Below are 57,671 nucleotides of genomic sequence, written 5' to 3'. Positions count from 1 at the left end.
AGCGGCCCCGCCGAAGCCCTCTTCGCCCGTCCCCGGCACCCCTACACCGCGGCGCTCCTCGCCTCCACCCCCCGCCTGGAGGCGCCGCAGGGCCGGCTCGCCGCCATCGACGGCCAGCCCCCGGACCTCCGGCAGGAACTCCTCGGCTGCCCCTTCGCCGCCCGATGTCCGCTCGCCACCGAGATCTGCGACCGGCAGGCCCCCGAGCCGCGTCCCGCCCCCGGCAGCCCGAACCACCAGGCCGCCTGCCACCACAGCGACCGCCTCGAAGGGAGCCCCGTCGATGCCTGAGAACGTCCTGGAGGCCGTCGGCCTCCACCGCGCCTACGGGAGCGTCCGCGCCGTCGACGACGTGTCCTTCACCCTGCCCGAGGGCGGGTCCCTGGGCATCGTCGGCGAGTCCGGCTCCGGCAAGACCACCACGGCCCGGATCATCGTCGGCCTCGAACAGGCCGATGCCGGGGACGTCCTCGTACGAGGCCGGGCCCGCGGCAAGGGCGGGCGCGGCCGGGCGGCGCGCCTGGCCCGGGCGCGCGAGGTCCAGATGGTTTTCCAGGACCCGTACCTCTCCCTCGACCCGAGGACCAGCGTCGAACAGGTCCTGCGCGAGACGCTGAGCCTGCACTTCCCCGGCGCCGACCACGACCGCCGTGTCCGCGAGCTCCTCGACCAGGTCGGCCTCGGCACCCGCGCCGCCGACGCGCGGCCCCGGCAGCTCTCGGGCGGCCAGCGCCAGCGCGTCGCCATCGCCCGGGCCCTCGCCGTGGAGCCGGCCGTCCTCGTCCTGGACGAGGCCGTCGCCGCCCTCGACGTCTCCGTCCAGGCGCAGATCCTCAACCTCCTCGCCGACATCCGCGAGGAGACCCGCATCGGCTACCTGTTCATCACCCATGACCTCGGTGTGGTCCGCTGCGTCACGGACGACGTCATCGTCATGCGCAAGGGCCGGGTCGTCGAGGCGGGCCCCACCGCCGAGGTGCTCGCCGGACCCCGGCACCGATACACCCGCCTCCTGCTGGAGTCCGTGCCCCGCCCCGGCTGGGACCCCGAGGCGATCGCCGCCGCCCGACGGGCGCTCTGAACCCCCCACACAGCCACGCGTGCACGGTGGGCGTGCGCGCGAAGAAAGGCAGGACAGGCATGAGCAGTCACACCGCAGGCCGGCATGCGAGTCGCGGCCTCAACCGGCGTGGGTTCCTCGTCGCCGCCGGCGCGGTCGCCGTCGGCGGCGCCCTCGCGACGACCCTCCCGGAGAAGGCCGACGCGGCCGGGGGCGTCTTCCGGGTACCGGTCGAGGACGTCCGCCACACCCGTACGTGGATGGCGTGGCCGGACAGCACCTCGATCTGGCGCGGCAAGCTCAGCGGCGTCCAGGCCGACATCGCGCTGATCGCCCGGACGATCGCGAAGTACGAGCCGGTCGTGATGTGTGCCAACTCCGGGAGCGCCGCCAAGGCCCGCGCGATGTGCGGACCCACAGTGACCGTCATCGGCTCCGTCCCGGTCGACGACTGCTGGATGCGCGACACCGGCCCGGTCTTCCGTACCGACGGCCGCGGCGGGCTGGACGCCGTCGGCCTCAACTTCAACGGCTGGGGCGAGAAGCAGGCCCACCGCAAGGACGCCCGTGTCGCCGAGCGGATCGCCGCGTACGTGGGCGTGCCGATCACCTACGCCGACCTGGTCGGCGAGGGCGGCGCCATCGAGCAGGACGGCGCCGGCACCCTGATGGCCACCCGCAGCAGCCTGCTCAACCGCAACCGCAACCCCGGGATGTCGGAGCGCGAGCTGGAGCGGGCGATGTGCGACGCGTACGGCGCGTCCAAGGTCATCTGGTTCGACGGCGTCTACGGCCAGGACATCACCGACGACCACGTCGACGCGACCTCCCGCTTCCTCGCCCACGGCGAGGCCCTCGTCCAGATGCCCGTCGCCGGCGACAAGGACGCCTACGCCCGGGACGCCCGCAAGCAGTACGACGTCCTCTCCGTCTCGACGACCGCGTCCGGCCGCGCGATGGACGTCATGCGCCTCCAGGGCCCGGACTACAACCGGATCCGCTCCACCGACGAGGGGTTCCTCGCCTCGTACGCCAACTTCTACCTCTGCAACGACGCCGTGATCTCCGCCCAGTTCGGCGACAAGCGGGCGGACGAGGCGGCGCGGACGACCCTGCAGCGCCTCTATCCCGACCGGTACATCGAGCAGCTCGACATCGACCGGCTCGGCACGGGCGGCGGGGGCATCCACTGCGTCACGCAGCAGCAGCCCGTCGCCTGAACATCCCGGCTGAAATTTCCGTCAGTGAGTTCTGTCCCGAACGTTGACTGAAATTTAAGTCAGTCCCTAATGTGAGCGCACCGTACAGCGCCTGCGGGTTACGCGGGCGCTGTACCGATTCCTGGACCATCCCTGAACAGGAGCCCACATGGGGCCAGTTGTCTCGCAGACGCAGGATTCCGCGGCGCAGCACGCGGGCATCGAACAACACTCGATCGACTGGGTGCCCCTCTCGGAACGCCACGGGAAACCCTCGAACGTCGGGGCCATCTGGTTCGTCGGCAGTCTCAACCTCACGGGTCTGGCCACCGGTGTGGTGACCCTCTCGATGGGGGCCTCGCTCGTCTGGACGGTGATCGCCACCGTCCTCGGCTCGCTCTTCGGAACGTTCTTCATGGCGTTCCACTCGGCCCAGGGCCCCCAGCTCGGCCTGCCCCAACTGGTCCAGTCCCGAGCCCAGTTCGGCTACCTCGGCGCCGCACTCACCGTCTGGGTCTTCGCCCTGGTCAACTACGTGGCCTTCAACACCTCCGACGCCCTGCTCTCCGGCCAGGCCATGAACCTGCTCACCGGGATCCCCAACACCGTCGGCTATCTGCTGGCCGCCGGGGTGGCGACGGTGATCGCCCTCTTCGGGTACGAGTGGATCCACCGGATCAACAAGTGGCTCACCTGGCCCTTCGTCCTCGTCACGGCGGCGATCACCGCGGCCGCCCTCTTCGGCGGCGGCCTGCCGGACGGCGTCTGGACCCCCGGACCCTTCGAACTCGCCCCGTTCATGCTGGTGTTCGTCTTCGTCGCCGGATTCCAGCTGGGCTGGGCACCGTACGTCTCCGACTACTCGCGCTACCTGAGACCCGACGTCCCCGTCCGCAGCACCTTCTGGTGGACCTACCTGCCGAGCGCGGTCTCCGGCATCTGGGTGTTCGTCCTCGGCGCCGTGGTCTCGGCCGGGGCCCCCGAGGGCACCGACCCGGTCACCGCCCTCAAGCTGGCCGCGGACCGGCTGTTCCAGGGCTTCGGCACCATCGCCGTGATCGTCCTGCTGGTGGGACTGCTCTCCATCATGGCGATCAACCAGTACGGCGGCAGCCTCACCATGATCTCCATCGTCGACTCGTTCCGGCCGGTCAGGCCGACGCGGGCGATCCGCGTCGTGACGATCGGCATCATGCTGGCGGCCGTCGGCACGGTCTCCACCCTGGTCGGCATCGACCAGTTCAACTGGTTCTTCGCGAACGTGGTCGTGGTCCTCACGTACCTGTTCATCCCGTGGACGGCCATCAACCTGGTCGACTTCTTCTTCGTCCGACGCGGTCAGTACGTCGTCAAGGAGATCTTCAACCCGCACGGGATATACGGGCGTTGGGGATGGCGGGGCAACCTCGCCTACCTGATCGGGCTGGTCTGCATGGCCCCCTTCATGGTCATCACCGGCCTCTACGTCGGACCCGTCGCGAAGCAGCTCGGCGGCGTCGACTGCTCGCTCCTCGTCGGCCTGCCGGTGGCGGGCGCCCTCTACTGGGCCTTCGCCCGGAGCCTCGATCTGACCACCGAACGCCGGCTGGTCCGAGAGGAGGGACTGCTGGAAGAGCTGCACTGAGCGACCCCGCGCCCGCACGTACAGAACCTTTGCGAGAAGGAGCACCACGTGAACACAGAGCACGACGGAGTACGCCCCGGCATCAGCCGCAGAAGCCTCCTGGCCCGGACCGGAGCGGCCGCCGCCGCCCTGGCGGTGGGACCGGTCATCGGCGGCATCCAGCCGGCCATGGCCGCCTCCTGGCGGGTCCCCGGCGAGGACGCCCCGCACAAGCGCACCTGGATGGCCTGGCCCTCCAGCTCCACGATCTGGGGCAACCTGCTGTCCAAGATCCAGGCCGACATCGCCAAGCTGGCCAAGGAGATCGCCAAGTACGAGCCGGTGATCATGTGTGCGGACGGTTCGTCCGCGGCCTCGCAGGCCAGGACGGCCTGCGGATCCACCGTCACCGTGATCAGCTCCATCCCGGTCTCGGACTGCTGGATGCGGGACACCGGCCCGCTGTTCCGCGTCGACGGCGCCGGCGGCCTCGACTCCTTCGGCCTGAACTTCAACGCCTGGGGCGAGAACGCCACGACCTTCTACGGCCTCCCGTATTCGGCCTACTCCAAGGACCGCGTGCTCGCCGGCCGGGTCGCCTCCTACGCGGGCGTCGGCTTCGCGAAGGCGTCCGTCGTCGGCGAGGGCGGAGGCATCGAGTACGACGGCGACGGCACGCTCATGGCGACCGAGAGCTGCTGGCTCAACAGCAACCGCAACCCCGGCAAGTCGCGCAGCCAGGTCGAGGCGGAGCTCCTCGCCCGCTTCGGCGCCACCAAGATGATCTGGCTGCCCGGCGTCACCGGATGGGACGTCACCGACGGCCACATCGACGGAACCGCCCGCTACATCAAGCCCGGTGTGGTGATGGTGCAGCTCGCCGGCGCCGTACGGCCGGACGTCTGGACCGCCAACGCCCAGGCCATGTACAACGTCCTGTCCAACGCGACCGACGCGAGGGGCCGCCGGCTCCAGGTCCTCACCATCGAGGGGCCCGACACCCTGCCGCGCATCTCGGCGGGCAAGCGCGCGGACTTCCTCAGCTCCTACATGAACTGGACGGTGACCAACTCGGCCATCATCACCACCCAGTTCGGCGACACCGCCAAGGACGCGGCGGCCAAGGCGGCGATCTCCGCCGCCTACGGCAGGCCCGTCGTCCAGCTCAACCTCGACAACCTCTACGGCAACGGCGGCGGTGGCGCGCACTGCGTCACGATGCAGGAACCCGCCCGCTGATCCACCGGAGAGAACCGGACCGGGCCTCGTCCGACGAGGCCCGGTCCGGCCGTTGCCCTACCGCAGCACGGGCTACTTACCGAACCACGCGTTGTGGATCGTCAGCGTGGAGGCGTTGCCCTGCTTGTCCGTGACCTCGGCGCGGAGCGAGACGCCCTTGTCCTTCGCCGGGCTCTGCACGGAGATCCCGCCGTTCACGACGGTCACCCGCTGCCAGGTCCTCCCGTCGTCGTGGCTCACGGACACCGCGAGCGAACCGAGGTTCTTCCCGGCCGCCGCGCCCTGCACGGTCACCGGCACGAGGACCGCCGCGCCGGCCGGAGCGCGCGAGGCGAGGTCGACGGGGGCGGCGAAACGGACCGTGGACACCGGCAGCGCCGTGGTGGCCGCGACCTGCTTCGAGCGGAACGTGAAGCCGGCGTCGACACGGGTGGAGGCCGTGGCGACCTCCGCCGACCGCTCCACGGAGGTCGTCAGCCGGTACTCGGCGTCGGCGGAGCCGACCGTGAAGGGCTTCGAGCCGCTCAGCGGGTCGTCGTTCTCGGCGACCTTGACCCCGTCGCGGTACAGCGTCGACGTGGCGGAGGTGTACGCCGAGAGCCCCGCGTGCCCCTGGCCGTCGGAGAACAGCGGCAGGGCGCCGACGAGCAGCTGCTCGCCCGTGTCCGCGTCGGGCGCCGTACGGAACACGCCCTGCTTCTCGCCCAGGAGCGGGCCGAAGACACCCGTGTTGAACGTCTCCCGGTACGTCAGGCCCGCCTGGTAGCGCTTCGGCCGCACCATCTCCTGGGCGCCCTCGAAGGCGGGGTAGCCCCACTCGTCGGGCGCGCCCAGCTGGTTGAACCTGGTCAGCCACTTCACGCCGTCGGCGGTGGAGACGTGGAAGGTGCGCGTCCCCGGAGCCGCCTGCGGCGCCGAGTACCCGTTCCCCTCCGGCGCGCCCGGCAGATGGGCGTACGGGGAGACGAGCGCGGTCTTCCCGGGAGCGGAGGCGCCGAGGCCGACCTTGACCGTGGCCAGTTCGTTCGCCTTCACGTGCTTGGTGTAACCGGTCGCGACCTTGCTCCGCTTGCCGCCGAAGGCCACCGAGTACTGCGTGGTGGGGTCCTTGAGGAAGTGCGCGTCCCAGGTCTGCAGGAGCGAGCCGTCGGTGACGGCCGGGCCCATGTGGGCGGTGCGGAAGCCGGTGAAGCCCCGCAGGACCCAGCCGCTGCCGAATCGGTCGGCGCCCGTCTCGCGCTGGTAGTAGGTGCCGCCGTAGTCCACGGCGTCGACACCCGGCACGGTCATGTCCACCGGCTTCGTGGTCCGCGCGTCGGCGACGACCGTGGTGTCGGCGGAGACGTCCAGCTGGGGCTGGGCGATCCAGTCGGTGCCCTTGGCGTAGTCCGACGGGTCCTCGTAGACGGCCGTGTCGAAGGAGTACGAGCCCTTGGGCACGCGGATGGTGTGCGTGCCGGGCTCGCTGTCGATCCGGGTCCCGAAGCCCTTCGAGGTGGCGGAGACGCCGACCAGGGTGTTGGTGAAGTACTCGGCGTCGGTGCCGTCGCGGCCGAGGGTCCGGACCGTGAGGTCGTAGGACTCCGCCTCGCGGACGGCCACCGCGGCCGTGCGGACGGACTGCCCGGCGCCGGTGGCGGTGACGTAGCCCGAGTACGTGCCGTCGGCGTCGCCGACGGAGGTGTCGGCGGTCAGGCCGACCTCGGCCGTCCCGCCGGCGGGCACGGTCACGCGGGAGGCGCCCAGCGTGAAGAAGCCCGCCGGGGCCGGCTCGCCCGAGGGGGCCAGCGCGGTCACCGCGAGGTCGAGGGTGACGTCACCGGTCCCGAGGTTGCGGTAGACGAGCTTCTGCGTGACGGGCTTGTCGTCGGTGTGCGGCCAGCGCGCCGTGCCGTAGTTCAGCGAGACCGGCTCGGCGATCACGCTTGCCGCCAGCGCCTTGTCGACCTGGACACGGCCCGAGCCCTGCTGGAAGGCCGTGTACGCGCCGCCCTTGGCGGACCCGGTCAGCGCGCCCTTCAGCTCGGCCGGCTTCCAGTCCGGGTGCCGCTGCTTCAGGATCGCGGCGGCGCCCGCGACGTGCGGGGTGGCCATGGAGGTGCCGTCGATCTGCAGGTAGCCCGGGGCCGGGTGCGGGGTGCCGGGCCGCGTGTCGATCGCGCTGCCGGGGGCCGCGGCCGCCGTGACGGCGACGCCGGGTGCGGTCAGGTCCGGCTTGACGGCGCCGTCGCCGACGCGCGGGCCGGTGCTGGAGAAGTCCGCGAGCCGGTCGTCCTTGTCGACCGCGCCGACGGTGAGCGCGGCGTCGGCGCTGCCCGGCGAACCGACCGTCGAGCTGCCGCCCTCGCCCTCGTTGCCGGCGGCGATCGTGAACAGGATCCCCTTCTCGGCGGTGAGTCGGTTCACCGTCGCCTCCAGCGGGTCGACGCCGGGGCTGTCGCCGCCGCCGAGGCTGAGGTTCACGATGTCCGCGCCCTCGGCGGCGGCCCACTCCATGCCCGCGATGACGGCGGAGTCGTCGCCGAAGCCCTCGTCGTCGAGGACCTTCCCGCTGATCACCTCGGCGCCGGGGGCGACGCCCTTGTAGGCGCCGCCGGACCTGGCTCCCGTACCGGCCGCGATCGACGCGACGTGCGTGCCGTGGCCGACGCGGTCCACGGCGTCGGGGGAGGCCGAGAAGTTCTTCTCGCCGACGACCCGGGTCCGCAGGTCGTCGTGGGTCCGGTCGACACCGGTGTCGAGGACGGCGATCCTGACGCCTGTGCCGTCGTAACCGGACTCCCACGCCTTGTCGGCGCCGATCTGCCGGACGGTGCGGTCCAGGCGGGCCTCGCGCACCCCGTCCAGCCACACCTTGCCGATGCCGGAGGCGGTGGCGCGCAGACCGCCGGGCCGCGGGTTGGTGAGCGCCTCCCAGACCTTGGCCACGTCGTCCTCGGGCGTACGGACGGCGTCGGCGCCGAGCGTGGGGAAGGTGCGCCGCAGTTGGGTGTCACCGGCCGAACGGACCTCGCTCCGCGCGGTCGTGGCGCCGCGCTCGTACTGCACGATCAGGTTGAGCCCGTCGCCGTGGCTCCTGCGCAGCCGCGCGTCGGTGAGTTCGTCGACGTCGAAGAGACGCTGGTCCAACACGCCGGTGGAGATGAGGCGTTGGGCGTCAGTAGGCACCACCAGCGTGTGGTTCGCGGTGCGTTGGATCCGTACGGGTATGCGCTCGCGGCCCTTGGCGGCCTCGAAGCCCACCATGCGGCCCTTGGCGTCGACCACCAGCCGGTCGCCCGTGACGAGCCGGATCCGCTGGTCGCCGCCGGGGCGGGTGGTGTCCGATGCGGCCGCCGTGTGTCCGGCGATCGCCGTCACGGGGCCGGTCATGCCCGCCACGAGGGCCACCGAGGTGGCCGCCGCGACGGTGAAGGCGCGTGCTCTGTGCACTGGTGCGCGCAAGTCTCCCCCAGGAGATCGGGATGTGGGATGGGGTGGAGTGGTCGTCTCCGTCCGGGCGCACGTCGCGCGCCTCGGGTAAGCGCAGTATGTGAAGCGCACGGGACGTGATCAACGGCGGTCCACGCGCCGGGCGGTGATTCCGCTGTGTTCCGGCCATCCCGGGGCCGCCGAGTTCGATGGGGCGACGATCATCGTGTGACCGCTGTGTGACACCCGCGCGATCCTTCCGCGACAGCGCCGCTCGGCGGCCCCGGAAGACCGCGGTCCGCACCGGGCCCCGCACCGGTTTCGGGACGACACCCGAGGCAGCCGGGAACGCGAACCTCCGAATGGCCCGTTTCCGTACCCCGGCGAATCGATCCTCCACCGGCCCCGGCACCCCGCGGCGACACGCCCGGGAACCCGTCGCCGGCGCCGGCCGCGGAGCCGTGGACGTGACCCGCATTACCGCCCTTCCTCAGTCGCGCGCAAGCGATTCGCCCAAGGAAAACCGCATCGGCGCACTAGACTGACGGGCTGTTTGGCGCTGGAACGGAACAACCCGGGCAGACCCGGGCTCCACCGGCGACCCGGACTTTCCGGGAGGACACGCGAGGGCCGATGTCAGCCACACCCGAGCTCGGCGAACTCACCCATCCCGACGACGGGGAGGCGTACGAGGACTCCGGCAAAGCGGCCCGGTTCACCGCCGGCCCCGCCGCCCCGCCCCGCACCCTCGTCGACATCCTCGACGCGACCGTCCGGGCCCACCCCGACGAACCCGCCCTCGACGACGGCACCAGCCGGCTCACCTACCGTGCCCTCGCGGCCGAGGTCGAGCGCCGGCGCCGCGCCCTCGCCGAGGCCGGCGTCGGCATCGGCGACCGGGTCGGCATCCGCGTACCCTCCGGGACCAACGAGCTGTACGTGTCCGTCCTGGCCGTCCTCGCCGCCGGGGCCGCCTACGTGCCGGTCGACGCCGAGGACCCCGACGAGCGGGCCGAACTCGTCTTCGGCGAGGCCGGCGTACGCGCGGTGCTCGGCGCCGGACAGTCCGTCGACCTCGTCCGCCCACCGGAGCCCGGCCACGCCCCCGCCGCCCGCCCCGGACCCGAGCACGACGCGTGGATCATCTTCACCTCCGGCTCCACCGGCCTGCCCAAGGGCGTCGCCGTCGCCCACCGCAGCGCCGCCGCCTTCGTCGACGCCGAGGCCGCCCTCTTCCTCGCGGAGGAACCGATCGGACCCGGCGACCGGGTCATGGCCGGACTCTCGGTCGCCTTCGACGCCTCCTGCGAGGAGATGTGGCTCGCCTGGCGCCACGGCGCCTGCCTCGTCCCCGTCCCGCGCTCCCAGGTGCGCAGCGGCGCCGACCTCGGCCCCTGGCTCGTGGAGCAGGAGATCACCGTCGTCTCCACCGTGCCGACCCTGGCCGCCCTCTGGGACCCCGAAGACCTCGGAGAGGTCCGCCTGCTGATCTTCGGCGGCGAGGCCTGCCCGCCCGAACTGACCCAGCGCCTCGTCACCGAGGGCCGCGAGGTCTGGAACACGTACGGCCCCACCGAGGCCACCGTCGTCGCCTGCGCCTCGCTCCTCACCGGCGAGGAACCGATCCGCATCGGCCTCCCGCTCGCCGGGTGGGAACTCGCCGTCGTCGACGAGTCCGGCGAGCCGGTGCCCATGGGCGGCAGCGGCCAGCTCGTCATCGGCGGCGTCGGCCTCGCCCGCTACCTCGACCCGGGGAAGGACGCCGAGAAGTACGCCCCGCTCGCCTCCCTCGGCTGGCAGCGCGCCTACCGCAGCGGCGACCTCGTCCGCGCGGAACCGGAAGGCCTCGTCTTCCTCGGCCGCGGCGACGAGCAGATCAAGCTCGGCGGCCGGCGCATCGAACTGGGCGAGGTGGACGCCGCGCTCCAGGCCCTGCCCGGCGTCGCCGGCGCGGCCGCCGCCGTCCGCACCGCGCGCGGCGGCAACCAGCTCCTCGTCGGCTACCTCGTCCCCCAGGACGGCTGGGACCACGCGGCGGCCGTCGAGCGGCTCCGCGCCGAACTGCCCGCGGCCCTCGTCCCGCTCCTCGCCCCGGTCGACGACCTGCCGACCCGCACCTCCGGCAAGGTGGACCGGGACGCGCTGCCCTGGCCCCTGCCCGACCTGGAGCCCACCGGCTCCGTCGAGCAGCTCTACGGCACCGAGGCCTGGCTCGCCGAGCAGTGGAGCGAGACCCTGGGCGTGCCCGTCACCGGCGCCACCGACGACTTCTTCGCGATCGGCGGCAACAGCCTCGCCGCCGCCCAGCTCACCACCCGGCTCCGCACCCGCTACCCCACCGCGGCCGTCGTCGACCTCTACCAGCAGCCCGTCCTCCGCAAGCTCGCCCGGCACCTGGAGAAGTCCGTCCAGGACGACGCCACGGCCCGGACCGTCGCGCCCGTCCCGCTCCGCACCCAGGTGGCGCAGGCGCTGCTGCTGCTCCCGCTGTTCACCGTCGTCGGACTGCGCTGGACGGTGGCCCTCCTCGCCCTGGGCAACGTCCTCCACCGCTTCGGGCCCTACCCCTGGGCGCCCACCGCCTCCTGGTGGCTCGTCGCCGCCGGCGCCGCCCTCCTCTACAGCCCGCCCGGCCGGCTGGTCCTCGCCGCCGGCGGCGCCCGCCTCCTGCTGCTCGGCGTCCGGCCGGGACGTCACCCGCGCGGCGGAAGCGTCCACCTCCGGCTCTGGACGGCCGAACGCCTCGCCGAATTCGTCGGCGCGACCTCCCTCACCGGCTCCTGGCTGGAACGCTACGCCCGCGCCCTCGGCGCCAAGGTCGGCCCCGACGTCGACCTGCACTCCCTGCCGCCCGTGACCGGCATGCTCAAGCTCGGCCGCGGCTGCGCCGTCGAGTCCGAGGTGGACCTCTCCGGCCACTGGCTGGACGGCGACCGCCTGGAGATCGGCCCGGTCAAGGTCGGCTCGGGCGCGGTCGTCGGCACCCGCAGCATGCTCTTCCCCGGCGCACGGGTCGGCAAGCGGGCCCAGGTCGCCCCCGGCTCCGCCGTCGCCGGCCAGATCCCGACCGGCCAGCGCTGGGCCGGAGCACCCGCCGTCAAGCTCGGCAAGGCCAAGCGCAACTGGCCCGACGAGCGCCCGCCGCGCGCCGCCCGCTGGCGCGCCATGTACGGAGCGACCGGCCTCTTCCTCACGGTCCTGCCCGTGCTCTCCGCCCTTCCCGCCCTGCTCGTCCTCGGCCTGTTCGTCCCCGCCGACGCCGGGCTCGCCGAGGCCCTGCGCGGCGCGCTGATCGCCGTCGTGCCCGGAGCCCTCGCCTTCGGCCTCGCGTACGCGCTGCTGATCCTCGTCTCCGTACGGCTGCTCAGCCTCGGACTGCGGACCGGCACCCACCCCACGCACAGCAGGATCGGCTGGCAGGCGTGGACCGTCACGCAGCTCATGGACCGCTCCCGGGAGACCCTCTTCCCGCTGTACGCCGGGCTGATCACCCCCGTCTGGCTCCGGCTGCTCGGCATGCGGATCGGCCGTGGTGCCGAGGTGTCCACGGTGCTCGCGCTCCCCAGCCTCACGACCGTCGGCGAAGGCGCGTTCCTCGCCGACGACACCTTGACCGCCCCGTACGAACTGGGCGGCGGCTGGGTCCGCATCGGCCACTCCGTCATCGGCCGCCGCGCGTTCCTCGGCAACTCCGGCATGACCGCGCCGGGCCGCAGCGTGCCCGACGACGGACTGGTCGGCGTCCTGTCCGCCACCCCGAAGAAGGCCAAGAAGGGCAGCTCCTACCTGGGCCTGCCGCCGGTCAGACTGCCGCGCTCCGCCGCCGAGTCGGACCGGAGCCGCACCTACGACCCGCCCGCCCGCCTCCTGTGGGCCCGGGGCCTCGTCGAGCTCTGCCGGCTCGTCCCGGTGTTCTGCTCGGCGGCGCTCGCCGTCCTGACGGTCGCCGCGCTGTGCGCCCTCACCGCCACCACCGGGGCCGGGGCCGTGGGGGCCGCGCTGCTGTCCGGGGCGGTCCTGCTCGCCGCCGGGGCTGCCGCCGTGGTGGTCTCCGTGGCCGCGAAATGGCTCCTCGTGGGCCGGCACCGGACGGGGGAGCACCCGCTCTGGAGCGGCTTCGTGTGGCGCAACGAGCTCGCCGACACCTTCGTCGAGGTCCTGGCCGTGCCCTGGCTCGCCGGATCGGTGCCCGGGACCCCGCTCCTCACCCTGTGGCTGCGCGGCCTCGGCGCCCGGATCGGCCGGGGCGTGTGGTGCGAGAGCTACTGGCTGCCCGAGACGGACCTGGTCACCCTGGGCGACGCCGCCACCGTGAACCGCGGCTGTGTGTTGCAGACGCACCTCTTCCACGACCGGATCTTGAGGACGGATACTGTGGTCCTCCGCGAGGGCGCCACCCTGGGCCCGGGCGGAATCGTCCTGCCCGGAAGCACGGTCGGGGCCCGCAGCACACTGGGACCCGCCTCTCTCGTGATGGCCGGGGAATCCGTCCCCGCCGACACCCGCTGGCTGGGCAATCCGATCGAGGCGTGGCGGTCCTGAAAGGGCCACGGCGTACGAGCACAGGGCAGGGAGCGGAAGCGGCAGTGAGCGGCCAGAGGACAACGGCGTCGGACCCGTACTTTCCGGCCAACGGCGACCCCCGTTACCGCGTCCACCGGTACGAGATCGCCCTGGACTACCGCCCCGGCCCCAACCGGCTCTCCGGCACGGCCCGGCTCAGCGCCATCGTCGGCCGGGCGCCGCTCACCGAGTTCGCCCTCAACCTCGCCGAGTTCAAGGTCGGCCGGATCCAGGTCAACGGCCGCGCGCCCCACTGGACCCACCGCGGCGGCAGACTGCGCCTCCGGCCGGCCAAGCCCCTCCCCGCCGGCGCCGCCTTCACCGTCGAGCTGCACTGGTCGGGAAACCCCAAGCCGGTCCGCAGCCCCTGGGGCGGCCTCGGCTGGGAGGAGCTCACCGACGGGGCGCTCGTCGCGAGCCAGCCGGTCGGCGCGCCCTCCTGGTACCCGTGCAACGACCGGCCCGCCGACAAGGCCTCGTACCAGATCTCGGTCAACACCCCGTCCGCGTACACGGTGGTGGCGGGCGGCCGGCTGCTGACCCGGACGACGAAGGCCTCCACGACCACCTGGGTGTACGAGCAGACCGCGCCGACCTCCAGCTACCTCGTCGGCCTGTCCATCGGCATGTACCAGACCGTGCTCCTCGGCGAACCCGGCCTCGACGACGTCCCGCAGACCGCCCACGTACCCGCGCACCTCCTGCCCAAGTTCTCCCGGGACTTCGCCCGGCAGCCCGCGATGATGCGGACCTTCGAGGAGCTCTTCGGCCCCTACCCGCTGGGCGAGTACGCGGTCGTCGTCGCCGACGAGGAGCTGGACGTGCCGGTGGAGGCCCAGGGCCTCTCCCTCTTCGGCGTCAACCACGTGGACGGCGTACGGGGTTCGGAGCGGCTCATCGCCCACGAGCTCGCGCACCAGTGGTTCGGCAACAGCGTCACGATCGGCGACTGGCGCCACATCTGGCTCAACGAGGGCTTCGCCAAGTACGCCGAATGGCTCTGGTCGGAGCGCTCCGGCGGCCGCACCGCACAGGAACTGGCCACCGCCGCACACCGGCTGCTGGCCACGCAGCCCCAGGACCTGGTCCTCGCCGACCCGGGCCGCAAACTCATGTTCGACGACCGCCTCTACCAGCGCGGAGGCCTCGCGGTGCACGCGGTCCGCTGCGCGCTGGGCGACGGGCCGTTCTTCCGGCTGCTGCGCGACTGGGCCACGTCCCACCGCCACGGCGTCGTCACCACCGAGAGCTTCACCGCCCACGTGGCCCGCTACGCGACCTCCCCCGTGGACACCCTGCTCACCTCCTGGCTCCACCGCGGCCCCCTGCCTCCGCTGCCGTTGCCGTAGGGCGTCGGGCGGCCCCGTTCGAACCGATCGCGCGGGGGTACGCTCGCAGGCGTGATCGAGATCATCTTCGGGCCCGACGATCTGACGCGCATACGCTTCGCACGCTCCCCGCTCGAGGAACTCGTGCACAGCGTCCCCGTCCTCGCCGGCACCCGCCGACCCGTGGTGCACCGGCCCTGGCGGGAGTTCGCGGCGGGACGCGTGCGCGGCCTCGACCTGCGTGTGCTGCTCGCGCTCGCCCAAGGGCCCCGTGTCGTCCCCGACTTCCTCGCACCGCCGCCGGAGGCCCTGACCGGGGAGTTCCGCGACGAGCTGGACGCGATCGCCGCGACGCCCGCCGCCACGGTGCGCACCGCGCTCGACGAACTGGGCACCGGAGACCTGCTCCCCGCCGTCCTGCGCCCGCTGTACGAGGACCCGGAGCGGGAACTGCCCGGTCTCGTGGACACGATGGCCGCGTACTGGCGGGCCGCCGTCGAGCCGGTGTGGCCGCGGCTGCGGGCTCTCGACGACGCCGACATCGCGCACCGGGCGGGGCAGCTCACCACCGGCGGCCTCGCCAAGGTCTTCGACGACCTCCACCCCGAGGCGCGCTACGAGGTCGACCGGCTCCTCATCGACAAACCCCTCCACTCCGCCCGCCGTTCGTCCGACGGCGCGGGGCTGCTGCTCGTTCCCTGCGTCTTCGCCTGGCCCCGGCTGCTCGTCCTGCACAACGAGCCCTACCAGCCGACGCTCACGTACTCGCCGCGCGGGATCGGCCGGCTGTGGACGGAGGAGACGGCGGGGCAGGCCGCCCAGCCGCTCGCCGAGCTGATCGGGCGCAGCCGGGCCGCGCTGCTCGCCCACCTCGATCTGCCCCTGTCCACCAGCCAGCTCGCGGCCTACCTGGACCTCACCTCGGCGGCGGTGTCCCAGCACCTGTCGGTGCTGCGGCGCTGCAGCCTCGTCACCTCGCGCCGCTCGGGGCGCTGGATGCTCCACCAACGGACCCCGCTGGCAGGGCAGTTGCTGGGTGCGCCCGCACGGCACGCGGCCCCGAAGACGTAGCCGTGGCCACGCTTCGGGGCCGCCCCCCGTGCATCGCTGTTCCCTGTGGACCCCCGTCCCTCAGGGATCAGGCGAAGTAGATGCCCTTCGGGTCCACGGAGGACCAGCCGGTGCCGGCGCCGACTCCCGCGGACCAGTTCGTGTGTCCGCTGCCGGAGCCGTTGTTGGGGAAGTACCTCAGTGCGTCACCGGACTTCTGGACGAGGTCGGCCCGGTTGTCGCCGGTGATGTCGGCGAACCAGATGGCGGCCGGGTCGTGCCCGGACCAGCCGGAGCCGGTGAAGTACACCGTGCCGTACGGCCAACCGCCTCCGCCGCCCGTGGTGTTGGGCGCCACCATGAACTGGTCGCCGAACCGCTCGATGCGCTCGGCGCGCTGGTCGCCGTTGAGGTCGGCGAACCAGATGGCCCGCGGATTGTGGCCGCCGTAGCCGTACCCGATGGTCACCGGGGCGGCCCAGCTCTTGCCCTCGCCGAGGTTGCGGAAGTAGCGGAGCACGTCACCGCTCCGCTGGACGAGGTCGTCCTGCCCGTTGCCGTCGATGTCCGCGAACCAGATGGCCGACGGGTCGTGGCCGGACCAGCCGCCGCCGGTGCGGAACGGCGGGACGGTCCACGGGTTGGCGCCGAACGTGGGCGTCCCGTTGTGGGTCCAGACGCGGAAGCTGTCACCGTCCAGCAGGACGAGGTCCTTGTACCGGTCGTTCGTGAGATCGGCGAAGTACACCTTGCTCGGGTCGACACCGCTCCAGCCGCTGCCGTGCACCTTTCCGGTGCCGCCCCAGGGCCATGCCCGGTCGTCGCCGTCGGTGTTCTGCCAGACGCGGAAGGAGTCGCCCTCCTTCTTCACCAGGTCGGCGAGCGCGTCGCCGGTGAAGGAGCCGCCGGAGAGAACCAGCGGCACGGCGGTGGCCGGAGCGGTGGTCCCGGCGATCCCGAGCGCGAGCGCCGTCAGGCCGAGGGCGAGCGCCCTCAGGCCCCGGAAGGCCCTGGTGGGGCGGGCGGCCGGGGTCGTCCCGGCGGCGGTGGTCATGCGGGTCATGGCCGTCCTCACGGTGGAAGGTGGTGTGGGTCCCGGCACCCGTCGCCGGGCGCCGGGAAGAACCTTCCGCCGCGCGCGCCTGCCCCGGCCACGATTTCGTCACCGCTTAAACGGAGCCGGGGCGAAGGCGACGAACCCGGGACACGCCGCAGGGGGTGTCCCACCGGTCGGGCCGGACCGACGGGACACCCCCTGCCGTGTCACACGATCTCGACGAGGAGGTCGCCGCCTTCCACCTGCTGGATCCTGGTGATGGCCAGGCGCGCGATTCGGCCGCTCCGCGTGGCGGTGATCGAGGCCTCCATCTTCATCGCCTCGATCGTCGCCACCGTCGCACCGGCCTCGACCTCGTCGCCCTCGGCGACGGCCAGCGTGACCACACCGGCGAACGGCGCGGCGACATGGCCGGGGTCGGACCGGTCGGCCTTCTCCGTCACCGGGAGGTCGGCGGCCGCCGCCTCGTCGCGCACCTGGATCGGACGCAACTGGCCGTTCAGGGTGGACAGGACGGTGCGCATGCCCCGCTCGTCGGCCTCGCCGATGGCCTCCAGCTCGATGAGCAGCCGCACACCGGGACCAAAGTCGACCGCGTACTCCTTCCCCGGAAGCAGCCCGTAGAAGAAGTCCTTGCTGTCGAGCACGCTGGTGTCGCCGTACGCCTGGCGGTGCGCCTCGAACGCCTTCGTCGGGCCGGGGAAGAGGAGGCGGTTCAGGGTCGCGCGGCGGTCCTTGGCCAGCCCGGTGCGGTCCTCGGCGGTCAGGTCCCGCATCGGCCTGGGCGCGGGACGGCCCTCCAGCGCCTTCGTGCGGAACGGCTCCGGCCAGCCGCCGGGCGGCGTGCCCAGTTCGCCGTGGAGGAAGCCGACGACCGAGTCCGGGATGTCGAAGCGGTTCGGCGCCGCCTCGAAGGCCTTGGGGTCCACCCCCGCGCCCACGAGGTGCAGGGCGAGGTCGCCCACCACCTTCGACGAGGGCGTGACCTTCACCAGCCGGCCCAGCATCCGGTCCGCGGCCGCGTACGTCGACTCGACGTCCTCGAACCGGTCGCCGAGGCCGAGCGCGACGGCCTGCGTCCGCAGGTTGGAGAGCTGCCCGCCGGGGATCTCGTGGTGGTACACGCGCCCGGTCGGCGAGTCGAGCCCCGCCTCGAAGGGGGCGTAGATCTTGCGGACGCTCTCCCAGTAGGGCTCCAGGTCGCCCACCGCCTGGAGGTCGAGGCCGGTGGGCCGCTCGGAGTGGTCCGTCGCGGCGACGATCGCCGACAGCGAGGGCTGCGAGGTGGTGCCCGCCATGGAGGCCACCGCGCCGTCCACCGCGTCCGCCCCGGCCTGGATCGCGGCGAGGTAGGTGGCGAGCTGACCGCCCGCGGTGTCGTGGGTGTGGAGGTGCACCGGCAGGTCGAACTCGCTGCGCAGCGCGGAGACCAGCTTGGCGGCGGCGGGGGCGCGCAGCAGACCGGCCATGTCCTTGACCGCCAGCACGTGCGCCCCGGCCGCCACGATCCTCTCGGCGAGCCGCAGGTAGTAGTCGAGCGTGTAGAGCTGCTCCGCCGGGTCGGAGAGGTCGGAGGTGTAGCAGAGCGCGACCTCGGCCACCGCCGTCCCGGTCGCCCGTACGGCGTCGATGGCGGGCCGCATCTGGTCGACGTCGTTGAGCGCGTCGAAGATCCGGAAGATGTCGATGCCGGTGGCGGCGGCCTCCTGCACGAAGGCGTCGGTCACCTCGGTCGGGTAGGGCGTGTACCCCACGGTGTTGCGGCCGCGCAGCAGCATCTGCAGACAGATGTTGGGCACGGCCTCGCGCAGCGCGGCGAGACGCTCCCAGGGGTCCTCGGCGAGGAAGCGCAGCGCGACGTCGTAGGTGGCACCGCCCCAGCACTCCAGGGACAGCAGCTGCGGCAGCGAGTGCGCCACCGTCGGGGCGACGGCGAGCAGGTCCTTCGTCCGGACGCGGGTCGCGAGGAGCGACTGGTGGGCGTCGCGGAAGGTGGTGTCGGTGACGCCCAGGGTCGGCGACTCGCGCAGACTCCGCGCGAAGCCCTCGGGACCGAGCGCGGCCAGCCGCTGCCGGGACCCGGCCTGCGGCTCACCGGCGGCCCGCCGGGGCAGCTTCGTGGCCGGGGCGACCAGGTCGGGCCGGGGCCCGTGCGGCTTGTTCACGGTGACGTCGGCGAGGTAGGTGAGCAGCTTCGTGCCGCGGTCGGCCGAGTGGCGCGCGGTGAGCAGGTGCGGCCGCTGCTCGATGAACGCCGTGGTGACCCGGCCAGCCTGGAAGTCCGGGTCGTCCAGCACCGCCTGGAGGAACGGGATGTTCGTCGAAACGCCACGGATGCGGAACTCGGCCACCGCCCGCCGGGCCCGGTCGACGGCGGTCCCGAAGTCCCGCCCCCGGCAGGTCAGCTTGACCAGCATCGAGTCGAAGTGGGCACTGACCTCCGTACCGGCGTGGGTGGTTCCGCCGTCGAGCCGGATGCCCGAACCGCCGGGGGAGCGGTACGCGCTGATCATCCCGGTGTCCGGGCGGAAGCCGTTGGCCGGGTCCTCGGTGGTGATCCGGCACTGCAGCGCGGCGCCGCGCAGGACGACGGACTCCTGCGCCAGACCGAGGTCGGCGAGGGTCTCCCCGGCGGCGATGCGCAGCTGCGACTGCACCAGGTCGATGTCCGTGACCTCCTCGGTCACGGTGTGCTCGACCTGGATGCGCGGGTTCATCTCGATGAAGACGTGGTTGCCCTCGGGGTCGAGGAGGAACTCCACGGTGCCGGCGTTGCGGTAGCCGATCCGGCGGGCGAACTTCACGGCGTCGTCGCAGATGCGCCGGCGGACCTCCGGGTCGAGGTTCGGGGCGGGCGCGAGCTCGATCACCTTCTGATGGCGGCGCTGGAGCGAGCAGTCCCGCTCGTACAGGTGGATGACACCGCCCTCGCCGTCCGCGAGGATCTGCACCTCGATGTGACGGGGGTCGACGACGGCCTTCTCCAGGAAGACGGTCGCGTCGCCGAAGGCGGACTCGGCCTCGCGGGCCGCCGCCTCGATGGACTCCCGCAGGCTCGCCGGGTCCTCGACCCGCCGCATGCCCCGGCCGCCGCCACCGGCGACGGCCTTGACGAACACCGGGAAGCCGATGCCCTCGGCGGCCGCCACCAGCTCGTCCACGTCGGTGGAGGGCGCCGAGGAACCCAGCACCGGCACACCCGCCTCGCGGGCGGCGGCCACGGCCCGCGCCTTGTTGCCGGTCAGCTCCAGGGTCTGCGCGGACGGGCCGACGAACGTGATGCCCGCCTCCTCGCAGGCGCGCGCCAGCTCCGGGTTCTCGGAGAGGAACCCGTACCCCGGGTAGACGGCGTCGGCACCGGCCAGGCGAGCCGCCCGGATGATCTCCTCCACGGAGAGGTACGCCCGTACCGGGTGCCCTGGCTCACCGATCTCGTACGCCTCGTCGGCCTTCAGACGGTGCAGTGAGTTGCGGTCCTCGTGAGGGAAGACGGCAACCGTACGCGCACCCAGTTCGTAGCCAGCGCGGAACGCGCGAATCGCGATCTCCCCGCGGTTCGCTACCAGCACCTTGCGGAACATCCTGATCCCTTCACCCTGCCGGTGATGAGCCCTGGGGGCGCCACTCGCCCGCGTCGCGCCCGGCTCGTTCCGGCAACGCTAAGGGCTGCGCCGTGGGCTACTGAAGGTCCCATCACAGTGACATGGATCATCGCCGTGAGGCGTCCTGCCGGTCAGGCCGCGCGTGTCGAGGTCAGGACGCCCACCTTGTCGATGCGGTGCTCGGGGTTGTGCAGGGCGTCCCGCCAGAAGTTGCCCGCCGCGTTGTCCTCCGGCGTCGCGCAGGTGGAGAGCGTGATCATGGCCCGGGTGGGCTTCTCGCCCGGTTCGCCCGGCACCGCGGCGCGCTGCTCGGCGAGCGAACGAGCCGAACGGAAGGACGTGCTGCGGGTCTCGGTGATCTCGTAGGTGTAGACGGTGCCTTCGACGGTGACGTGCACCTGGTCGCCGACCTCGACCGAGGGCAGCTCGCGCAAGGGCCCGCCCGCCGAGAGCCGGTGGGCGGTCACCAGGTAGTTGCCGATGTCGCCGGGCCCCACACCACCGCGCTTCCCGTACGGGCTCGCCGCCACACCACGGTCCTGTATCCGGGTGCCCGGGCGGTCGTCGGTGGTGCCTTCGTACGGGACGACGTCGAGGTCCTCGACCCCGATCGACGGTATGGACAGCTCGGCGGCGACGGGCCCGCGGGGCGAGGGGACCGGGGGAGTGGCGGAGGGGACCGGAACCGAGGGCGACGGCGAGGGGGCCGCGGACGTCGTCGCCGGGCCCTGGCCCGTCCCCGTCGTCGCCGGGGCCACCGACGAGGGGCCGTGCGCTCCCGTGGGCGTACCGGCACCGGCAGCACTGGAGCGGGGACTGGTACTCGCACCGGTACGTGAACCGGCACCGTCGCCGCCCGCGCAGCCGCCCGCCGCGGCGGCGGTGCCCGCGAGCAGCACGGCGACGACGGCGACCCGAGCCCGGCGGGAGACCGCTCCACCGGCCAGCGGCCCCGTCCGGAAGGACCCTCCACGCGCGGCACTCATACCCCCAAGGATGGCCCACCCTCCTCGCCCCGGCACCCACGGCGGCCGCCCCGGCGGGGTCTGGGCCGGATGGCGCACCGGGCAGGCGGCTTCCGGCGGCGCACCCGATGCTGAGGCGGACCCCGCGAAACGGGGTGCCCGTCCACCCGGCGTCACCGTGAAGGAGCTCCCGTGTCGGCACGCCCTGAAGTCCGGTCCCGCTCACGCGCACGTCTGCGTCTGTCCGTCGCGGGCCTGGCCGCGTCCGCCGCCCTCGCCGCCCTGGTCCAGCCCGTCCAGGCCACGGGCACGCCGAAGCCCCCGCCGTCGCCCGCGCACAAGGACCTGCGCAAGCAGCTGAACGATCTCGTCCGGACGGCCGGCGGGCCGCCCGGCGTGATCGTGACGATGCGGCAGGGCGACCGGACGAAGGTCTACCGGGCCGGGGTCGCCGACACGAGGACCGGCCGCCCGCCCCAGCCGACCGACCACATGCGGATCGCGAGCGTCGCCAAGGCCTACAGCGGAGCGGTCGCGCTCCGCCTGGTGGACCGGAGGAAGCTGGCCCTCGGCGACACGATCGGCGAGCGCCTGCCTTCGCTGCCGGTCGCCTGGCACGGGGTGACGCTCCGTCAACTGCTCAACCACACCAGCGGGCTGCCCGACTTCTCGAAGGCCCCGGCGTTCGTCGCGATCCTGCAGCAGGACCCCCGGCACCACTTCGACTCCCGCCGGCTGCTCGACTTCGTCGCCGACGAGGACCTGCTGTTCCCGCCGGGATCGACGTACGAGTACTCGAACTCCGACAACATCGCCGTCGCGCTGATGGCCGAAGCGGCCACCGGGCGGCCGTACGAGCGGCTCCTCGACCAGCTCGTCTACCGGCCCCTCGGCACGGGGCGGACCAGCCTGCCCCAGGGCTACCGGCTGCCGGAGCCGTACCTGCACGGCTACGACGTGACACCGCCCGCCCCGCCGGAGGACATCAGCGAGGTCATCGGCGCGTCGGGCGTCTGGGCGTCCGGCGGCATCGTCTCGACGCCGAAGGACCTCAACACCTTCGTCCGCGCCTGGGCCGGCGGCCGGGACTTCCTCTCGAAGGAGACCCGCCACGAGCAGCGGACCTTCATCCCCGGCGCCGCCTCGGAGCCCGCGGGACCCGGGGTCAACGCGGGCGGACTGGCGATCTTCCGCTACAAGACGCGGTGCGGCACGGTCTTCGGCCACACCGGCAACTTCCCGGGCTACACCCAGTTCGCGGCCGGCACGGCCGACGGCAAGCGGTCCCTCACCTTCTCGATCACCACCCAGACCAGCAAGACGGTCAAGCCGGACCTGCTGGCCAAGGTCCGCGCGGTCCAGGAGAACTTCGTCTGCGCCCTGCTGCACGACTGACCCCGCCCCCGGGGCCCGGACGTCACGGCGTCGCGGTGCGCAGCCCCGTCAGGAGGCGGTCGAGTGCCTGTTCCGCGGCGTGCGGGTCCCCGCCGCGGGCGATCCAGAGCGCCGCCTCGTTCATCGCGCCCGAGAGCAGCCGGGCCAGGGGCTCCACCGGCTGGTCGGCGATGACTCCGGCCTCGGCGAGCGCCGCCAGGGCCTCCGCGAGGTGGCGGGCGGAGGACTCCTCGTCCATCGCCCGCCACTCGTCCCAGCCCAGCACGGTCGGCGCGTCGACCAGCAGGATCCGCCGCACCGCCGGGTCGGTCCCCGCGGCCAGGAAGGCCCGGCAGCCGGCCCGGAGCTGTTCCCAGAGGTCGTCGTGCCGCTCCGCCTCGGTCGCGACCCGTTCGCCCAGCTCCCGCTGGACCTCGCCGACGACGGCCCGGAAGAGCCCCGCCTTGCTGTCGAAGTGGTGGTAGGCGGCTCCCTTGGTGACCCCGGCGGCCCGTGCCACCTCGGCCAGCACCACGTGGTGGTAGCCGTCGGCGGCGAACCGGCGCCGCCCCTCGGCCAGCAGCGCCCGCCGCGTGGCCGCTCGCTGTTCGGCTCGGTTGACCGCCATCGCGTACCGCCCTTTCCATTTCGCGTACCCGGGGTATGCTAACGCCAAGGTTCACATACCCCGGGTATGCGAAAGCGACGCGAAGGGTCACTGCCATGACGAACGAACACGCCACCTCGCCCACGACCGGGCTCGGCGGCTTCTACCCGGTGCTCGCGACCGAGGACGTGGCGGCCTCCCGCGACTTCTACACCCGTCACCTCGGGTTCGACGTGACCTTCGAGGCGGACTGGTACGTGAGCCTGCGCCGCCCCGACGCCCCGCAGTACGAGCTGGCCCTCCTCGACCACGCCCACCCGACCGTCCCCGAGGGCCACCGGGTCGCGCTCGGCGGCGGCCTGCTGCTGAACTTCGAGGTGGACGACGTGGACGCCGAGCACCGGCGGCTCGTGACGGAGGCAGGGCTGCCCGAGGTGCTGTCGTTGCGCACGGAGGAGTTCGGCCAGCGCCACTTCATCGTGGCCGCGCCCGACGGCGTACTGATCGACGTGATCACCGTCGTCCCGCCCACGGAGGAGTACGCGGCCCAGTACACCGGCGTCTGACCGCCGCTCACCCGCTCCCGCCCGCTCGCCTGCTCCCGCCCCGTCGTCCGGTCGTCCGTCGCGCCGGCCGCGCTTAGGCTGGAGGGGCCGGGGGCGTCCGGGGCGAGGTGGGTGAGCGCGTGGCGGGGTCACTCGGCCCGGGAGCGGCAGCGACGGTCGGCACGTTCCGCTACGTGGGACGCCGACGCGAGCTGGACCTGCTCATGGCCGCCCTGCGCGACCCGCCCGCAGTCGTCCTGATCGAGGGCGAGGCCGGGATCGGGAAGTCGCGGCTCGTCGGAGAGGCCGCCGCGGCACTGCGAGCGGAGGGCGACCGGCCCGTCCTCATCGGCTTCTGCCAGCCGCTGCGCGAGCCCTTCCCCTACGGACCCGTGTCCGACGCGCTGACCAAGGCCGGCCCCTGGCTGCCGGAGAACGGCCTGCCCGACGCCGTCGGCGCACTCGCCCGGCTCCTGCCGGGCCTCGCCGACCGGCTCCCGGCGGCGCCCGCCACGCAGGGAGGGGAGCAGGCCGAGCGGCTCCGGCTGGTCCACGGAGTCCGCGCGCTCCTCACCGCCCTCGGGCCGACCACGCTGATCATCGAGGACATGCACTGGGTGGACGAGGCCACCAGGGACCTGCTCCTGCTGCTCGCCCGCGACCCGCCGGACGAACTCGGCCTCGTGCTCACCTACCGGGCCGAGGACCTGCCCCCGGACACCTCGGTGCTCGGCGCCGCCTACCGCCACCCGTCGGGCGCGGGCGGCGCCGTGATCAGGCTCGGCCCCCTCACCCAGGAGGACGTCCGCGAACTGGCCTCCGCCGCCCTCGGCCCGGTCGCCACACCCGCGCTGGCCTCCGCGCTCTACGAACGGAGCGAGGGCCTCCCGCTGGTCGCCGAGGAGGACCTGCTCACGCTCGCCGAGCAGGGAGGCACGACCGACCATCGGGAGGTGGTCCGCCGCCTCCAGGACACCGACGTGCCCAAGGGCCTGCGCGAGGCGGTCACCGAGCGGCTCGCCGGTCTGTCACCGGCCGGCGCCGCGATCGTCGCCGCCGCGGCGGTGCTGGCCGTCCCCTCGGACGAGGCGCTCCTCGCCGCCGTCGCCGGCCTCGACCCCGAGACCGGCACCGACGCCCTGATCGAAGCCCTGAACAGCTCCTTGCTCCGCGAGACCGAGGACCAGCGGTACGCCTTCCGGCACGTCCTCGCCCAGCAGGTCGCGTACGGACACACCCCGGCCCCGCGACGGAGCCGGCTGCACCGGGCCGCCGTGGCCGCGCTCCAGGAGCGGACCCCGGCCCCGCTCGTCCAGATCGCCCATCACACCCTCGCCCTCGGCGACCGCGCCGGATGGCTGCGCCGGGCCGAGGAGGCCGCCGAGCAGGCCGCCGCCGTCGGGGACCAGGGCACCGCCGCCGCACTGCTCCACCGGATCCTCGACGAGCCCGGCCTCGACACCGAGCGCCGCTCCCGCGCCGCCACCGCGCTCGCCCGGATCGCGTACAACGGGGTCGACTTCGCCGCCGCCGCACGGCTGCTGCGGCGCCTGGTCGAGGACCCGCACCTCCTGAGGCCGGTCCGCGGGGAGATCCGCCTGGGGCTCGGCCTGCTGCTCCTCAACGAGTCGGCCTCCCCGTCCTGGGTGAGCGAACTCGAACTCGCGGTCGACGAGCTGGACGAGCGCCCCGTCACCGCCGGCCGGGGCATGCTCGCCCTCGCGCTCAACGAACGGGCCGGTCCCGCCTGGTCGGCACGCTGGATGGAACGAGCCCGGCAGGCCCTCGACGACAGCGGGGACGAGGACTTCGGGGCGGCGTACGAGGCGACGGAGCTGACCCTGCTCGGCTGGCGCGGGGACCACACCCTCTGGGACCGCCTCGACCGGCTGCCCCGGGACACGGACTCCCCCGCCAGGCAGTGGCAGACCGCCCGGGCGCTCCACAACGTCGCCGAGGCGGCCATCGCCCTCGGCCACGACGCCCGCGCCGCCGGGCTCGTCACGGAGAGCCGGCAGCAGGGGCGCCGGGTGGGCGCGGTGATCGTGGAGTGCTACGGGCGCGTGCTCGACCTGTGGCTGGACACCCTCGCCGGACGCTGGGACGGCCTGGAGGACCGCTTCGACGCCCTGATCGCCGCGTACCCGGACATCAGCGTGCCCCACTCGGAGCGCCTGCTCGCCCTCGGCACGCTGGCCTTCGCCCGCGGCCGGCGCGGCCCGGCCCTGGAGCACTTCGAACAGGCCGTGCAGCACGGGGCGCGGCAGATCGCCGTGAGCACCGAGCTGCGCGCCACCGCCGGGCTCATGACCGTCCGCCTCGCCCAGGGAGCCGAGCGGGAGGCCTGGGAGGCGGCCGGACCCGCCCTCGCCGCGCTCCGCGGCGCCGAGTCCTGGACCAAGGCGACGGGCCTCGTCCCCGTGGCCGTCGAGGCGGCCCTCGCCTGCGCGGACCGCTCCTCGGCCCGGCGGCTCGTGGAGGAGGCCGACGAGGGACTCCGGGGCCGGGAAGCACCGGCGGCGCAGGCGGAGCTCCACCTGGCCCGCGGACTCCTCCACCTCGACGGGGACCCCGCTCGCGCGGCGGAGGAGTTCGGAGCGGCCCGGAGCGGCTGGCGGGACATCGGGCGCCCCTACGCGGCGGCCCACGCCACCGAACGCCAGGGGCGCGCCCTGGCCGCGGCCCGCGAGCCCGCCGAGGCGGCGACGCTCCTCGCGGCGGCCGTCGACGCGTACTCCGCGCTCGGCGCGGTGGCCGACGTCTCGCGGTGCCGCCACCTCACGCGGGAACTCGGCCTCACCCCGCCGGACACCCCGGGCCGCCGCGGCTACGGCGACCGGCTGTCGCCCCGTGAACGGCAGGTGGCGGAGCTGCTGGCGGCCGGCGAGACCAACCAGGCCATCGCGGACACGCTCTACCTGTCGACGCGGACCGTCGAGAACCACGTGGCCAGGGTGCTGCGCAAGCTGGGCACCACGCGCAAGGACGTGGCGGGCACGCTGGGGGAACAGGGCCCGGACGGCTGACGGGACTCCCGCACCTACCCGGGGTACGGGTCCCGCAACCGCACACGCCCCGGGGTGCGCGAGTCCCGCTCACACACTCAGGGGTACGTGAATCCCGCACCCGCACACAGCCACGGGCCCGCGTTGAGTACCCCTAAAGCGGCCGACCCGGATGGTTTCCGTCGGGCCGGGCGCCGATCGTGGAGGGCGGGGGAAACCACCCGCCGTCTCGGGAGAGCCGATGTCCATCAGCCCGCGCCTCAGCCCGGTCGTCCTCGCCGAGGACCGGCCCGTCCTCCACCCGCAGGACCGACGACAGGACCCGTCGTACCCGGAGCGGCGGACCGCCGGCTGCCTGACGGTCGCGACCGCGGCCTCGGTGCCGGCCCTGCGCCGGTTCGCCCGGGGCGTGGCGGCCTGCTGGGGCCTGCCGGCCGGGATCGACGACGCCCTGCGCCTCGTGGTCAGCGAGCTCGTCGGCAACGCGGTGCGGCACAGCGGCGGCCCCGAGGTCGCCCTGCTGCTCTCCGCCGACCTCTCGACACTCGCCGTGGAGGTCAGGGACAACGGCCGGTGGCGGCCGCGTGCGGGCCGCCCCCGGCCCGAAGGGGAGCTCGCCTGCGGCGGCCGCGGCCTGGACATCGTCGAGGCCTGCGCGCTGCGCTGCACGGTCCACGCGAGGAACGGCGGCACCCGGGTGGTCGCCGAGCTCTCGCTGAGGGACTGAGCGGGCACCCGGGGTGACGGTGGCCGTGAGCCCGGCGGGCCCGGACAGCGAGGGGTGACCGGCGACGGCGGCCGGGGAGCACCGCTCGTCCTCTATGCTTTTGGACGGCCCGCGGGGCGGTGGCCCGTCGCCGTGTGCGGCAAGCGATCACCACGACCCCTGGGAACGAGCCGAGACTCCCAGGAGAAGTGAGGTATGTCGGTGATCTGCGTCGGAGGCATGATCGGGATCGGCAAGACGAGCGTCGCCGAGCTGCTCGCGAAGGAGTTGGGCAGCCAGGTCTTCTACGAGAGCGTCGAGGACAACCCGATACTCCCGCTCTTCTACACGGCGAGCCCCGAGGAGATCCAGGCCAAGCGCTACCCCTTCCTCCTCCAGCTGTACTTCCTGCAGACGCGGTTCGCCTCGATCAAGGCCGCGTACCACCAGGACGACAACGTCCTGGACCGGTCCATCTACGAGGACTGGTACTTCGCCAAGGTCAACCACGACCTGGGCCGGATCAGCTCCCTCGAGATGCAGGTGTACGAGGGCCTGCTCGACGAGATGATGCGCGAGATCGACGGCCTGCCGTACCGCAAGGCGCCCGACCTCATGGTCTACCTCAAGGCGGACTTCGACACGGTGCTGCACCGCATCGGGCTGCGGGGCCGCGACTTCGAGCAGGACGACAGCCTCGTCGAGTACTACCGGACGCTGTGGTCCGGCTACGACGACTGGGTGCACGAGCACTACTCGGCCAGCGACGTCCTCGTCGTCGACATGAACCGCACCGACGTCGTGAACAACCCCGAGGACGCGGCCCGCGTCGTACGGGAGGTCGAGGAGGCCCTGGCCGCGGCCCGGCAGCGTCGGGTCTGACGGGCGGGCGTGGTGTTACGCGACTGCCGGACCGCTCGGCGGCCGGACCTTCTGCACCCATCGGTACGGGCACGGCTGGGGCCGGTCGCCGTGCTCGCCGCGCTCGTGGTCGTCGTACTCGGGCTGCTGTACGCCGGCGCCGGTGAGCCCGGCGCGGTGGACGCGCGGCTCTCGGCGTCGATCGACCGTGCGGGGCCGACGTGGCGGCACGTCGCCCTGGCCACGGACTTCCTGGGCGAGCCCCTCGGGGCGGCGGCGCTCGTCGCGACCGCCCTGGCGGGCTGCCTGGCGCTGCGCGGCCCTCGCGCGGCGGTGCTCGTCGTGGCCGCCACCGGCATCAGCGTGGGGGCGACGAAGTTGCTCAAGCCCGTGGTGGGACGGACCATCCACGGCGAGAACCTCTCGTTCCCCAGCGGGCACACCGCCTTCCTCACCGCCTTCGCCCTCGTGGTGGCGCTGCTCGCGACCCGCCGGCTCGGCCCGGGCCGGCCGGCCGTCACGGCCCTCGTGCTCACCGCGACGCTGCTCGCCGGCGGTGCCATGGGCTGGGCGCAGGTCCTCCTGGGCGCGCACTACCCGACCGATACGCTCGGCGGCTTCTGCACCGCGCTCGCGGTCGTACCGGCGACCGCCTGGCTGGTCGACCGGACGGCCGACCGGCGGGCGGGCCGGCGGGCGCTGCGGAGGCCGGACCCGCGCCCACAGCCGGCGGCCGACCGACAGGCCGACCGGACCGCCGACCGACAGGCCGACCGGTCCGATCGGTCCGATCGGCCGCAGGGCCGCTGACGCTACGTCACACCGTGCGGCGGAACACGGGCTTCACCGGGCGACCGGCCAGCCATGGGGTGGGGTCCGCGGCGTCCAGCGCCTTCCGGTACACCGCACACGCCTGGGCCACCGCGTCGACGGTGTGGTCGATGTCGGCGTCGCTGAGCGCGCTGCTCACGACGAACGACGGCGCCAGGACTCCGCCCGCCAGGAGGCGGCGCAGGAACAGCGTGCGGTACTCCTGGGAGGGCTGCCCGTTCTCGTCCAGGGTGGCGAAGACCAGGTTGCTGGCCCGGCCCCGGACGACGACGTGCTCGCCCACGCCCATGGCGGCCGCGGCGTTGCGGACCCCGGCGGCCAGGCGCTCGCCGAGGGCGTGGAGCCGCGCGGTGACGTCCTCCTCGGTGTAGATGGTCTGCACGGCCATCGCTGCCGCCAGCGAGTGCGTCTCCGCGCCGTGGGTGGTGGACAGCAGGAAGACCCGCTCGCCGGAGTGACGCAGCCCGCCCCACTCCATCAGGTCCCGGCGTCCGGCCAGGGCGGAGACGGCGAAGCCGTTGCCCAGCGCCTTGCCGAAGGTGGAGAGGTCGGGGACGACGCCGTACAGGCCCTGGGCGCCCGCCTCCGACCAGCGGAAGCCGGTGATCATCTCGTCGAAGACCAGGACGCAGCCGTGCCGGTCGGCCAGTTCGCGCAGCCCGGCGAGGTACCCGGGCGGTGGCTCGGTGTGGGTGGCGGGTTCGAGGACCAGGCAGGCGACCTCGTCCGCGTACCGGCCCAGCAGCTCCTCGGTGGCGGCCAGGTCCCCGTAAGGGAACGACAGGGTGAGCTCGTTCGTCCCGTCCGGGATGCCGGCGGACATCGGCGTGGTGCCGATGAACCAGTCGTCGGTGGAGAAGAAGGGATGGTCGCCGCAGAGGGCCACACGCGACCGGCCGGTGACGGCGCGGGCCAGGCGCACCGCGGCGGTGGTCGCGTCGGAGCCGTTCTTCGCGAACTTCACCATCTCGGCGGTCGGTACGGTGGCGAGGAAGCGCTCCGCCGCCTCGACCTCCACGAAGGACGGCCGGACGAAGTTGCTGCCGCGGTCGAGCTCCCGCCGCACCGCCTCGACCACGCGCGGGTGGGCGTGGCCGAGGCTGACCGACCGCAGGCCGGAGCCGTACTCGACGTAGCGGTTGCCGTCCACGTCCCACACGTGCGCGCCGCGGCCGTGGCTGATGACCGGAGCCAGGTCCTCGGGGTACTGGTCGTCGCCCTTGGCGTAGGTGTGCGCGCCCCCGGGGATCAGGGCGTGCAGCCGCTCGTTCGCCTCCCGTGAGCGGGGAAGGACGAGCCCGCCGGTGTCTTCGGTGTCCACGTCGGCCTCAGCTCCCCATCTGCTTCAGGACCTCGGCGAGGCGCGGGGCCTCCCGGTCCCGTGCGGACACCGACGTGGCCGGCAGCGGCCAGGGAATGGCGAGTTCCGGGTCGTCGAAGGCGATCGTCACGTCCTCGGCCGGATCGTGCGGGCGGTCGATCCGGTACGAGGTGTCGGCCGTCCCGGTCAGCGCCTGGAAGCCGTGGGCGCACCCCGCCGGGATGTACAGGGTCGTCTGCGTCTCGTCGGACAGCTCGAAGAAGGCCCTGTTCCGGTACGTCGGCGAGTCCGCCCGCAGGTCGACGACGACGTCGAAGATCCTGCCGTACGAGCACCGTACGAGTTTGGCCTCGCCGGCGCCGGAGCGCAGGTGCAGGCCGCGCAGCACGCCCCGGGCCGAGCGGGACAGGCTGTCCTGGACGAAGGCGTGCGGGTCGAGACCCACCGAGCGGACGACGTCGGCGTCGAAGGTACGGCTGAAGAAGCCGCGCTCGTCGGCGTACGGCGTCGGCTCGAACAGGTACGCGCCGGCGATGTCCGGGACTTCGGTCGCTTTCATGGAGCCTTCCGAGAGGTGAGCGTGTGGGTCCGGGTGCCGGTGGCCCCCGGGAAGAGGGCCTTCGTCAACGCCGCGAGGTGTGCGCGGAGTTGGTGTGTGGCGGTCAGGTTCCGCTCGGTCAGCGTCCGGCGCAGCTCCGCCGACCGCTTCTCCAGCTCCCGGAACTGTGCGAGCAGCCGGTCGGCGTCGACCTCGCGCGCCGGGTGGCAGTACGCGGCGAGCCCCATCCGGGCCATGAGCGCGTCGCTCTTCGCCGCGTAGCTGAGCGCGAGCGTCGGCGTACCGGCCTTCAGCGCGCAGACCAGGTTGTGGTACCGGGTCGCCACCACGGTGTCGGCGGCGGCCGTCTCCTTCATCAGGTCGGCGAGCGAGGCGGTCTCGGCGGCCGTGACCAGCGGTGAGTCCACCGCTTCGAGGATCGCGGCGACCACCGTCGCGTCGCACGCGTCGCCGGTGAGCAGCCGGACCGGTCTGCCGTCCTCGACCAGCGCGCGGACGAAGCGGGTCGTGCCGTCGAGGTAGCGCCGGTGGATCTCCTCGGCCCGCGCGCGGTCGTCGTTGCCGCCGTGGAAGTCCATGACGCCCACGCAGACCGTCCCCGGCGCGTCCGAGGGGGTGCTCGCCTGCGGTGCCGACAGGGCGAAGGCGAGGTCCGGGTGGACCTCGTCGCGCCCGGTGTCCACGCCCATCGCCCGCATCGCGTCACGCGACTGGTCGTCCCGGTACGAGCGGTACGCGGCGAGCCGCGCCGACCAGCGCACCAGGGCCCGGGTCGGCCGGTCGCCGATCGGACCGGCGCCGACCCCGACCAGCGCCACCCGGGTGCCGAACACCCGGCCGCTCGCGCAGAGCAGGAACAGGGAGTACGGGAAGCCCCACGGCCGCAGCGGCAGCGTGGCCTCCAGGACGCCCATGCCCGGCACGATCACCACCTCGTGCCGGCGCACCCAGGAGGCGGTGCGGGCGACGTCGACGAGCTTGCCCAGCCCCTTCGCCGCGACCGCGCCGGCCCGCGACGCCGTCCGGTACTCCCCGCGGTTCCAGTGCAGCCGCGTCGCAGGGATCCCGTACCGGGCCGTGACGACCTCGGGTCCGCCGCACAGCGCGTCCACGACCGCGTCCGGGTGCTCGGCGCGGAGGTACCCGAGCACGGCCTCCAGCGATCCGTCGTTGCCGAGGTTGCCGGAGCCGAGAAGGCCGAACACCCCGACGCGTACGGGGCTCCCACCGGTGGACGTCACCCACGTCCCCTCTCACGGCCCTCACGGCCGGCGACGAGGGCGTCGACCGAGACCGTCAGCCGGCTCGGGTCGACCGGGGCGCGGTCCTCGACCCGCTCGCCCGCGCCCGGCCGGGCCCGGCTGCTCATCCACTCGCCCAGGTGCCGGTAGCACGCGCGCCGGTCGGCCGCGGACAGCGGCGCCCGCCGGATTGCCGCGACGAAGCCCCACACGTACTCGGCGAGCAGCCGGGGCGTCGGGTGCAGCGCGCCCGCCCGGCGCGGGTCCAGGTTGACGCAGCGGGAGCGCTTGGAGGGGTTCGCCCGCTCGGCGCGGGTCGGGTGGTCGCGGCGGAAGTACAGCAGCTCCGGCACCTGGTGGAAGGGCCCGTTCAGGCCGATCTCGGCGACGAACGTGCGGTCCGCGTGGTGGTAGCTGTCGTGCGGCCGGACCCGGCGCAGCACGTCGGCCCGCATCACCCCGTAGAAGTCGTCGCCGCCGGGCTCGAACAGCATGCTGCGGAAGCGCTCCGGCGCGCTGGGGGAGGCGGTGGCCAGTCCGTACTCGTACGGGACCTTCACCTGGCCGTCGCCGTCGATGACCGCCTGGTCGGCGTGGGCGAGGATCACGTCCGGCCGCTCGTCCAGCGCCTCCACGCAGCGCCGCAGCAGGTCGCGGGCGTACAGGTCGTCGTGCGAGGCCCACTTGAAGAGCTCGCCGCGGCACTCGGTGAACACGTAGTTGTGGTTCGGCGCGGCGCCGATGTTCCGGAGCAGCCGGATGTACCGGATGCGCGGGTCCCGCGCGGCGTAGTCGCGGCAGATCTCCTGCGTCCCGTCGGTCGAGGCGTTGTCGGAGATGACCAGCTCGAAGTCCGTGTAGGTCTGGCCGAGCAGGGCGTCGAGGGACTCGGCGAGGTACTCCTCGCCGTTGTAGACGGGCAGCCCGATGCCGAGCCGGGGGTGGGCGGTCATGACGTCCTCACTTCGGTGATCGGTTCTTGGTGGTGCTCGCGCAGGGCGGAGCGCAGCTCCAGCCACCACACGGCCGAGCTTCCGACGGTCGCGGCGGCGACGCCCCAGGCCGAGCCGACCGCGCCGCCCGCGACGGCTCCGCCGAGCCCCCCGCCGACGTACAGCGCGGAGGCGAACAACTGGCAGCGCAGGCTGCGCCGGGCCGCGCCGAGCGCGCGCAGTCCGGCCGCCGCGCCGGTGCCGAGGCTGGCGCCGGCGACGCCGAGCGTGGCCGGCAGGACGAGCTGGGATGCGGAGTGCCAGACACCGCCGAGCACGAGCTCGCCCGGCCGGTCCGGTACGAGGAGCAGCGCCCCGCCCCAGAGGACCGCGGCGGCTGCCTGCCCGCCGCCCAGCAGGAGGCAGAACGCGCCGAGGCGGTGCGAGGCCTGACGCAGGACCCGGGCCGCCTCGGCGACGGTGACGAGCGACAGGCCCATCAGCACGGCGAGGAACGGGCCGAGGAGCAGTTCGGCGCCCCGGACCGCGCCCACCGCGCCGAGCCCGGCGATCGCGCCGAGCCCGTAGGCCCGCACCTGGCTCGCGCCGCTGAGGCTGACGTTCTCGACCAGGTACCGGGAGCCGAGGTCGCGCTGCTCGCGGAGCCAGTCGAGGACCCCCGTCGGCCGGGGCCGGATGCCGGACTGGAAGCAGCCGTACACCGCGGCCACGGCGGCCGAGCCGCCCCAGGCGAGCACGAAGGCGGCCACGCTGCCCACGCGGGCCGCCACGACCATGGCCGGGACGAGCGCGACGCCCCACACCACGTCGTTGACGAAGGCCTTCCGCCCCGCGCCGGCCGCGAAGAACGCGAACCGCCAGGCGTCCTGGAGGAGGAGCCCCGGCAGCGCGAGACCGAGGCAGACGAAGGCCGTCCCCAGCTCGCCGCCGAGTACCGGACCGGCCGCCAGGCACGCCACGCCGATCGCGGCGCCGACGCCGAGCGCCGTACCCGAGGAGCGGGCCACCGCCCCGCGCCAGGACGCTTCCGGAACGCCGCTGAAACGCACCACGAGGGGGTCGGTGGCCAGCCCGCGGGCGACGTTGAGCACGACGCCGTAGGTCACCCAGGCGAGACTGAACACGCCGAACGCGGCCAGCCCGAGCGAGCGGGCCACGTAGATCCCCACCGCGAAGTTGGTCATGCTGGAGGCCGCCTGGTCGGCCAGCCCCCAGGACAGCCGGCCGACGATCGCCCGCCGGGCGGACCCGGCGGGGCGCGCCTGCTTCTCCCCCTCGGTGGTGGTCATCGCGTCACTCCTTGATCAGTCCGGCGCCGAGCAGGGCGTCGGCCGCGGCGGCCACGGTGCCGAAGGGCAGCCCGGACCGCTCGGCGACGTCCAGCAGACTGTGCTCGCCGTCCGAGAGGTTGAGCACCCAGAGCATGGCCATCTGCGCCTGCCGGGTGTCACTGCGCCCGCCGAGCGCCTCGTACAGGCCCCGGCGGCCCAGCTGCGGTTCGCCGTACGGGCTGAGGTTGACGTACCGCCGGTCGCGGTCGAGCACGCCGAAGGCCTCGCGGCAGACGGCGAGCGTGTCGGCCAACGCCTCCGGGGAGACGAAGTCCGGGTTGTCCGCCGAGGTGTGGTACTCGGGATAGCCGGCGTACGGGGTGCGGGTGAGCGAGCCCACGCCGAGGTCGAACCCGGGCGAGCAGTACTGCCGCTCGTCGTAGCCGTACGGAGTGAACTCGTTGATCCGGTGCGGGCGTTCGGACGCGGCGAGCACGTACCGCAGCACCCGGTCGATGCCCGCGTCGCCGCGCCTGCTCTGCTTGTACGTCAGATCGCCCCGGTCGCCCGCGCAGGCCAGCACGAGGCCGTGCTTGACCCGGTCCACCCGCTCCGCGTTGCGGGCCAGCCAGGTGATCGCCCCGATGGTGCCCGGGGCGAAGATGAACCGGTAGGTGTGGTAAGGCTGTTGCTCCGCCAGCGCCCGGGCCAGGAACACCGCCACCGCGACGCCGGCCATGTTGTCGTTGGCCAGCGCCGGGTGGCAGACGTGACAGGAGACGATCACCTCGTCGGCGACCTGCCCGGGGACCACGTGCTCCGCGTAGGTGAGGTGGCCGTCGGCGAGCGTGGAGTCCACGCACACCTCGTAGTCCCCGTCCGGCAGCCCGTCCAGGGTCTCCTGGGACAGGCAGAACCCCCACTCCGGCTTGTAGTAGCTGGTGCGGTACGGCACCCAGGACGGGTGCTCCGGCAGGGTGTGCAGATGCCCGCGCAGCTCGGACAGCGGCATCGTCGCCGACACCGGCACGCTGTAGCCGAGCACGTGCAGGCTGGACTCGGCGAAGTCGACGACCCGCCTGCCGGTGGAGTCCGCGATGTACGCGTCGCGGATGTTCCACTCCTGCGGCACCGTCCAGTCGAGCACCCGCGTGCCGGTCGGCACCTCGTGCACCTGGAGCGGCAGGTACTCGCCGACGATGTCCAGGGTGGCGCGCACACCGTCGCCGGTGATGCTCCGGCAGAGCGGGTACAACCGCTCCACCAGCGCGTGCATCTCCGCGCCGGGCCCCGTCACCGGCGCCACCGCAGCGTGTCGTCGACCGCGCCGGACTCGGACGTCGCGCGCAGCACCGCGAGCCGGGTGAAGCGCCGCTCGAAGTCCTCCCGGGTCAGCCCGTGCTTCCGGTAGGCGTCGGCGAGTTCGAGCGCGCCCCGCTTCACCGTCCACTCGCAGTCGAAGCCGGGGACCGCCGTGCGGAACCGGGAGAAGTCCACCCGGTACGACCGCGGATCGGCGCCGTTCTCCCCGGTGATCCGCACCTGCGAGCCGGGCACGGCCTCGGCGACCTGCTCGGCGATCTCGGCGACCGTGACGTTGTTGACCTCGCTGCCGATGTTGAACGCCCGGTCGTGCACCGCCTCGCGCGGCGCGGTCAGCGCGGCCGCGAAGGCCCGCGCGATGTCGGCGGCGTGCACCAGCGGGCGCCAGGGCGTGCCGTCGGAGAGCACGAGGACCTCGCCGGACAGCAGCGCGTGGCCCACCAGGTTGTTCAGCACGATGTCGGCGCGCAGCCGGGGCGAGTAGCCGAAGGCGGTGGCGTTGCGCATGTACACCGGGCTGAAGTCCCCGTCGGCCAGCGCGTGCAGGTCGTCCTCCACCCGCACCTTGGACTCCGCGTACGGCGTCACCGGGCGCAGCGGGGCGTCCTCGGCGACCAGGTCGGCGCCGCCGGCGGCGCCGTAGACCGAGCACGTCGACGCGTACAGGAAGCGCCGCACCCCGGCGTCACGGGCCAGCTCGGCGAGCCGGACGGAGGCGTGGTGGTTGATGTCGTAGGTGAGCTGCGGCGCCAGCGAGCCCAGCGGGTCGTTGGAGAGCGCGGCCAGATGGATCACGGCGTCCACACCGGCCACGTGCTCGGCCGTCACGTCGCGCAGGTCCACCCGGTGCCCCCGCGGGTCCGCGGGCGTCGGGCCGAGCACGGAGTCGGCGAACAGGCCGGAGTCGAGGCCGACGACCTCGTGCCCGGCGGCCGCCAGGACGGGGGCCATGACGGTGCCCAGATAGCCCTGGTGCCCGGTCAGCAGTACGCGCAAGGTTCATTCCCCCAGGTCGAGAGTGAGTTTGGTGATGTCGAACGCCTCGGCGTAGCGCGCGTGGCATTCGATGCCGCGGATCCGGGCGAGCCCGAGGAAGGCCTCCCGGTCGTACCACGGACGGTGCCGCTGCGAGGGGTAGTGCTCCTGCAGCAGCCGTACCTTCTCCTCGGCCGTCTCCGGTGACAGCGGCTGGTAGGCCGTCGGACGGCCGAGGTCGCCGTCCCACTTGACGATCTCGTAGCCGAGCACGAGGTGGTCGCGGAACGCCGTGGTCATGAGCCGTGCCAGGCCCCGGTGGTCCTGGTGCGCGTCCTCGGTGCGCGGGGCGAGGACCACGTCGGGCTCGGTCCGCCCGCGCAGTTCCTCGACCGCGCGCTTGGCCTCGTCCCAGTGCGCGGGCAGCCGGCCGTCCGGCAGCTTGTGCACGGTCAGCCGCAGGTCGGCGCCCGGGCAGAAGGCGGCCAGCGCGGCCCGCTCCTCGTCCTCCCGCTCGCCGCCCCCGCCGGAGAGCACCAGCGCGTCGACGCGGATCCCCGGCCGCGCGAGGCACAGCGTGAGCAGCGTGCCGCCCGCGCCGATGGCGATGTCGTCGCAGTGCGCGCCCACCGCGACGATCCGGTCCAGGCGCCCGACCCCGAGCCGGATCACGCGTGGACCCCGGCGCCGGCCCGGCCGCCGCTCGCGCCCGCGCCGTCCCGCTCCCACACGGCCCAGGGGCGGTCGCCCCGGGCGTAGGCCTCGTCGAGCGCGGCCCGCTCCTTCACCGTGTCGGTCGGCTTCCAGAAGCCGCGGTGCCGGTGCGCCACGAGCCGGCCCTCCTTGGCCAGGGCTGCGCAGCCGTCGGCGACCAGGTCCCCGTTCTCCGGGATGTGGTCGAAGACCTCCTGGCGGAGCACGAAGTAGCCGCCGTTCTCCCACAGCGGCAGTTCGCTGACCGCGGTGATGCCGTCCACCAGATTGTCCTCGCCCAACTCCACGCAGTGGAAGGAGGACTGCGGCGGCACCACCGTCATCGAGGCGCCGGCGTCGCGCCGGGAGAAGTTCTCGATCATCTCCGGCAGCGGGGCGTCGGTGAGCACGTCGGCGTAGTTGGCGAGGAACATCTCGTCGCCCTCCAGATGGTGCCGCACCCGGCGCAGCCGTTCCCCGATCGGCGACTCGATGCCGGTCTGGGCGAAGGTGATCGTCCAGTCGGCGATGTCGGTGGACAGCAGCTCGGTCCGCCCGCCGCGCAGCACGAAGTCGTTGGACGTCGTCTCCTCGTAGTTGAGGAAGAAGTCCTTGATGTGGTGCGCCCCGTACCCCAGGCACAGGATGAACTCCTTGTGCCCGTAGTGCGCGTAGTAGCGCATGACGTGCCAGATCAGTGGCCGCGGGCCGACCATCGCCATCGGCTTGGGCACGTCGTCGGAGGCGCCGTTGCGCATCCGCATCCCGTAACCGCCGCAGAACAGCACGACCTTCACGGCTTGACCTCCACAATGCTCAGCTCCGGTATGGGGAAGACCAGTCGGCCGCCCCACTCGTGCACGAAGGACAGCTGCTCGACCAGCTCGGCCCGCAGGTTCCACGGGAGGACGAGGACGTAGTCCGGCCGGTCGGCGGCGATCCGCTCGGGCGGCAGGATCGGGATGCGGGTGCCCGGGGTGAACCTGCCGTGCTTGTACGGGTTCCGGTCGACCGTGTACGCGAGCAGGTCGGGCCGGATGCCGCAGTGGTTGAGCAGGGTGTTGCCCTTGCCAGGGGCGCCGTAGCCGACGACCGTCTCGCCGCGCTCGGCCGCCTCGATGAGAAACTTCAGCAGGTCCCGGCGCACCTTGGCGACCCGGGCGGAGAACTCGGCGTACCCCGCCAGCTCCTGGAGCCCGGCCGCCTTCTCCCGGTCGAGGACCTCGGACACCCGCCCGGACGGCTCGCCGGCCACCTCGGCCGGCCGGGCCCACAGCCGGATCGACCCGCCGTGCGTCGGCAGCAGCTCGACGTCGACCAGTGTCAGTCCGCCGCTCGCGAGCGCCCGGATCGCCGACGCGACCGTGTAGTACTGGAAGTGCTCGTGGTAGATCGTGTCGTACTGGTTCTCCTCGATGAGGGTCAGCAGGTGCTGCACCTCGATCGAGACCCAGCCGTCGTCGGCGACCAGGGCGCGCAGCCCCCGGGTGAAGCCGACCACGTCGGGGATGTGCGCGTACACGTTGTTGGCCACGACCAGGTCCGCCGGGCCGTGCTCGGCGCGGACGGCCGAGCCGGTCTCCGGGCTCAGGAACTCCGTGACCGTGGGGACGCCCGCCTCCCGCGCCGCGGCTCCGACGTTCACCGACGGCTCGACGCCGAGGCAGCGGATCCCCCGGTCCACCACGTGCTTCAGCAGGTAGCCGTCGTTGCTCGCGACCTCCACCACGAAGGAGTCGCCGCCCAGACCGAGCCGCTCCACGGCGTCGTCGACGAACGTGCGCGCGTGCTCCACCCAGGACGTCGAGTACGAGGAGAAGTAGGCGTACTCCTGGAACGTCTCCTCCGGCGTGATCAGCGGCGGGATCTGCGCCAGCCAGCAGTCGGTGCAGACCCGCAGGTGCAGCGGGTACGCCGGCTCCGGCAGGTCCAGCCGGTCCGCGGCGAGAAAGCTCTCGCACGGCGGGGTCGCCCCGAGGTCGACGACGCTCGCCAGCGCCGCCGAGCCGCAGAGTCGGCATCGTGTCATCTCATTCCCCCATCCCGCTCGCGGCGGTTCCCCGCCGCGAGCCCGTGTTCTCGTCCCCTGGCGGCGGGCCGTCCCCGCCGCCGGACCGCCCCGCTGTCGCGGCGCGGTACTCCTCCACCAGGCGCTCCAGCCCGACGGCCGGGCTGAAGTGCCGCTCGTAGCGGCGCCGGGCCGCCCGTCCCATCTCCCGGTTGCGGTCCGGCTCGGTCGCGACCCGGCGCAGGCGAGACGCGAGCGAGGCGGGATCGCCCGGCGCGTGCAGCAGCCCGGTCACCCCGTCCTCGACGAGCTCGACGAAGGCGCCGTGCCCGGCGGCGACGGCCGGGACCCCCGCGGCCATCGCCTCCGCGACGACCAGGCCGAACGTCTCCAGTGACATCGAGGGAGCCACCACGGCGACCGACCGCTCGACGGCCCGCCGGCACTGGGCGGGGTCGTACAGGCCGACGTACCGCACGTCCTCCCGGCCCGCCGCCCAGGCGGACACCTCGCCCTCCAGCGGCCCCGCGCCCGCGATCACGAGCGGCACGCCCACGCCGCCGTCCGCCGCGAGCAGGTCCCACGCGTCCATGAGCAGCCGCAGGCCCTTGGTCTCCGCGAGCCGGCCGAGGAAGAGCAGGTGCTCGCCGGCGCCGGTCCGGGTGGTGCCCGGGTCGGGTACGAAGTTGTGCTTCACCACCAGCCGCTCGGGCGGCATGCCGGACCGCACCAGGACGTCGCGCTGCGCGCCGGAGATGCAGAAGAACCGCTCCACGCCGCTCCACCAGCGCCGCCGGTTGACCGAGAGGCCGACCGCGAGCGGAACCGTCGCGAGCCGGGAGTTCCGGTAGCAGCCGTGCCGGACGGCCGGCAGCGCCGTCGCCGTCCCGACGCACTCGGTGCACGGCTGGCCGTCCCGGTGCAGCGTGCCGGGCGGGCAGACCTGGGTGTAGTTGTGCAGCGTGGCGACGACGGGCACCCCGGCGTCGGCGCAGGCCGCGAGCACCGCCGGCGACAGCAGCGGGAAGACGTTGTGGACGTGCACCACGTCCGGCCGCTCGGCGCGCAGCCGAGCGGTGAGCTCCGTGCGGACCGCGGGGTTCCACGGGACGAGGAGCGGCACCGCGACCTTGCCGAGGAGCGACCGGCCGGCGATGTCGTCGCTGCGCCGCTCGAAGAGGTCGACCCGGTGGCCGGCCGCGCGCAGCAGCCCCACCTCTTCGTCGACCACCCTGTTCTCGCCGCTCGGCTGCGCCGAGGAATAGCGGTTGTGCACGACAAGGACATGCATGCTCAGGTCACCTCCGGGCCCATCGCGGGACACGTCGTCGGGAAACTCCGGCCGCGGGCGGGGCCGTGGGGACGGGTACGGAAAGGGGTGCGTCGCTCTTCGGCGCGCTCTTCGGCGCGGTCTCCGGCGCGGTCTTCGGCGCGGGAAGGTGCGGGGCCGCCGGGGCCGGGGCCACGAGCAGCGAGGCGGCCAGCGCCAGGTGCAGCAGGTACGCGGAGGCGTCGCCGAGACCGACCTCGGTGTACGAGGAGATCCCGCAGTAGCTGATCAGGAAGATCGCGCAGGCCCTCGGCAGCGACGGCGGCCGCAGCAGCGCGACGGCGCCCAGCACGGTGACCATCGCCGCCACGATGCCGACGCCGACGAGACCCTGCTCGTGGTAGACGGCCAGCCAGCTGTTGTCGATCGGCAGTCCGTCGAAGGACTTGTCGCCGAGTCCGGTGCCGAACGCCCGCTCCCCGAGCGTCCGGGGCGCCCCGAGGAGCGCGTCCCAGACCTTGGCCCGGCCGGTGAGGTTGGAGAAGTTCTCCTGGCTCTGTCCGCGCAGGAACCAGGACTGCAGCGCGGAGCTGAACACCACCGCGGCCACCGTGGCGCACAGCACCGCCCAGGCGAAGACCCGGCGGGCGGCGGGGCTGGTCAGGAGCAGCGAACCGATCGCCAGCGTCAACGCGATGATCAGCCCGAGCGTGGCCGTCCGGGTGTGGGTCATGGCGAGCAGGACGAGCGCCGGCACGACGATCACCGCCGCACCGGCCCCGGTGGTCCGGCGGCCCAGCAGCATGAGCACGGTGAGCCCGATGACCACCGCGGCGTACTGGCCGATCTGCGGCGGGGTCAGCGGCCACAGCGAGCCGACGAGGCGCCCGCCGTAGTACTCCGGCATCGCCGTGCCCGGGGCGACGGCCAGCCCGACGGCCACCAGCACGAGCACCGCGAAGTACATGCGGATGTGGTGGCGGACGAACGTGAGGCCGCCGTCCCACCAGCGGCTGAGCAGCCACAGCGTGCCCACGAAGAGGGCCAGCCGGGCGCACCGGAACAGTGCGCCGAGTCCGACCTCCAGGTGCACGCTGGAGATCACGCTCGGCACGAGCAGCAGGGTCAGCAGGAAGACGAAGGCACTGGCCCGGAAGCGCAGCCGGGGATTGACGAGGAGTGCCAGGGCGAACGCGGCGACCAGCGCGCCCATCGTGAGCATCTGGATGAGGGAGCGCGGGATCGGGACGACGGTCTTCGCCCCGGCGGAGCCGAGCGTGTTGAGGGCGAGCAGCGCCCAGGCGGTGGCGACGATCTTCGGCGTGTGGTCCGCGGCCACGTCAACCACCGTCCCGTGCGCGGAAGGTGCTGCCCGCGTCCTGCCGGTACGTCGTGCCCCGCCACGCGGCGAGGTCGACCGTCCGGCCGGGGGAGTGGGCGACGAACGTCCACGGTCCGACGTAGACGTTGTCGTACCAGCGGTTCCGCTGCCCGCGGCTGATCGCCTCGGACACCCGCTCGCCCTTGTACGGCGACCAGTCCGGAGCCGTACCGGAGTTGGCCACCACCGCCATCCGGTCGCAGCCCGTCGTGCAGTCGACGGCGGACCGGTCCAGGACGAAGCGGTTGCCGTGGATCTCCACCCGCTGGGTCTTCCACCGGCAGTCGTCGCGGAGCGGCGCGGCGGCGATCGCCGGAGGCGCGCAGCGGGCGGGGTCCTTCACGAGGAGAGTGCAGTATCCGGTCGAGGTGTTGGCCGGGCTGTTGCAGAACCGGTCGGCGTTCTCCCACAGGGTGATCCCGGACCAGTTGTTCTCCAGCACGTTCCCGTGGATCTCGATCCTGTCCGTGCGGGCCGGTACCCGTGGTTCGCCGCCGGACTCGGACACGTAGACGGTCCCGTACGGGAAGTCGTCGCCGTCCTCGGCGTACCCCCGGCCCTCGACCAGGTTGTTCCCCCGGATCGTGTTGTCACGGATGACCGCGTTGTAGCTGGTCTCGTAGATCAGCGCGGCTCCGTCGTTGGCTTCGAGGGTGTTGCCCTCGATACGGAAGTCGTTGTTGTTGGTGTCCGCCCACAGGCCGGCCCCGCGGTTGTCGTGCACCCAGTTGCCGCGGATGTCGGCGCCGTCGACCGCCCAGAACTTGATGCCCCCGGTGCAGCCGCAGCCCGGCTGCCGCCGCTCCCAGTCGTCCGTGTTGTTGCCCACGACCTCGTTGCCCTCGACCACCAGACCCTTGAGGGAGTCGCCGGTCTTGTAGGCGTTCATCCCGTACTGGCCGTTGCGGCGCAGACAGCTGCCCCGGAGCTCCTGGCGGGCTCCGGCCATCAGCCCGGCGCCGGAGTTGTCCTGGATCGTCGTGTGCTCGATCACCCACCCGTCGGCCATGTCGTGGTTGACCACGCCCTCGTTGTTCGGCGCGACGAAGCGCTGCACGGTCAGATGGCGGATGGTGACGTTCCGGGCGGTGCCGCCGAACGCGTACTGGTTGGTCCTGCGGCCGTCGAGCACCGCACCGGGCGCACCGAGGTAGCGGTTCCCCTCCTTGGCCACGACCTGGGCGTAGGGCTCGGGCTCCAGGGTGTGCGTTCCCGGCCGAAGCCAGAACGTGGTGTGCGGGGGGCTGCTCTCGGTCTTCTCGGCCAGGTCGCCGACCACGGCCGGGTCGACCGTCACCGCGCCCGCCGGAGCTTTTGCCGGCCCGGCCACGGGCCGGGCGCAGACCCGGGCCAGGGTGCCGGAGGGCGCACCCACGGCGGAGGGCGCACCGGAGGCGGAGGGTGCACCGGACGCCGAGGACGTACCGGACGCCGAGGGCGCACCGGACGCCGAGGGCGTGCGGGTCTGCTTCGCCGGGGCGTCCGCCGTGCCCGTACAGGCCGTCGCCACCAGCACGAGCAGCACCAGCAGCAGCACCGGAAGCGCCGTCGGCACCCCCAGGTGCCGCCGCTTGTCCACCACGAGCCCCCTACCCCCCGAACCTGAGCACGGTGGTGAACTCCCCCGACAGTGCGGTGCCGTCGGCGTGACCGCCGCCGACGAGGGTCGTGGAGGGCTCCTTGCGCCCGAAACCGGGGGAGTACCAGCCCAGCGGCGGGTCGCTCTCGCCGCGATGCGCCCGCCAGGTGAGCTCCTCGGGCAGATCGAGCGTGGCCGACCGGTCCTCGCCGTCCCGGGTCCAGGTGAGGACGGCCCGGTGGCCCGTCAGCTCCGCGGCGATCGCCGGGCCGAGGTGGAACGCCAGGCGGACCGCTCCGCCGTCGCCCCGGACCTCGTCGACCACCCGCAGCTCCCGGCTCGCGCCCGTCAGCTCCACCCGGCGGCGGTGCGTGAAGCCCGGGTAGCCGTCGTGCTCGGCGCACCAGCGGGCCACCCCCTCGCCCGCGGTGTCCGCGACCAGGACACGGCTCCGGGCATGCCGGGTCCACAGGAACGGACCGCCGGAGACGGACTGGTCGGCGCCCTCCCACTCCAGGGTGTTGTGGCCGAGCGTCGACCGGAAGTACCGCCGCCACTCGGGCTGCCCGTGGTAGCAGTACGTCCCCGGGTCGGCGAGCACGTCGACCCCGTCGTGCCGGACCTCCACGGACAGCGCGTCCGCGTGGGCGTGCGCGGCGATGGACAGGAACCCGTGCGGACCGCCGTCGCAGCGGCACCAGATCCCCTCCGGCCCCCGCAGGATGGTCATGCCCGCGTCGGCGAAATGGGCGGGCCGGCTCGCCGGCCGGGACACGTGCGGTGCCGTCCCCGGCTTCGCGTACGGCCGGACGAACGCGGCGAGCAGCGGCGTACGCACATCCGTGCCGGTCACCTCCGGCCACCAGTCGAGCCGCCCGAACACGGCGTCCCCGGTGGCCAGCAGCGAGCCCCAGCGGTCGGTGCCCGCGCCGTCGACGACCAGACCGTGCCCGTCGTCGGAGTCTCCCTGGCGCGGCGGCCGTAGGCGGTCGTCCACGACGGCGGCGAGCGCGTCGGTCATCCGCAGCAGCACCAGCCGGACCGTCGGGGGGACCGGCACGCCGGCCGCGTCCGCCTCCGCCACCGCGGCCAGGCCCAGCTCCAGGACCAGCCCGTGGTACTCGGTGGCCAGCTCGCGGTTGAGGCCGGAGCCGAAGGTGTTGGCCCGCAGCTGCCGCTCCAGCGTCCGCAGGGCGTCGGCCCGCCAGCGCGCCGAGGAGGGGAACCAGCCGAACGCGCAGGCCGCGGCCAGCTGCCCGGCGGCCTCGGCGACGACGTGGTTGTTCGCCGACGAACCCCGGCTGGGGAACGCCGCCAGCCAGCGCTGGTGGTGCCAGATCTGCCGCAGCGCCACGGGGTTGCGCTCGAACAGCCCGGCCGCGCCCGGCCAGCCGTCGAGCAGCCGCCGGACCCACACCCAGGACAGCAGCCGGATCCCCAGCTCGATGCCACTGGTCCAGTGCACCCCGCGCAGCGGCGCGTTCGCCGCCCACCACGACCGCAGGTGCTCGGCGACCCGCTCGGCGTACCGCTCGTCCCCGGTGACCGCGTAGGCGGCGGCGAGGACGGTGAGGTACTGGTGCCGGGACGGCTCCCAGATCTGCTTGATGTCGCCGACCGCCTCCTCGTCGCGGTACGGCACGTCGAAGGCGTAGCCCCACGGGGCCCGGCGCCCGGTCTTCGGGTCGTACCACCAGTCCGGGTCCACCAGGTCGTCGCGGTCCACCCCGAAGTACTCGACGTGCCCGGCCATCAGCCGGTCCGCCTCGGCGACCAGACGCTTCGCGGCGTCCGGCGGCACCGCGCCGATCGTCCCCTCGGGCAGCACCGCGGTGAACCGGGCGCCGGTCACGACCGGGCTGTGCGGCCGCGCCGACCGCCACCGCCGCCTGCGCAGCGTGTCGCCCACCCGGCCGCCGATCTCCCGCGGACCCATCCGGGACAGCCGCCGCAGGTACCAGCCCGTGCTCAGGGTCATCGAGCCCCCGCCAGGGTCACCGGCACACCGGCGGCCAGGCCGGCCGGCACGGCGAGGGTGGCCGCCGTGGTGGCGACGAGCGACTCCAGCGGCACCGGCATCGGCCCGCCGGTCCGCACGGCCCTGACGAACGCCGCCAGTTCCGCGTTCTGCCCCTTGTCCCGGGCCTTCGGCAGCCGTGAACTGACCCACTTCCTGCCGCCGTGGACAGAGGCGCGGACGAAGTCGTCGAGCCGCAGCACCTTCCCGTCCGCGACGAGGTCCAGCGTCTCCTTGGGGAAGCCGGGCGCGCCGGTGGTGACGTAGCTGATGGTGGCGGTGGAGCCGTCCGGGTAGCGCAGCACGACCTGGAGGTCGTCTGCACCGGACGTGGAGACCGCGTACACCGAGACCGGATCGGCGCCCAGCAGCCAGCTCGCCGTGTCGACGAAGTGGCCGCCCTCGCCGGCGAAGCGCGAGCCCTCGGTGCCCTGTCGGAGGTACCAGCTGCCGTGCTGGAGGGTGCCCGCGTTGACCAGGTAGCGGAGGTTCGCCGGGCCGGTCCGGGGGCCGAACCGCTGCTTCGCCTCCTGCAGCAGCGGCGCGAACCGCCGGTTGAAGCCCACCTGCAGCCGGTCGTTCCCGGACTTCTCCACCGCCGCGAGCACTCCGGCCAGCTCGTCCTCGGTGAGCGCCAGTGGCTTCTCCACGAACACGGCCTTGCCCGCGAGGAGCGCCCGCTGGGTCAGCTCGGCGTGCGAGCTGTGGCGGGTGACCACGAACACCGCGTCGACCGACGGGTCGTCGAGCACGGCGTCGAGATCGGTGGTCGCCTCGGCGAAGCCGAACTTCCGCTGCGCGTTGGCGGCGGACAGCGCCGTCGTGGTCACGACCGTGGACAGCTCGACGCCCTCGCGTCCCGCCAGATGCGGCAGGAGCATCGACGTCGCGTAGTTGCCGGCGCCGACGAACGCCAGCCGCACCGGCTTCCCGGCCGCCCGGGCCGGGGCGGACGCCCCGCCGGTGCGCTGCACCGCGGGCACGGCCACCTCCGGAGCCACCGCTTCCGCCGCGTCCCCTCCGGGGTAGCGGAAGAGCACGGCCACGGCCTTCAGCTCGCCGTCCTTCAGGCTCCGGTACGTCTCGACGGCCTCGTGGAAGTCGGCGATGTGCGAGATCAGCGGCTGCACGTCGACGCTGCCGCGCGAGAGCAGATCGAGGAAGCACGCCAGGTTGCGGCGCTCGGTCCAGCGCACGTACCCGATCGGGTAGTCGCGCCCTTCGAGCTCGTACGCCGGGTCGTAGCGCCCGGGGCCGTACGAGCGCGAGAACCGGACGTCGAGCTCCTTCTCGTAGTACGCGTTCCACGGGAGGTCCAGTCGGCACTTGCCGATGTCGACGACCCGGCCCCGGTCCCGGGCCAGCCGCGCGGCCAGCTCGACCGGCTCGTTGCTGCCGCCGCCGGCGGCCAGGTACACCTGGTCCACGCCGTGACCGTCGGTCAGCTCGGCGACGGCGTTCTCCACCGCCGACGACGAGGGATCGCCGCAGGCCTCGGCGCCCAGCCGCTCGGCGAGCTCGCAGCGCGCCGGATCGGGGTCGGCGCCGACCACCCGGACCCCCGAGGCGACGAGGAGCTGCACCACCAGCTGCCCGATCAGCCCGAGGCCGATGACCAGCGCCACCTCGCCGAGCCGCGGATCGCCCTGGCGGACGCCCTGCAGCGCGATCGAGCCGACGGTGCCGAAGGCCGCGTGCCGCGGTTCGAGGCCGTCCGGCACCTTGGAGTAGAGGTTCTTCGGCACCCAGTTCAGCTCGGCGTGCAGCGCGTGCTCGTTGCCGGCGCAGGCCACGACGTCGCCGACCTTCACGTCGTCGATCCCGCTGCCGACCTGCTCGACCACCCCGCACAGCGAGTAGCCGAGCGGAGTGTAGGAGTCCAGCTTGCCCATCACCTTGCTGTAGGTGGCGGGTAATCCGTTGGTGGCCACGCTCTGCATGACCTTCGCCACCTGGTCGGGCCGGGAGCGCGCCTTGCCCAGCATCGACATGCCGGCCTCGGACACCTTCATGAGCTCGGTGCCGGTGGAGATCAGCGAGTACGTGGTGCGGACCAGCACACCGCCCGGCTTGCAGCCCGGCACGGGGACGTCGAGCACCGTCAGTTCGCCGCTCTTGTAGTTCTGTACGACCTGTTTCACCGAAGTCCTCTTGTCTCTGTTGTGCCTATGCGGTCGCGGAAGGCTCCTGGCCGGACCCGGAGGTCGCGCCGCGGTACCAGTACTCGAGCGTCAGCACGTGCCACAGGTGCTTGGAGAAGTCCCGCTGCCCGGCGGCGTCCTCGGCGACCATGCGCGCCAGCGCGTCGCGGCGCAGGAGCCCGGAGCGGACGAGCTCGCCCTCGTTCACCACCTCGCGGACCAGCGGTGCCAGGTCCCGGCTCATCCAGGCCCGCAGCGGGGCGCTGAAGAGGCCCTTGGGCCGGTACACGATCTCCCGGGGCAGGACCGAGGTGGCCGCCTCCTTGAGGACGGCCTTGCCCTGCCGCCCGACGATCTTGCGGTCACCGGGTACGGCGAAGGCCGCCCTGACCACCTCGACGTCCACGTACGGCACGCGCACCTCGGTCGAGGCGGCCATGCTCGACCGGTCCGTGTACGCGAGGTTCAGGCCCGGCAGGAACATCCGGGCGTCGCCCAGGCACATGCGGTTGACGAAGTCGTCGAGGTCGTTGTCCTCGTAGACGTCGGCGTGCTCGGTCAGCACGTCGTCGACGGTCCCCGCCAGGTCCGGATCGATCAGACCGAGCAGCTCGCCCCGGTCGTACATGGTGTAGCTGCGCCGGAACGCGGTCTCCTCCGGCAGATCGGCGAAGGAGAGGAACCGCTTCGCGAAGCGCACCGACCGGTACCCCCGGCGGGCCGTGGCGACCGGCAGCCGGTCGACGACGCCGGACAGGCCCCGCCGCACGGGCCGCGGGACGCGCTGGTAGCGCAGCGCGATCAGATTGGCCAGGTGCTTGCGGTAGCCGGCGAACAGCTCGTCGGCCCCCATCCCCGACAGCATGACCTTGACCCCGGCCTCCCGGGCGGCCGAGCAGATGAGGAAGGTGTTGATCGCGGCCGGATCGCCGATCGGCTCGTCCAGGTGGTACGTCATCCGGGGCAGCAGGTCGAGCACGTCCGGGGCGATCTCGATCTCGTGCAGGTCGACCCCGAACCGCTCGGCCACCTGTCGGGCGTACTTCAGGTCGTCCGGCATCGCCTCGAACCTGGCGTCCTCCGCACGGAAACCGATCGTGTACGCGGAGATCCCGGGCTGCTCGCGGGCGGCCAGTGCGGTCAGATAGCTGGAGTCGAGACCACCGGACAGGAAGGTGGCCACGGGGACGTCGGAGAGCAGGTGCCGCCGGGTCGACTCCTCGACGATCGCGGCCAGGTCCGGCCGCTCGCCGGCCGCGGCCCGCTCCCGGCCCTCGGCGGCGACGTCCTTCAGGTTCCAGAACCGGCCGCGGTCCACCCGCCCGTCGGGCCGGCACCGCAGCCAGCTGCCCGGCGGCAGCTTCTCCGCCTCGCGGAACGCGCACCGCGAGTCCGGCACCCAGTAGTAGAGCAGCGAGGCCACCAGTGCCGCGTGGTCCACCTCCAGCGACCCGCCGGTCACGGCGGCCAGCGCCTTCAGCTCGGAGGAGAACACCAGCCCCCCGCCGCGCCGCAGCAGGAACAGCGGCTTGATGCCGAGCTGGTCGCGGGCGAGCACCAGCTCACCCGTCCGCTCGTCGAAGATGCCGAACGCGAACATGCCGCGCAGCCGGGGCAGACAGTCCGTCCCCCAGCGCCGCCAGGCCTCCAGGAGCACCTCGGTGTCGGACGACCCGCGGAAGCGGACGCCGGCCGACGCCAGCTCGGCCCGCAGTTCGGGCGCGTTGTAGAGCTCGCCGTTGTACGTCAGGACGAGGCCGTCCGAGACCATCGGCTGGGCGCCGGTCTCGGAGAGGTCGACGATGGCCAGCCGGCGGTGCCCGAGGTGCACCTCGCCGTCGCCGACCGGGTGGCCGTAGCGGCCGGCTCCGTCCGGACCGCGGTGGGCGAGCGTGTCGGTGAGCCGGTCGGCCACGACCTTCCCGTCCGGCCATCGGTAGGTACCCGCGATGCCACACATGTGTTACTGCCCCTCCTGATCGCTGTCGGGGACCCGCGCCGCCCACATCGGCAGCCGTTCCGCCCGCCGTACGTCCTCCCGCACCGCCTGAACGGCGTGGGAGGTACCCCCACCGTTCCGCCGGACGGGTGCCTCCGTCCCGCCGCGCCGCGCGGTGACCGGCCCGTCCCACAGGGTGCCGTCGGTGCGGTCCCGCGGATCGGGGTCGATCAGCACCACGCCGATCACCGGGATGTGCTGGTCCGCGAGTTGCCGCGCCACGGTGTGCAGCCACGCGGCGCTGCCGTGCCCGGCCCGGACGACGAGCACGGTCCGGGTGCCGAGGTACCGGAGGTCGGTCCAGGCGGTGCCGGGCGCCACCGAGCCGAGACCGACGGGACGTCCCTGGAGCGGCACGTCCGAAGCCCGTTCGCCGCGGACCACGGCCGGGGCGCCCGGCTTCGCCTTCCGGTCGGCGAGCCGCCCGCCGGGCAGCCCGTCGACGACGACCGCCGGTCCGTCCGCCGCCAGCGCCCCGGCGAGGTCCAGGGCGATCGTGCCCGCGCTTCGCGCACAGCCCAGCTCCAGCAGCGACACCGGCTCGCCGGAGCCGCGCACGGTGCGGGCCAGGGACGTGGTGAGCCGCTCGCGCGCGGCCCGGACCCGCCGCCGCTGCCACGGCCAGGTGGACCGCGGCAGCTCCGCGAGGACCGAGGCGCCGAGGTTCGCGGCGATCTCCCGGCGCAGCACGGGGCGGTCCGCCACCACCGCGCCGACCGCGGACACCGCGAGCCCGAGGACGAGTCCGAGGGCGAGCCCGATCGCCGCGTCGGTGGCGACGGCCCTGGGCAGCGAGTGCCGCACCACGAGCGGCGCGTCCACGATCCGCGTACCGACGAGGAGCCGGGGCGTCCCCATCCGCGCCTCGGCGGCCCGCTGGTCGAAGTCGCTGATACGCGAGGTGAGTTCGGCCCGGCGGGCGAAGAGGGACTCCCGGTCCGCCGAGGCCTTCGGACCGCTGCCCGGCGTGCCGTCCCCGATCGTCCTGTTGACCTGGGCGAGTTCGTCCCGCAAACGGTCGCGTTGGTCGAGCAGGGCCTTGGCCTCGGCGTCCGCGACCTCCCTGATCCGCCGTACGTGGTCCGTGACGAAGACGTCGGCCAGCGCCTGGGCGCGGGCCGTCGCCTCCGCCTCGGTGGCCCCGGTCGCCTCGATCCACAGCAGGTTGTTGGTCAGACCCTCGGCCGTGTAGTCCTGCAGGAAGTCCTCCGGTTTCACCGGGGACTTGAGGGTCCGCAGGGCCTCACCGGCGATCCGGGTGGTCCGGATCAGCGCGACATCCGTCCGGATCAGCGTCCCCGGGTCGTTCGGCTGGTCCTCCTGGTGCGCGACCAGCACCTTGGTCACCGCGGTCGGCGGCGGCGGCAGGAGCACCGCGACCGCCGTCCCGAGGAGCAGCCCGAGGAGCGCCAGGGAGTACCAGACGCGGCGGCGCCGGCGCACGGCCACCACCAGCGCGTGCAGGTCGAGGAGCGGAGCGGCGGTGGCCTGCTCCGTCGTCGTACGTGTCGTCACCCGGGCACTCCCGTCGCCTCGTCGGCCGTCGTGAGCGCCGGCGCGGCGGACCGCCGGGTACGGCCGGACCGCTTCGGACCGGCCAGGACCGTGCCCGCGAGGACGACGCCGACCACCTCGTGGCCGGAGTCCGCGCAGGCCTCGGCGATGCCCGCGAGCTCCCCGGCGGTCCAGGCGCCCGCGCTGACCACGACCAGGGCGCCGAACTCCTCGTCGCGGTCCGGCAGCATCGGCCGGGACACCGGGACCTCCACCACGCGCAGCGTGGGGTAGCCCGTGCTCGGGGCGCCGGGCTCGCTCGCGGCCTCGGCGGCGAGCCGCTCGGCGGCCGGCCGGGCGATCTCGTCGCCGGCCGGGACGACGACCAGCAGCCGGGAGGCCGGCAGCCGGTCCCGGAGGCGGGCGCACACCCGCCGGTAGCGGGTCCGCCGGCTCGCCTCGTCGCCGGACTTCCGGGGAGCCGGCAGGTCCCACCGGACGTCGACGCCGAGCAACCGCCGGACCAGGGCCCGCGGGCCCCGGCCTCCCGGCCGGTGCGCGGGCCCTTCGGCGGGCACGTCGACGGTGCCGAGGAGCGTCGAGCCCAGCGCCGCGGCGATGTCCTGCTCGGTGCGCAGCCTCCGGCCCATCCGCGCGGCGACGAGATGGCCGGCGACCGCGACCAGGAGGAACAGCAGCCCCCCGCCGACGACGAGCTGCGTCCTCGTCGGCGGCGCCTCGCCGGCCGGCCGGGCCGCCGGGCCCATGACGACCATGTCGGCCTTGACGGCCCGGCGCGTGGCCGGGTCTGACTGCTCCAGCTTGTCGACGGCCTCGCGCAGCGCGGTGCGCAGCTTCTCGAGGTCCGTGCGGGTCTGCACGCTCTCCACGTTCCGCCCAGGATCGGCCGCGGCGGCGAGCTCGGTGATGCGGCGGTCGGTTCGTTCCACCGCCTTCCGCAGCTCCTCCAGCCGGGCCGCCGCGTCCGGGTCGGTGCCGCTGCCCAGGATCTCGGCGGCGAACGCGACGAACTCCCGGGCCACCCGGTCCGCGAGCCGCTGCGCGTGCTCCGGCGTGTCGGCCGTGCCCGAGACCGTGATGATGTTCCCGTCGGCGACCTCGGCGGCCACCCGGTCGCGCAGCTCGCCACCGCCCGCCGCGTTCCCGCCCAGGCCGGCGGCCACCCGGTCGATCACCACCGAACTGGTCGCGATCTGCGCCTGGGTCCGCAGCTCGCGCTCCTCCCACGCCCCCGGGAGCAGCACCGACGCCGAGGTCGTGTACCGCGGCGGAAGGAGCAGGGAGGTGCCGTAGCCGACGAGCGCGCCCACCACGACGAGCAGGGTGAGGAGCCGCCGGCGCCGACGGACAATCCGCCCGATCGTGACCAGGCGTATCGTGTCTTCGCTCAACGGTGCTGCCTCTTCCCCGTGCGGTCCGTGCGGCCGGCCGACACCGCGGCGGTGTAGGCGGCGAGCAGCGATCGCTGGGAGTTCCGCCAGGAGAGGGACCCGTTGATCCGCTCCTGGCCGATCTTGCCCATCCGGGCCCGCTCCTCCGGGTCGTCGAGCAGCCGCGCGATCAGCCGGGCGAACTCGCCCTCGTCGTTCGCGGGAGCGTAGAGGGCGGCGTCACCGGCGGAGACGCGCGCCTCCCGGAGGTCGAAGGAGACGATCGGCCGGCCCATCACCATGTACTCCAGGACCTTGTTCATGGTCGACACGTCGTTGAGCGGATTGCGCGGGTCGGGGGAGAGGCAGACGTCCGCGGTGGACAGGTAGCGCGCCAGATCGGCGTCCGGCACGCGCCCGGTGAACTGGACCTGCTCCGAGAGGCCCAGCCGCCGGGACAGCTCCACCATCGCGTCGAAGGTGTCGCCGCCGCCGACGAACACCGCGTGCCAGTCGCTCCGTCCGACCTCGTCGCGCAGCTTCGCCAGGGCGCGCAGGGCGTAGTCGACGCCGTCCTGCGGGCCCATGACGCCGAGGTAGCACAGCAGATGCGGCTTGCCGCGCTTCAGCTCCGGCTCCGGCGGCACGGGACGGAAGCGGTCGGTGTCGGGCGCGCTGCGCACCACGAACACGTCCTCGGGCCGCCGACCGCCACGGCGTACCGCGACGTCCCGGTAGCTCTCGTTCGTCGCGAGCACGACGTCCGCGGCCCGGTACGTCATCCGTTCCAGCGCGCACACCCCGCGGTAGAGCAGGTCCTCGCCGCGGTCGAACCGGGAGAGGTACAGCTCGGGCACCAGGTCGTGCTGGTCGAAGACGAACCGCGCGCCGCGCCGCTGCAGCCACCTCGCCTGCAGGAACAGCAGGTCCGGCGGGTTGCAGGCGTGCACCACGTCGACCGGGCCGATCCTGCGGGCCAGCCGGAAGGTGTGCCACAGCGCCGATCCGTACTCCCGCAGGTATCCGGCAGGCCCTCCGGTGGCCGCGCGCAGCGGGTAGCGGTGGATCCGCACCCCGTCGATCACGGCCTCCGGCTCCGTGTCCCGCTTGCTGCCCTGCGGGCAGATGACGTGCACCTCCCAGCCCGCGTCGCGCAGCGTCGTGCACTCCTGCCACACCCGCCGGTCGAAGGGCACCGACAGGTTCTCCACCAGGATCAGCGCGCGCCGGTCGGTCCGGTCGACGCCGGTCGTCTCACCAAGCAAGGCCCACGTACCCAGGTTCGGCCCGGCGCTCGTCGGCGTCGGGGAGGTGGATGAGGTCGACGATCACCGGGCTCTCGCCGTGCGGCAGCGCCTTCAGGACGGCCGGGTCCCGGGTCCCGACCAGGCACACCTCGGCGTGTTCGAGGACCTCGTCGACGGAGTCGGTGAGCAGCTGGCCGAGGTGCGGCAGCCGGGACTCGATGTACTCGCGGTTCGCGCCGAGCAACCGGGCGAGGTGCACGTTGGCGTCGTAGATCCGCAGTTCGTAGCCCTTGCCGAAGAGCCGCTCCGCCAGCTCGACGAGCGGGCTCTCGCGGAGGTCGTCCGTGCCGGGCTTGAAGGACAGTCCGAAGAGGCCCACCCGGCGCTTCCCGGTGCGCTCGACCAGGTCCACGGCCCGCTGGAGGTGGTCGGCGTTGGAGGGCAGCACATGGGAGAGGATCGGGACCGAGACGTCGGCGCGCTGCGCCGCGTGGACCAGGCTGCGCAGGTCCTTGGGCAGGCAGGAGCCGCCGAAGGCGAAGCCGGGACGAAGATAGGCGGGGCTGATGTTGAGCTTGCTGTCGGCCAGGAAGACGTCGATGACCTGGTGCGAGTCCACCCCGAGTGCCCGGCACACCGCGCCGAGCTCGTTCGCGAAGCCGATCTTGAGGCCGTGGAAGGCGTTGTCCGCGTACTTGATCGCCTCGGCCGTCGGGATCGGCACCCGGAAGACCTCGCCGGGCAGTCCTTCGTACAGCGCCCGCACCACGTCGCCGCTGGCCGGGTCGAGCTCGCCGATGACGGTCTTGGGCGGGTCGAAGAAGTCCCGCACGCTCGTGCCCTCGCGCAGGAACTCCGGGTTGACCGCGACCCCGACGTCCACCCCCGCCGTGCCGCCGACGTACTTCTCCAGGATCGGGACCAGCAGGTTCAGGCACGTGCCCGGGAGCATCGTGCTGCGGAAGACGACGGTGTGCCGGCCGCCCTCCGCGGCGCCCTCGGCCAGCGCGGCGCCGATCTGCTCGGTGACCCGCTCCAAGTAGGTCGTGCAGAGGCTGCCGTTCGGCTCCGACGGCGTACCCACGCAGATGAGGGACACGTCGCTGTCCCTGATCGCCTCGCGTACGTCGTCGGTGGCGCGTAACGCCCCGGTGCGCACGACCTCGGCGACGAGCTCGCCGATCCCCTCCTCCACGACCGGGGCCTTGCCGGCGTTGACCAGGTCCACCTTGACCCGGTTGACGTCCACCCCGATGACCTCGTGACCCATGTCGGCCAGGCACGCGGCCGACACGCAGCCCACGTAGCCGAGCCCGAAAACGCTGATCCTCATTGCCCGTTCCTCCCCCCGGGCGGGCACTCCCCGCCCGCGAACCGCACACCGGCCGTACGCATCCGCAGTTCCCCGCGCATCAATAGGCCCCCTGGCCGTAGAGCACCGCGCGCAGCGTCTTCCACAAGATCACCGTGTCCAGGGCGAGCGACCAGTCCTCCACGTACCGCAGGTCGAGCCGGACGGCCTCCTCCCACGGCAGGTCGCTCCGTCCGCTGATCTGCCACAGGCCGGTCAGCCCCGGCTTGACCAGCAGCCTCCGCCGGATGTCCGGGCCGTACGCGGCGGACTCCTCCGGCAGCGGAGGCCTCGGGCCGACTAGCGACATCGAGCCGGTGAGCACGTTGAAGAGCTGCGGGAGCTCGTCGATCGAGTACCGGCGCAGCACCCCGCCCACCCGGGTCACCCGCGGGTCCCGGCGGAGCTTGAACAGCGGGCCGGCGCCCTCGTTGTCGTCGGCCAGCTCGGCCCGCGCCCCGTGGGCCCCGGCGACCATGGTCCGGAACTTCAGGATGGTGAACTCACGGCCGTCCTTGCCGACCCGGCGCTGGCGGTAGACCGCCCCGCCCCGGCTCTCCACCGCCACGAGCAGCCCGACGACCAGCATCAGCGGCGCGAAGAGCAGGAGCAGGAGCGCCGCGCCCAGCCGGTCGACGACTCCCTTGATCGCCCGGCGGCCACCCGTGAAGGTCGGCATGCTGACCCGCAGCAGCGGGATCCCGAGCACCGCGTCGACGTGCAGCCGGGGGCCGGCCACCTCCATCAGCACGGGGGCGACGACCATCTCCGCGTCGCTGCCCTCCAGGTTCCACGCCAGCCGCTGGAGCCGGTGGGGTGACCAGTGCGGGTCCGGGGTGAGCGCGAGGACGCGGTAGCCGTCGCGGCGGATGTGGTTGGCGACGTCCGTCAGCCGGCCGACGACCGGCACTCCGTCCACATGGTCACCGTCGGGGCCGAGACCGTCCGTCGTGCAGACCGCGTCCACCCGCCAGCCGAGGTGCGGGAACTTGCGGGTCCGGGTGATGAGGTCGTGCACGGTGTCCGGACTCCCGGCGGCGAGCACCGGGCGCAGACACCGTCCCTCGTTGCGTTGCTTGTGCAGCCAGAGACGCAGCAGATAGCGCGTCGTCATGATGATGACCGCGATCGTGGGGATCGCGACGAAGATCCAGAGTTTGATGTTGCGCGAGGTCAGCGCGATTCCGCCGAGCGCCAATACCACCGTCGCCATGAACAGGGAACGGCCCAGTCGGCGGAATTCCTCCGCACCCTGGCCGAGATGCGCCGGTGCCCACGCCCGGTTCACCGCGAGCGCCCCCAGGACGAGGAGCTGGGTGCCGAATGCGAGAATTCCCCACTTCTCGTGCCAGTCGGCCGCGTCCCGCGCGCCGAAGAATTCGCCGATCGACGCCACCACCACGGCGGTGGCCACGGCATCGCTCATGATCACGGCACGTCGGTACCGCTGCTCCCAGTCGATCGCGGGTCCGCCGATCGACCCGTTCGTCAGACGCTCGCGCGCCGACGGTAACGGGCCGACTAATCCCCCTTGCCGCACAGAACCCCCCAGGTCCCAGTGGTTCGACGAGTACGTCCGACAGCCCCGCTCGAAGGCCCCACCCCTCCCCAGGGCAGGGCGTCCCAGCTGTCTCAGGGCTGTGGCTGCCGCTTTTCGTAGCGCCGGATCAATTGATCGTGAGTGGTCGACTCAGGTCCGAACTGCCGAAGCACGGTCAATCTAGAGCATCGGGGGTCAGTATGAAGAGGGAATGTGTGAAATTTGTGGCCAACCTTTGTGGCTTGATCCATCGATAGGTGTCGGTGGCCGATCAGCTACGGGTACTTATGCGCCACTGTCCGCTACCGGAACATCGGAATCGGAAATTCCGGCGGATACGCCCGAGGAGGGAAGCAGCTGCGGAATGCCGTCCACGATCGGATAGTGGCGGCGCAGGCGGGGGTTGTAGAGCGCGCTCAGGCCCTCGTCGAGGATCAGCGGCCCCTTGTCGAGCGGACAGGCGAGGATCTTCAGCAGCGGGCTGTCAGGCTTCATGGCCGGGTTCCTTCGGGATCGGGTGTGTTCGTTTCGTGTCGCGGAAGGGTGAGGAGGACCGTCACCGCGAGGACGGTCCCGCCGAGACGCAGTAACAGCCGCACCCAGTCGTCGGGCAGCGGCTCGTCGAACGCGATCGTGCCGCTCACGACGGTGAACACGCAGGACACCGTGGAGCAGACGGGGACGATCAGCGACGCCCGGCAGCGCTGCAGGGCGGTCTGCGACAGCACGAGACCGCTGACCCCCGTCACCAGCAGGAGGTACGGATAAGGGGTGGCGAGCAGGCCCGGCGCCGAGCCCACGAGGTCCGAGGTGTCCAGGTGCCCGGAGACGCCCTTGATGGCGAGTGAGCTGACGCCGTAGATCAGCCCGACCGCGACCGCGTAGGCCACCCCGGTCGTCGGCTGCCGGTG

Annotated in this window: 42 protein-coding genes (2 of these 42 cut by a window edge); 14 read left to right on the top strand and 28 right to left on the bottom strand. The window is 73.2% G+C overall.

All coding sequences use genetic code 11. From position 1 onward, the window contains the following. From ACF08F_RS33060 to ACF08F_RS33040, 5 genes are all read left to right on the top strand, one after another. Window positions 1–291, top strand: partial view of an ABC transporter ATP-binding protein gene (locus tag ACF08F_RS33060; RefSeq protein WP_392302219.1) — the 3' portion only. The gene continues 702 nt to the left of window position 1, outside the view; the window shows 291 of its 993 coding nt (coding positions 703–993); its start codon lies beyond the left edge, outside the window; it ends in the stop codon at window positions 289–291. Continuing rightward, window positions 284–1,081, top strand: a complete 798-nt coding sequence (locus ACF08F_RS33055; protein WP_392302218.1) for an ABC transporter ATP-binding protein — start codon at window positions 284–286, stop codon at window positions 1,079–1,081. The genes ACF08F_RS33060 and ACF08F_RS33055 overlap by 8 nt, the downstream gene beginning before the upstream one ends. A gap of 59 nt (window positions 1,082–1,140) precedes the next feature. Continuing rightward, the gene (locus ACF08F_RS33050) at window positions 1,141–2,280 is read left to right on the top strand and encodes an agmatine/peptidylarginine deiminase (RefSeq protein ID WP_392302217.1); all 1,140 of its coding nucleotides are present in this window, start codon (window positions 1,141–1,143) and stop codon (window positions 2,278–2,280) included. A gap of 148 nt (window positions 2,281–2,428) precedes the next feature. After that, on the top strand, window positions 2,429–3,883 hold the full coding sequence (locus ACF08F_RS33045; protein WP_392302216.1) for a purine-cytosine permease family protein: 1,455 nt from the start codon (window positions 2,429–2,431) through the stop codon (window positions 3,881–3,883). A 48-nt stretch (window positions 3,884–3,931) separates the two neighbouring features. Continuing rightward, window positions 3,932–5,101, top strand: a complete 1,170-nt coding sequence (locus ACF08F_RS33040) for an agmatine/peptidylarginine deiminase (protein ID WP_392302215.1) — start codon at window positions 3,932–3,934, stop codon at window positions 5,099–5,101. 72 nt (window positions 5,102–5,173) lie between these two features. Here ACF08F_RS33040 and ACF08F_RS33035 read toward each other — a convergent pair whose 3' ends face one another. Continuing rightward, window positions 5,174–8,473 carry a S8 family serine peptidase gene (locus tag ACF08F_RS33035; RefSeq protein ID WP_392302258.1) on the bottom strand — a complete coding sequence of 1,100 codons (3,300 nt, stop codon included), beginning with the start codon at window positions 8,471–8,473 and terminating at the stop codon, window positions 5,174–5,176. A 672-nt stretch (window positions 8,474–9,145) separates the two neighbouring features. Between ACF08F_RS33035 and ACF08F_RS33030 the strand changes: the two genes are divergently transcribed. The 3 genes from ACF08F_RS33030 to ACF08F_RS33020 are packed head-to-tail and all read left to right on the top strand — an operon-like array spanning window position 9,146 to window position 15,474. Then, complete coding sequence (locus ACF08F_RS33030) at window positions 9,146–13,054, top strand: Pls/PosA family non-ribosomal peptide synthetase (RefSeq protein WP_392302214.1); 3,909 nt, start codon at window positions 9,146–9,148, stop codon at window positions 13,052–13,054. A gap of 44 nt (window positions 13,055–13,098) precedes the next feature. Continuing rightward, entirely contained in the window at window positions 13,099–14,424 is a 1,326-nt protein-coding gene (locus ACF08F_RS33025) for a M1 family metallopeptidase (RefSeq protein ID WP_392302213.1), read from the top strand. Window positions 14,425–14,475: 51 nt separating this feature from the next. Continuing rightward, complete coding sequence (locus ACF08F_RS33020; RefSeq protein WP_392302212.1) at window positions 14,476–15,474, top strand: DUF5937 family protein; 999 nt, start codon at window positions 14,476–14,478, stop codon at window positions 15,472–15,474. Window positions 15,475–15,541: 67 nt separating this feature from the next. Here ACF08F_RS33020 and ACF08F_RS33015 read toward each other — a convergent pair whose 3' ends face one another. The 3 genes from ACF08F_RS33015 to ACF08F_RS33005 all read right to left on the bottom strand — a co-directional run bounded on the left by ACF08F_RS33015 (window position 15,542) and on the right by ACF08F_RS33005 (window position 21,098). Then, window positions 15,542–16,516, bottom strand: a complete 975-nt coding sequence (locus ACF08F_RS33015; RefSeq protein ID WP_392302211.1) for an FG-GAP repeat domain-containing protein — start codon at window positions 16,514–16,516, stop codon at window positions 15,542–15,544. Window positions 16,517–16,716: 200 nt separating this feature from the next. After that, window positions 16,717–20,091 (bottom strand): pyruvate carboxylase, encoded by a 3,375-nt coding sequence (locus ACF08F_RS33010; protein ID WP_392302210.1) that lies wholly within the window; start codon window positions 20,089–20,091, stop codon window positions 16,717–16,719. Window positions 20,092–20,243: 152 nt separating this feature from the next. Continuing rightward, window positions 20,244–21,098 carry a class E sortase gene (locus ACF08F_RS33005; RefSeq protein ID WP_392302209.1) on the bottom strand — a complete coding sequence of 285 codons (855 nt, stop codon included), beginning with the start codon at window positions 21,096–21,098 and terminating at the stop codon, window positions 20,244–20,246. Between the two features lie 171 nt (window positions 21,099–21,269). Here ACF08F_RS33005 and ACF08F_RS33000 point away from each other — a divergent pair, with 171 nt between their 5' ends. Further along, on the top strand, window positions 21,270–22,472 hold the full coding sequence (locus ACF08F_RS33000; protein ID WP_392302208.1) for a serine hydrolase domain-containing protein: 1,203 nt from the start codon (window positions 21,270–21,272) through the stop codon (window positions 22,470–22,472). A gap of 22 nt (window positions 22,473–22,494) precedes the next feature. Here the strand turns inward: ACF08F_RS33000 and ACF08F_RS32995 are convergent, their stop codons facing one another. After that, a complete protein-coding gene (locus ACF08F_RS32995; RefSeq protein WP_392302207.1) occupies window positions 22,495–23,079 on the bottom strand; it encodes a TetR/AcrR family transcriptional regulator in 585 nt (194 codons plus the stop codon). A 95-nt stretch (window positions 23,080–23,174) separates the two neighbouring features. Here ACF08F_RS32995 and ACF08F_RS32990 point away from each other — a divergent pair, with 95 nt between their 5' ends. From ACF08F_RS32990 to ACF08F_RS32970, 5 genes are all read left to right on the top strand, one after another. Beyond that, window positions 23,175–23,624 carry a VOC family protein gene (locus ACF08F_RS32990; protein WP_392302206.1) on the top strand — a complete coding sequence of 150 codons (450 nt, stop codon included), beginning with the start codon at window positions 23,175–23,177 and terminating at the stop codon, window positions 23,622–23,624. Between the two features lie 173 nt (window positions 23,625–23,797). Continuing rightward, window positions 23,798–26,629, top strand: a complete 2,832-nt coding sequence (locus tag ACF08F_RS32985) for an AAA family ATPase (protein WP_392302205.1) — start codon at window positions 23,798–23,800, stop codon at window positions 26,627–26,629. Between the two features lie 220 nt (window positions 26,630–26,849). After that, a complete protein-coding gene (locus ACF08F_RS32980) occupies window positions 26,850–27,335 on the top strand; it encodes an ATP-binding protein (RefSeq protein ID WP_392302204.1) in 486 nt (161 codons plus the stop codon). Between the two features lie 195 nt (window positions 27,336–27,530). Next, on the top strand, window positions 27,531–28,196 hold the full coding sequence (locus ACF08F_RS32975; RefSeq protein ID WP_392302203.1) for a deoxynucleoside kinase: 666 nt from the start codon (window positions 27,531–27,533) through the stop codon (window positions 28,194–28,196). A gap of 9 nt (window positions 28,197–28,205) precedes the next feature. After that, window positions 28,206–28,985, top strand: a complete 780-nt coding sequence (locus ACF08F_RS32970; RefSeq protein ID WP_392302202.1) for a phosphatase PAP2 family protein — start codon at window positions 28,206–28,208, stop codon at window positions 28,983–28,985. A gap of 7 nt (window positions 28,986–28,992) precedes the next feature. Here the strand turns inward: ACF08F_RS32970 and ACF08F_RS32965 are convergent, their stop codons facing one another. From ACF08F_RS32965 to ACF08F_RS32855, 23 genes are all read right to left on the bottom strand, one after another. Then, entirely contained in the window at window positions 28,993–30,327 is a 1,335-nt protein-coding gene (locus tag ACF08F_RS32965) for a glutamate-1-semialdehyde 2,1-aminomutase (RefSeq protein ID WP_392302201.1), read from the bottom strand. Window positions 30,328–30,334: 7 nt separating this feature from the next. After that, window positions 30,335–30,886 (bottom strand): dTDP-4-dehydrorhamnose 3,5-epimerase, encoded by a 552-nt coding sequence (rfbC, locus tag ACF08F_RS32960; protein ID WP_392302200.1) that lies wholly within the window; start codon window positions 30,884–30,886, stop codon window positions 30,335–30,337. Continuing rightward, window positions 30,883–32,127: a polysaccharide pyruvyl transferase family protein gene (locus tag ACF08F_RS32955; protein ID WP_392302199.1), complete on the bottom strand. Its 1,245-nt coding sequence runs from the start codon at window positions 32,125–32,127 to the stop codon at window positions 30,883–30,885. Before ACF08F_RS32955 ends, rfbC begins: the two co-directional genes overlap by 4 nt. Continuing rightward, window positions 32,124–33,080: a glycosyltransferase family 2 protein gene (locus tag ACF08F_RS32950; protein ID WP_392302198.1), complete on the bottom strand. Its 957-nt coding sequence runs from the start codon at window positions 33,078–33,080 to the stop codon at window positions 32,124–32,126. The genes ACF08F_RS32955 and ACF08F_RS32950 overlap by 4 nt, the downstream gene beginning before the upstream one ends. Next, window positions 33,077–34,369 carry a hypothetical protein gene (locus ACF08F_RS32945; RefSeq protein WP_392302197.1) on the bottom strand — a complete coding sequence of 431 codons (1,293 nt, stop codon included), beginning with the start codon at window positions 34,367–34,369 and terminating at the stop codon, window positions 33,077–33,079. The genes ACF08F_RS32950 and ACF08F_RS32945 overlap by 4 nt, the downstream gene beginning before the upstream one ends. A gap of 4 nt (window positions 34,370–34,373) precedes the next feature. Beyond that, the gene (locus ACF08F_RS32940) at window positions 34,374–35,657 is read right to left on the bottom strand and encodes a DUF4910 domain-containing protein (protein ID WP_392302196.1); all 1,284 of its coding nucleotides are present in this window, start codon (window positions 35,655–35,657) and stop codon (window positions 34,374–34,376) included. Next, on the bottom strand, window positions 35,645–36,670 hold the full coding sequence (locus ACF08F_RS32935; RefSeq protein WP_392302195.1) for an NAD-dependent epimerase/dehydratase family protein: 1,026 nt from the start codon (window positions 36,668–36,670) through the stop codon (window positions 35,645–35,647). Before ACF08F_RS32935 ends, ACF08F_RS32940 begins: the two co-directional genes overlap by 13 nt. A gap of 3 nt (window positions 36,671–36,673) precedes the next feature. Next, window positions 36,674–37,321 carry a PIG-L deacetylase family protein gene (locus tag ACF08F_RS32930; RefSeq protein ID WP_392302194.1) on the bottom strand — a complete coding sequence of 216 codons (648 nt, stop codon included), beginning with the start codon at window positions 37,319–37,321 and terminating at the stop codon, window positions 36,674–36,676. Then, on the bottom strand, window positions 37,318–38,139 hold the full coding sequence (locus ACF08F_RS32925) for a glucose-1-phosphate cytidylyltransferase (protein ID WP_392302193.1): 822 nt from the start codon (window positions 38,137–38,139) through the stop codon (window positions 37,318–37,320). The genes ACF08F_RS32930 and ACF08F_RS32925 overlap by 4 nt, the downstream gene beginning before the upstream one ends. Beyond that, window positions 38,136–39,371, bottom strand: a complete 1,236-nt coding sequence (locus ACF08F_RS32920; RefSeq protein ID WP_392302192.1) for a class I SAM-dependent methyltransferase — start codon at window positions 39,369–39,371, stop codon at window positions 38,136–38,138. Before ACF08F_RS32920 ends, ACF08F_RS32925 begins: the two co-directional genes overlap by 4 nt. A 1-nt stretch (window position 39,372) precedes the next feature. Continuing rightward, the gene (locus tag ACF08F_RS32915) at window positions 39,373–40,641 is read right to left on the bottom strand and encodes a glycosyltransferase (protein ID WP_392302191.1); all 1,269 of its coding nucleotides are present in this window, start codon (window positions 40,639–40,641) and stop codon (window positions 39,373–39,375) included. A 7-nt stretch (window positions 40,642–40,648) separates the two neighbouring features. Continuing rightward, complete coding sequence (locus ACF08F_RS32910) at window positions 40,649–41,968, bottom strand: O-antigen ligase domain-containing protein (RefSeq protein WP_392302190.1); 1,320 nt, start codon at window positions 41,966–41,968, stop codon at window positions 40,649–40,651. Beyond that, entirely contained in the window at window positions 41,961–43,583 is a 1,623-nt protein-coding gene (locus ACF08F_RS32905) for a right-handed parallel beta-helix repeat-containing protein (RefSeq protein WP_392302189.1), read from the bottom strand. Before ACF08F_RS32905 ends, ACF08F_RS32910 begins: the two co-directional genes overlap by 8 nt. A gap of 7 nt (window positions 43,584–43,590) precedes the next feature. Further along, window positions 43,591–45,558 (bottom strand): alginate lyase family protein, encoded by a 1,968-nt coding sequence (locus ACF08F_RS32900; protein WP_392302188.1) that lies wholly within the window; start codon window positions 45,556–45,558, stop codon window positions 43,591–43,593. Beyond that, window positions 45,555–47,738, bottom strand: coding sequence for a bi-domain-containing oxidoreductase (locus ACF08F_RS32895; RefSeq protein WP_392302187.1), 2,184 nt, complete (start codon window positions 47,736–47,738; stop codon window positions 45,555–45,557). Before ACF08F_RS32895 ends, ACF08F_RS32900 begins: the two co-directional genes overlap by 4 nt. Window positions 47,739–47,763: 25 nt before the next feature. Next, window positions 47,764–49,698, bottom strand: a complete 1,935-nt coding sequence (gene asnB, locus ACF08F_RS32890) for an asparagine synthase (glutamine-hydrolyzing) (protein ID WP_392302186.1) — start codon at window positions 49,696–49,698, stop codon at window positions 47,764–47,766. A 3-nt stretch (window positions 49,699–49,701) separates the two neighbouring features. After that, window positions 49,702–51,252 (bottom strand): Wzz/FepE/Etk N-terminal domain-containing protein, encoded by a 1,551-nt coding sequence (locus ACF08F_RS32885; RefSeq protein ID WP_392302185.1) that lies wholly within the window; start codon window positions 51,250–51,252, stop codon window positions 49,702–49,704. Beyond that, window positions 51,249–52,643, bottom strand: a complete 1,395-nt coding sequence (locus tag ACF08F_RS32880; protein WP_392302184.1) for a Wzz/FepE/Etk N-terminal domain-containing protein — start codon at window positions 52,641–52,643, stop codon at window positions 51,249–51,251. The genes ACF08F_RS32885 and ACF08F_RS32880 overlap by 4 nt, the downstream gene beginning before the upstream one ends. After that, window positions 52,640–53,887: a glycosyltransferase family 4 protein gene (locus ACF08F_RS32875; protein WP_392302183.1), complete on the bottom strand. Its 1,248-nt coding sequence runs from the start codon at window positions 53,885–53,887 to the stop codon at window positions 52,640–52,642. Before ACF08F_RS32875 ends, ACF08F_RS32880 begins: the two co-directional genes overlap by 4 nt. Then, on the bottom strand, window positions 53,877–55,202 hold the full coding sequence (locus tag ACF08F_RS32870) for a nucleotide sugar dehydrogenase (RefSeq protein WP_392302182.1): 1,326 nt from the start codon (window positions 55,200–55,202) through the stop codon (window positions 53,877–53,879). The genes ACF08F_RS32875 and ACF08F_RS32870 overlap by 11 nt, the downstream gene beginning before the upstream one ends. Before the next feature lie 79 nt (window positions 55,203–55,281). Then, window positions 55,282–56,760, bottom strand: a complete 1,479-nt coding sequence (locus tag ACF08F_RS32865) for a sugar transferase (RefSeq protein WP_392302181.1) — start codon at window positions 56,758–56,760, stop codon at window positions 55,282–55,284. Window positions 56,761–57,045: 285 nt separating this feature from the next. Beyond that, window positions 57,046–57,255: a Trm112 family protein gene (locus ACF08F_RS32860; protein ID WP_392302180.1), complete on the bottom strand. Its 210-nt coding sequence runs from the start codon at window positions 57,253–57,255 to the stop codon at window positions 57,046–57,048. Further along, window positions 57,252–57,671, bottom strand: partial view of a DMT family transporter gene (locus ACF08F_RS32855; protein WP_392302179.1) — the final stretch only. The gene runs 486 nt beyond the window's last position; 420 of the gene's 906 nt are visible here — the last part of the coding sequence; its start codon lies off the right edge, out of view — the gene reads right to left on this strand; the stop codon is at window positions 57,252–57,254. Before ACF08F_RS32855 ends, ACF08F_RS32860 begins: the two co-directional genes overlap by 4 nt.

The organism is Streptomyces sp. NPDC015130 (assembly GCF_043080005.1).
In the GTDB taxonomy this organism is placed as follows: Bacteria; Actinomycetota; Actinomycetes; order Streptomycetales; family Streptomycetaceae; genus Streptomyces.
This window is presented reverse-complemented; position numbering and strand designations above follow the sequence as displayed.

What these genes read in the sequence shown, in the direction of transcription:
- ACF08F_RS33055 (WP_392302218.1), top strand. Translation starts at nt 284, where the DNA reads ATGCCTGAGAACGTCCTGGAGGCCGTCGGCCTCCACCGCGCCTACGGG.
- ACF08F_RS33050 (WP_392302217.1), top strand. Translation starts at nt 1,141, where the DNA reads ATGAGCAGTCACACCGCAGGCCGGCATGCGAGTCGCGGCCTCAACCGG.
- ACF08F_RS33045 (WP_392302216.1), top strand. Translation starts at nt 2,429, where the DNA reads ATGGGGCCAGTTGTCTCGCAGACGCAGGATTCCGCGGCGCAGCACGCG.
- ACF08F_RS33035 (WP_392302258.1), bottom strand. Translation starts at nt 8,473, where the DNA reads ATGACCGGCCCCGTGACGGCGATCGCCGGACACACGGCGGCCGCATCG.
- ACF08F_RS33030 (WP_392302214.1), top strand. Translation starts at nt 9,146, where the DNA reads ATGTCAGCCACACCCGAGCTCGGCGAACTCACCCATCCCGACGACGGG.
- ACF08F_RS33015 (WP_392302211.1), bottom strand. Translation starts at nt 16,516, where the DNA reads ATGACCCGCATGACCACCGCCGCCGGGACGACCCCGGCCGCCCGCCCC.
- ACF08F_RS33010 (WP_392302210.1), bottom strand. Translation starts at nt 20,091, where the DNA reads ATGTTCCGCAAGGTGCTGGTAGCGAACCGCGGGGAGATCGCGATTCGC.
- ACF08F_RS33005 (WP_392302209.1), bottom strand. Translation starts at nt 21,098, where the DNA reads ATGAGTGCCGCGCGTGGAGGGTCCTTCCGGACGGGGCCGCTGGCCGGT.
- ACF08F_RS32995 (WP_392302207.1), bottom strand. Translation starts at nt 23,079, where the DNA reads ATGGCGGTCAACCGAGCCGAACAGCGAGCGGCCACGCGGCGGGCGCTG.
- ACF08F_RS32990 (WP_392302206.1), top strand. Translation starts at nt 23,175, where the DNA reads ATGACGAACGAACACGCCACCTCGCCCACGACCGGGCTCGGCGGCTTC.
- ACF08F_RS32980 (WP_392302204.1), top strand. Translation starts at nt 26,850, where the DNA reads ATGTCCATCAGCCCGCGCCTCAGCCCGGTCGTCCTCGCCGAGGACCGG.
- ACF08F_RS32975 (WP_392302203.1), top strand. Translation starts at nt 27,531, where the DNA reads ATGTCGGTGATCTGCGTCGGAGGCATGATCGGGATCGGCAAGACGAGC.
- rfbC (WP_392302200.1), bottom strand. Translation starts at nt 30,886, where the DNA reads ATGAAAGCGACCGAAGTCCCGGACATCGCCGGCGCGTACCTGTTCGAG.
- ACF08F_RS32950 (WP_392302198.1), bottom strand. Translation starts at nt 33,080, where the DNA reads ATGACCGCCCACCCCCGGCTCGGCATCGGGCTGCCCGTCTACAACGGC.
- ACF08F_RS32945 (WP_392302197.1), bottom strand. Translation starts at nt 34,369, where the DNA reads ATGACCACCACCGAGGGGGAGAAGCAGGCGCGCCCCGCCGGGTCCGCC.
- ACF08F_RS32920 (WP_392302192.1), bottom strand. Translation starts at nt 39,371, where the DNA reads ATGACACGATGCCGACTCTGCGGCTCGGCGGCGCTGGCGAGCGTCGTC.
- ACF08F_RS32915 (WP_392302191.1), bottom strand. Translation starts at nt 40,641, where the DNA reads ATGCATGTCCTTGTCGTGCACAACCGCTATTCCTCGGCGCAGCCGAGC.
- ACF08F_RS32900 (WP_392302188.1), bottom strand. Translation starts at nt 45,558, where the DNA reads ATGACCCTGAGCACGGGCTGGTACCTGCGGCGGCTGTCCCGGATGGGT.
- asnB (WP_392302186.1), bottom strand. Translation starts at nt 49,698, where the DNA reads ATGTGTGGCATCGCGGGTACCTACCGATGGCCGGACGGGAAGGTCGTG.
- ACF08F_RS32870 (WP_392302182.1), bottom strand. Translation starts at nt 55,202, where the DNA reads ATGAGGATCAGCGTTTTCGGGCTCGGCTACGTGGGCTGCGTGTCGGCC.
- ACF08F_RS32860 (WP_392302180.1), bottom strand. Translation starts at nt 57,255, where the DNA reads ATGAAGCCTGACAGCCCGCTGCTGAAGATCCTCGCCTGTCCGCTCGAC.